Raw genomic sequence first — 54289 nt, forward strand, 5'->3', positions numbered from 1 at the left:
CGGGCGAAGCCGACTTGGACTGGCGCCTGAACGACGATGTCGGCGTCAGGGAATTCCGCGTGCCGGGTTCGGGCTCGGGCCGGATGAGCGGGTTCCCGCGTCGCGAACCGGGCCCCGACAGCGATGCGCCCTACGGCGTTGGCTTCCCGGCCTACAGCGCCAACAGCGTCGAGGTGGTGCTGCCCAACAAGGGGCAGGGCTTTTCGGTGAAGGGCTCCAACTGGTCGGGCAAGCTGGGCGGTCGCGAGCTGGCCGAGGTCTCCGAACTGCGGGACGGCGTGGCGCGGTTCACCGGTTCCAGCCGCAGCGTGGCGCGTGAAGTGCCCTTCGAGCAGGCCGAGGAGGTCAACAAGACCGCCCGCCGGCTGTCTGGCGAACCGAAGATCATTCGCGCGCCGAAGGGATTGTGAGTTTACGCATTAACCGAACCGCGATCGGGAATCGCACGCAACCCCTTGAAGACTCAGCCCTCGTTGGGCAAAGGTCCCGTCGCGCCTTTTCCTCCCAAGGGCGTTCCGGGGATATCGATGATCAAGTCTGAACTCATCGCCAGGCTCGCGAATGAAAATCCGCACCTGACGCAGAAAGACGTCGAACGCGTTGTCGGCGTGATCCTGGAACGCATGATCGGGGCCCTGGAGGACGGCGGCCGCGTCGAGCTGCGCGGCTTCGGCGCTCTGTCTGTCCGCTCGCGTCCGGCCCGCACCGGCCGCAACCCGCGCACCGGCGAGGCGGTGGACGTCCGCGCCAAGCACGTGCCGTTCTTCAAGAGCGGCAAGGAACTGCGCGCCCGCCTGAACGCTGACGGCGACGAATAACAACGATTGTATCCCGGGGTTGACCCTGGGGCACGAACGCCTTCAGCTTCTGCGCCTTATCGAGCAGGCCAGGAGTTGATCATGAGCGTCGTCAAGGAATTCCGCGAGTTCATCTCGCGCGGCAACGTCATAGACCTGGCCGTTGGTGTGATCATCGGCGCGGCCTTCAACGGCATCGTCAAGAGCTTGGTCGACCAGGTGATCATGCCGCCGATCGGCCTGCTGACCGGCGGTCTGGACTTCTCCAAGCTGGAATGGGTGCTCAAGCCCGAGAATCCAGCGACGGAAGCGATCGAGAAGGTCTCGATCCAGTACGGCGCCTTCATCAACACCCTGATCCAGTTCTTCATCGTCGCGGCGGTGGTCTTCCTGCTGGTCAAGGGCGTCAACAGCATCCGTCGCCAGGACGCCGCCGAACCGGCTCCGTCGGCGCCCCCGGCGCCGACCCCGGAAGAAAAGCTGCTGACCGAAATCCGCGACCTGCTGGCCAAGCCTAAGGCGTAAGGCTCTCGATCGCCGCGCGCCCCGCCGCCTGGCCCGTCTGCCAGGCGCCGTGGGCGGTGGAGAAGGCCGCAGCGCTGCAGGCCTCGCCGGCGAAGAACAGGCGTTGATCCACCGGCGCCGCCAGCCGCGCCCGGTCGCCCGCCCGGCCGGGCAGGGCGTGGGAATAGGAGCCGCCGGCGAACGGATCGGCGGCCCAGGCGGTTTCGGCCAGGGGATGGACCTTGCGGCGGATGTCTTCGCCGTAGATCGCCGCCAGCTCGTCGATCGCGAAGGCCGTGGCCGCGCCGGGACCCTGGCCCTCCAGCTCCCGGGCATGGGCGCCGCCCAGAAACACCTCAATGAGCGGACGGCCCAGCGGCCGCAGGTGATGCGCTCCCGTCGCCGTGCGCGTGGGATCGCCATACAGCTGGGTCTCGGCCGGGAAGGTGTCCGGCTTGTCGAGGCGCAAGAACACCTTGTCGGCCAGGCCCAGCGGCAGGCCCGCTACGGCCTCCAGCTTGTCGGGCAGTTCAGGGACGAACCGCAGCGCGCCCGAGGCCAGGATCGCGGTCGGCACGCAGACGATCACGGCGCGCGCCGACATCGTCCCCAGCGCGGTTTCCAGCGCCAGGCGCGGGCCGTCGTGCCGGATCACGGAGACCGGGCAGCTCAGCCGGATCGGCAGGGACGGCGCCAGGCGCGTCAGGCCAGCGCCATAGCCCTCGGCGACCCGCCAATTGACCTCGGTGTCGTCATAGGCGGCGTAGTCGTGCAGCGAGACCTCGCTGAACTCGGCCCCGTTGTAGAAGGCGGAAAAGGCGTTCAGCAGCGGGTTCCAGCGACAGTCGGGCTCCAGCAGGTCCGAGGCCGGGCGGTCGGGCCCACCGTCCTCGGCGGCCGCTTCCAGCCGCGTTTCCAGCGTCGCGAAGGCGCGACCGAACTCGGCCTGCTCGGCGCGGGTGAACATCGGACTGTCGGCGATGTTGGTCCAGGGCGGCGGGGTCTTGTCGATGGTCAGGCCCAGCGCCTGGAAGCGCGCGACCAGCGGGTTCTGGTCGGCCGAGTGCAACCACTCGCAGCCCAGGTCGATCGGACCGACGGGCGTCTCCACGGTGTGCCCGCGTCCGCCCAGGCGATCGCGGGCCTCCAGCAGCACGCCGGAAAGCCCGCTGGCGGCCACCTCTCCGGCGGCGCCTAGGCCGGCGGCGCCGGCGCCCACGATCGCGATGTCGACCTCGTGCATGGAGACCTCAATCGTGATCGTGGGCCTGGCGTTCCGCTACTTCGTCAGGGTGGCTGAATCGAGATCCAGCTTGGCGGCTGGGATCACCGTGGCGCCCGGCGCGGCCTGGGTCAGGCTCTCGCCCATGGCCTTGGCGTCGCCGGCGACGATGACGCTCATCTGGGCCGGGTCCAGCTTGTCCTTGGCGAAGGCCTGGACTTGCGCGGGCGTCACGGCCTCGACCTTGGCGGCGTAGTTCTGGATCTCGGTCAGCGGCACGCCATAGACGGCCAGGTTGCCCAGGATGTTGGCCAGGCCCTCCGAGGTGCCCAGGTCACGGCCAAAGCCCCCGACCAGCACCGACTTGCGGGCGGTCAGCTCGGCGGCCGAAGCCGGTTCGGCCGCCAGGCGCGAGAGCTCGGCGCGGGTCAGGGTGACGACCTCGCCGGCCGACTCGTTCTTGGTCTGAACCCGGGCCGAGAAGCCGCCGAAGCGGCCCTGCGGCGTCAGGCTGGAGCCGGCGCCGTAGGAGAGGCCGCGCTTGATGCGGATCTCCTGGTTCAAACGCGAGGAGAAGCCCACGCCCAGCACCGTGTTGGCGACGACGGCCTGATAGTAGTTCGGATCGGCGCGGGTGATCGCCGGCTTGGCCAGCACCACGGCCGCCTGGCCCGTACCCGGCAGGTCGATGACCAAGTTGCGCGGCGCAAAGCCGGTCGGGGCGGCCGGCGGGGCTGGCGGCGGGGTCGCGGGTTTCTTCCAGCCGCCGAACGCCTTTTCGGCCAAGGCAAAGCCGGCCTCGGGAGTCAGGTCGCCGGTCAGCACCAGCACGGCGTTGTCCGGGCGCCAGGCGGCGGCGTGGGCCTTTGCCAGGTCCGTGGTCTTGATCTTGGGCAGCGAACCGGGCGTGCCGCCGGCCACGTGGCCATAGGCCGAGCCGGCGTAGAGCAGCGGTGCGGTGGCGAAGGCGGCCAGGGTCCCCGGACGCTGGAACGACACCGACAGACCGTCCAGGGTCTCGGTGCGGACGCGATCGAGTTCGTCGGCCTTGAAGGCTGGATGCTGGGCGACGTCGGCCATGATGGCCATGGCCGGCGCGGCGTTGTTGGCCGTGACGCTCAGCGTCAGGGAGGCGGCCTCCCAGCCCGAGCCGGCTTCCAGATTGGCGCCCAGGGCTTCGGTCTCGCGGGCGATCTGGGTGGCCGAGCGCGTGGCCGTGCCTTCGGTCAGCAAGCCCGAGGTCAGGCTGGAGACGCCGGCCAAGCCTTGCGGATCGGCGCTGGCCCCGCCCTTGACGGTCAGGTCGGCGGTGACCAGCGGCAGGTCGCTGGACTTGGCGACGATGACGCGCAGGCCATTGGCGAGGGTCTTCTCGGCCGGGGTCGGCAGCACGGCGGTAACCGGCGCGGCGACGGCCGGCATCTTCTCGCGTTCGGCTTCGGGGGCGAGCGTCGTGACCGGGCCGTCGTACTTGACCGAGGCGACCTTGGGGATCGGCGGGGTCGGATCCTTCTCGCCGCCCGGGCGGTCCTTTTCCGGCAGGTAGCGGATCACCGTACTGCGGTCGTCGGCCAAGTACTTTTTCGCCACGCGCTGGATGTCGGCGGCGGTGACCGCTTGGAGTTCGGCCAGGCTGGTGTTGGCGACGGCGGCGTCGCCCTCGGTCAGCAGGGCGTAGCCGAGGGCGAAGCCGCGGCCGTCGATCTCCTCGCGCTTGCGCACGGCGTCGGCCAGCAGGCCGGTCTTGGCCTCGGCCAGTTCGGCGGGCGTGACGGGCGCGTCGCGGAAGCGGGCGACCTGGGCGCGCAGGGCGGCCTCGCCTTGCGCCGCCGTCTTGCCGCCGGCCATCACAGCGCCGACGTAGAACAGGCCCGGCTGGGCGTTGGTCGGGGCGCTGGAAAAGACCGACTGGGCGATCTGCTGCTCGTAGACCAGGCTGTCATAGAGCCGTGAGGACTTGCCCGCCGACAGCACCGCATCCAGCACCGTCAGGGCCGGGACGTCCTTGTCGGCGGCGGCAGGCGCCAGCCAGGTGATGGCCAGGGCCGGCAGCGGAACGTTGGGGCCGTAGGTGTTGACGCTCTTGGGCCCGGTGCGGGCCGGTTCGACCGCGGTGACCTTGGGCAGGGCCGTGGCCGGCTTGGCGATCGGCGCGAAGTACTTGTCGATCATCGCGTCCAGTTGGGCCTGATCGAAATTGCCGACGATGATCAGGGCCGCGTTGTCGGGGCGATAATAGGTGCGGTGGAAAGCCCGCACGTCGTCGACCGTGGCCGCGTCCAGCTCCTCGATCGAGCCGATGCCCGGGCGCTGATAGGGATGAGTGGTGAACGACTGCTGTGGGATCGACAGGGCAAAGAAGCGGCCATAGGGATCGGCCAGGACCCGCTGACGCAGCTCTTCCTTCACGACGTCGCGCTCGGAGGAAAAGACGGCCTCGTCGATGACCAGCGACTTCAGGCGGTCGGCCTCGGCCCAGACCAGGCGCTCCAGATGGTTGGCCGGCGCGACCTCGTAATAGTTGGTGAAGTCGTCCCAGGTGGAGGCGTTGTTGAAGCCGCCCACGTCTTCCGTCAGACGGTCCAGTGTCTCGCTGGGCATGTTGCGCGTGGCCTTGAACATCAGGTGTTCGAACAGGTGCGCGAAGCCCGAACGGCCCTGCGGATCGTCCTTGGAGCCTACGCCGTACCAGACCTGCACCGTCACGTTCGGCGTCGTCGTATCGCGCGAGGTGAAGACCTTCAGGCCGTTGGCCAGCACCCGCTCCTTGTAGACGATCGGCGGCACGGTGATCGCCGAGGCGGCCGGCGCGGGGGCCTTGGTCTGAGCCATCGCCAGGGGCGACAAGGCCGTCGTGGAGAGAGCCGCGGCCACGAGGGCCAGCTTGGCGGTGCGGAACATGCGCTTAAGGTCTCCTGAAAGTCGTGAGGGACCCTAACACCGCCGCCTCGCGGGTAAAGCTTACCAAGCTGTCATGCGGGCGGAACCAAGCGGCGGCGTCGTATGTTATAGCGAGTCGTTTCGCCCCCACCTGCGTGCAGGGTCGATCGCACGGGGGAGTTCTTGTCCGACACGTCACTTCGCGAGCATCTGCGTGCGGCGACTTCCGAAGCGCACACGACGCTGGACGCCACGGCCGGTGGGCTGGGTCTTTCGACCCGGGCCGGTTACGGCGCGTTCCTGTCGGCCTCTGCAGCCGGGCTGGCGCCGCTGGAGTTGGCCCTGGAGCAGGGCGGGGTCGGCGAGTGGCTGCCCGACTGGCCGCGCCGCGCGCGCCGCGAGGCGGTCGCCCAGGATCTTAAGGCTCTCGATCTCGACACGCCCGAAATGAGCCCAACCCCGACGCCGTCCTTCGCCTTCGCCACGGGCATGCTCTACGTGCTGGAGGGCTCGCGCCTGGGCGCGCGGTTCCTGTCGCGTCAGGTGCGCGCGGCCGACCCTGAACTGCCGCTGGCCTATCTGACCCACGGCGAGAACGATGACCTGTGGCGCAGCTTCGTGGCCTGGATGGAGGCGATCCCCAAAGTCGGGTTTCGGACAGACGAGGCCGAGGCAGGCGCGCGATATGCGTTCCAGCGTTTTTCGGAGGCCTTCGAGAGCGCCAAGTCCGGTGTCGCGTCTGGAGTAGCCAATGACCAAGCCGGAAGCCATGTCCGGATTTGAAGTCGACCTGACCAACTGCGATCGCGAGCCGATCCACGTGCTCGGCTCGGTCCAGCCGTTCGGCTTCCTGCTGGCCGTCAATTCCGACTGGATCGTGGTTCACGCCTCGACCTCGGCTCTGCGCTATCTGGGCGTCACGGTCGATGACCTGCTGGGCAAGCCGCTGGCGCAGCTGCTGAACGGCCATGCGCTGCACAACATCCGCGGCCGCCTGCAGATCATGCGCGGCGCGGACGCCGTCGAGCGGATGTTCGGCGTCGCCCTGACCGACGGCGGCGAGGACTTCGATCTCGCCCTGCACTATTCCGGCCGCCTGCTGGTCATCGAGGCCGAGCCCAGCCAAGCCGACGCCCTGATCGAGGCGGCTTCGGCCGTGCGCTCGATGACCACGCGGATCGCCGCGCGGCCCAATTTCGACGAGTTCTGCCACGAGGCCGCCCGCCAGGTCCGCGCCCTGACCGAATTCGACCGGGTGATGGTCTATCGCTTTGGCCACGACGGCGCGGGTGAGGTGATCGCCGAGTCGGTGCGTCCGGGCATCGGCTCGTTCCTGGGCCAGCGCTATCCGGCCTCGGACATCCCCGTGCAGGCCCGCGCCCTCTACGAACGCAGCTGGCTGCGGATCATCGCCGACGTCGACGCCGAGGTCTCGCAGATCATCCCGCCGGTCAGCGTCACGGGCGAGCCCGTCGACCTGTCGATGAGCATGCTGCGGGCCGTCTCGCCGATCCATCTCGAATATCTGCGCAACATGGGCGTGGCCGCCTCGCTGTCGATCTCGATCCTGCGCGACGGCAAGTTGTGGGGGCTGTTCGCCTGCCATCACTACGCCCCGCGCCACATCAGCTACGAGCGCCGCACGGCCGCCGAGCTGTTTGGCCAGCTGTTCTCCCTGACCCTGGAGAGCCGCGAGCGCGAGCATGAAGCCCGGCGGATGACCGAGGCCCGGGCCCTGCACGACCGGATGATGAGCGCGGTGGTCGCAGCCCCCCAGGGCGCCGACAGCCTGACGCCGTTCCTGGACGACCTGTGCCGCCTGGTGGGTTGCGACGGCCTGGCCCTGTGGCTGGAAGGGCGGCTGACCCTGCGCGACTCCACGCCCGACGCCAGCGATGTCCACCAGCTGATCCGCCTGCTGCGCGACAAGGACACCCACTCGGTCTTCGCCACCCACGAGATCGGCGCGATGCTGCCCTCTGCGGCGGCCTGGTCGGCGAAGGCGTCGGGCCTGATGGCCGTGCCGCTGTCGCGGGCTCCGCGCGACTACCTGCTGTTCTTCCGCAAGGAGGAGGCCAAGACGGTGGTCTGGGCGGGCAAGCCGGCCAAGCTGGTGCAGGTCGGGCCGCTGGGCGACCGCCTGACCCCGCGCAAGAGCTTCGAGGCCTGGGAAGAGACGATGCGCGGCCAGAGCCGGCCATGGACTCCGGTCGAGAAGTCGCTCGCCGAGAGCCTGCGCGCCAGCCTGCTGGAGATCGTCTTCCGCCTGACCGACCTGGCCGACGAAGAGCGCCAGCGCGCCAACCAGCGCCAGGAATTGCTGATCGCCGAGCTGAACCACCGGGTGCGCAACATCCTCGGTTTGATCCGTGGTCTCATCAGTCAGAGCAAGGCCGGGGTCGGCAGCGTCGAGGAGTTCGCCGAGGTGGTCGGCGGCCGCGTTCAGGCCCTGGCCCGCGCCCATGACCAGATCACCCGCCACCAGTGGGGACCGGGCGCGCTCAGCGACCTGATCATCGCCGAGGCCGAGGCCTATCTGTCCGGCAAGGCCGAGCGGGTGAGATTGAACGGCGCGCCGACGGCCCTGGCCCCGGACGCCTTCTCGATCCTGTCGCTGGTGATCCACGAGCTGATGACCAACTCGGCCAAGTACGGCGCCCTGTGCGACGCGCGCGGCAAGGTGACGATCGACTGGGCCCGCGATGCGCGCGGCGACCTGATCATCGACTGGCGCGAGCGCGACGGCCCACTGGTCAAGCCGCCTACCCGGCGCGGTTTCGGCTCGACCATCATCGAGCACTCGATCCCACACGACCTGAACGGCGAGGTCGATCTCGACTACCGCCCCGAGGGCTTCCAGGCCCGCATCCGTATCCCGGGGCGCTACGTCACGACCGAGGGCGTCGCGGTGTCCAAGACCCACGCCCGTCGAACCGAGACGCCGGTGCGCGCGCCCGAGCGCATGCTGGTCCTCGAGGACAACATGATCATCGCCCTCGACCTGGAGGACATGCTGACGCGCATCGGCGTCAAGCACGTGATTGTCGCCTCCAGCGTCTCCCAGGCCCTGGAATATCTGGCCGAGGAGAAGCCGCCGTTCGCGATCCTGGACGTCAATCTGGGGGCTGAGACCAGCTTCCCGGTGGCCGAGGCTCTGCAAGACCTGGGCGTACCGTTCGCCTTCGGCACCGGCTTTGGCGACAGCGCCGCCTTCCCCGAGCGCTTCCGCGACATCCCGGTGCTGCAGAAGCCCTACAGCGCCGAGAGCGTCGCGGGGCTGTTCTAGCTACTTGTGCGCCACGACCCAGGCGGCGAGACCCACGAACAGCACCAGGGCCAGCACCCGCGCGATCCAGGGCGCGGTGACGAACAGGCCGAGCACCGTGAAGCCGGACTTCACCGCGTCAGGGCGGGTCAGGGCGTCCTTGAACGTGCCGCCGCGCTGAGCGGCTATGGGATGGCCGCAGCCGGGGCAGGTCGGGGCGGCTTCCGACACCTGACGGGCGCAGGCGGGACAGGCGATCAGGGCCATGCTCAGGCTCCAGCGTTCGGCGTGATGCGGATTTCGACGCGACGGTTCTTCTGGCGACCATCCGGATCGTCGCTTCCATCGGCATGGGCATTGGGCGCGACGGGCTGTTTCTCGCCGAAGCCTTCGGCCGTCAGCGCGCGGCCGGCGGGTCCGGCCAGGCGGTCGGCGACGGCCTTGGCCCGGCGCAGCGACAGCGCGTCGTTATAGGCGTCGTCGCCCTTGGAGTCGGTGTGACCGCCGATCGTCACCTGGGCGGTCGGATAGCTCTTCAGCACCTCGGCCGCCTTGACCAGGGCCGGCTCGGCGTCGGGGCGGATCGTCGCCTTGTCGAAGTCGAACAGCACGTCAGCCGGCAGGTCGACGACGATCGTTCCCTCGCTGCGGCGAGCATTGAGTTCGGTCAGCAGGGTGCGGGTGGTTTCGATGCGGGCGGGCGCGACCTCGGACGCCACGAACACGCTGGAGAGCGTGCTGTCGGGACCGGCCTTCTCGAAGGTCGAGCGTGGGGCATTCCCCGTCCGCTCGAAGGTCGAGGCCATGCCGATGGCGCTGCCCTTCATCGTCCGCACCCGAACCTCGGCGCTGGCGAGGCCAGGGACCGTCGCCAGGGCGACGACGGTCAGGATCAGCGACCTCATCCAGCGGCCCCGGCGTTCAGCGGAACATCCAGGCGCAGGAACGGGCCGATGATGCTGTCGGAGGTCGAGCCCTCGTTGAACACCACGGTGATCTTCTGGGCGTCGCGGGGGACAGCGCCCATGAACACCAGGCGGCCGTTCATGGTGTCGCCGTTGACGATGTTCATGTTGGGATTGCCCTCGGGCGCCTTGAGCATGAGTTTCTGGCCGCCGGGCAGCTGGATGTAGGTCGGGTTGGTGGCCATCTCGACGTTATTGGTCGCCTTGCCGGCGAACGAGATGCTGACATCCAGCACCGTGGCGTCCTCGGCTAGGTCGACGCTCTTGACCCGCACCGTGGCGCCGACCTCGGTCACGCCCTGGACGTCGACCGCAACGGTGCGCGTCTGGCGCGGCTGGGCGGTGACGGGGGTGCTGGCGGCGGCGGCCGCGGTCGCTTCGGGTGACGTCGTCGCCTCGTCGGTCTTGTCCTTGGGAGAGCAGGCGGACAGGGCGAGGGCGGACGCCCCCGCGACGAACATCAGGCGAAGGGCGGTCATGAAACGCTCCGTGGTGGTGAACCCGCCGGCCCACCGCAAAGGTTCGGCCGCGCTCAAGCTCAACTCTCGGAATAGCAAAAGGCTCCGGCGGGAACCGCGCCGTCAGTCCGGCGCCAGGCGGCCGCAGTAGCCGAAGATCACCCCGACCCACGGATGGGCGACCAGCACGCGGAAGCGGTAGACGTCGTCGCGCGCGAAGGTGCGGGCGCGGATGCGCGGCGCCCACGCGGCGGGCAGGGCCAGAGGGCCAATCCGCCAGCCTTCAAACTCCCAGGAAAAGCCGCCCGGATAGTCGGCGACGTGGAAGCGGAAGGTGATTGGTTCGGCCGTTTCCTCGAAGGCGTAGGCGTCCTCGCGCACGGCGGCGATGTGGGAGCGGAAGCGGCGGGCTCCGAACCGCCGGGTCCAGGTTTCGCCGATGGCCTTGGGCGCGATGTCGACGACCGTCGCGTGGCGGCCGGCTTCGGGCAGGCCCTGGATGAGCCGGATGATGCGCGCCAGGCCGCCGGCGCCGCGCGCTCGGGCCCAGCCGCTGAGCGTTCGCGCGCCGCCGTCGTGGGCGTGGCGCACCACCTCGGGCAGGCGGGCGACGCGTGACCCTAGGGCGCGGGGGAAGACGCCTGCAGCGCGTGGCGCGGCGGCGTCGATGCGGGTGCGGATCGGGAACGGCTTCAGCGGCGCCAGCAGATCCTCCATCAGCAGCAGGCCGACGCAGGCCGCGGCGCGGGGCGGGCCTTGAAGCCGGTCGTCCAGCAGGGCGCGTAGGATCGCCGCGGCCGGGGCGGCCGGCGTGTTCGGCCCGGCGCCGGCCTGCGCCCACAGTCCCCAGCGCGCGCGGACGGTCTCGCCCTGGGCGTCCTTGCCGACCGCCTCGACGACCATGCCGCCGCGATCGCTGCCGAACCGCGCCAAGTGGTCGGCGAGACGGCCCAGCAGCGGGGCAAACGGCGACAGCGCACGGACCAGGCCGTTGCGCCGCGCCCAGCCCAGCAGCGCCAGGCCGTGATGGGCCAGGGAAAGCTCCAGCCCGGCCTCGAACCGTCCGACGTAACGCGGCTTGTACCGGCGCGGCAGCACGTCGAGGTCTGGCGTCTCGGCCAGGGCGACCCAGCGGCGACCCAGGCCTGGAAACAGTTCCCGGCGCGAGCCGCTCCAGCCCGGCCGGCGCGTCCAGGCCCCGCCTTCGAACACCCGCACCGGCCGTCCCACCCACGAGAAGATCGCGGCGACGACGGACGGGCCGCGCGGGGCGTCGGCGCCAGGCGAGATGGCCGTCGTCACCGCGTCGATCCGCGTCCAGCCGGCGGTGAGACGATCCAGGGCGGCGGTGCTCAACGCCGGGGTCGAGCTGGCGCCGGTGATCGCCCAGCGCTTCGACGTAGCGGCCGCCTGCGCCATCGCCTCCGGGAACTGCTCGACAAAGGCGCGGCCGTCGGCGAGATCGACATAGTGCGCGCCGGTCGCCAGGGCGACTTCGGCCAGGCGCAGGTCGCTGGTCTGAAAGGGCCCGGCCGCGTCGACGACGGCGAAGGGCGCCAGGTCGGCTAAGGCTCCTGGCGCATTGCGGTCGAAGGTCGCGATCTCGATCGTCGCGGGGCCTTGCAGGTGATCGCGCAGGGCCTCCAGCGGCTCACGTCGTCGGGCGGCCAGCACAAGGATGACATCCGGCCAGCGGTCGATCATCGCGGCCAGGCGCGCGCCGAAGACGCCGCTGGCGCCGACCACGACGATGCGGCGCGGCGGGCTCATTCCAGCACGAACCGCGCCCGCTGGGCTGGCGTCGGGACCATGCAGCGGTCCTTCTTGCCCATCAGCCGATAGCGGTTGGCGGCGATCCAATCATAAGCCCTGTCGGTCGCGCGACGGGGCAGGCGGTCGACGACGGCCAGCCAGCGCCACGGCGCAGGCATGCGGCGCAGCAAGGCCCCAATGGCGGCGGTCTTGGTCAGCGGCCGGCCGTGGTCGAAGAACAGGAAGCTCTCGGGCGTGTCCGGGTCCAGGCCATGATCCAGCGCCAGCCGCCGGCCATAGTGCGACTGGATCGGCGTGAAGCGGATCACGCCGTCCCGATCCAGGGCCAGCACGGCCTGCACCGAGCCCGTACAGAAATTGCAGACGCCGTCGAACAGCCAGAGGCCGTCGACAGGCGCTGCAAGGGGCTCCTGGGTCACTTGCTCCGGTTCTTGACCAGGTCGTCGACCACGGCCGGGTCGGCCAGGGTCGAGGTGTCGCCCAGGCTGTCCAGTTCGTTCTCGGCGATCTTGCGCAGGATGCGGCGCATGATCTTGCCCGAACGGGTCTTGGGCAGGCCGGGGGCCCACTGGATGACGTCGGGCGTGGCGATCGGGCCGATCTCGCGGCGGACCCAGTCGACCAGGTCCTTGCGCAGACCCTCGGTCGGCTCGACCCCAGCGTTCAGGGTCACGTAGCAATAGATGCCCTGGCCCTTGATGTTGTGCGGATAGCCGACCACGGCCGCCTCGGCGACCTTGGGATGGGCCACGAGGGCGCTCTCGACCTCGGCGGTGCCCAGGCGGTGGCCCGAGACGTTCAGCACGTCGTCGACCCGGCCGGTGATCCAGTAGTAGCCGTCGGCGTCGCGCTTGCAGCCGTCGCCGGTGAAGTACTTGCCGGGGTAGGTCGAGAAATAGGTCTCGAAGAACCGCTCATGGTCGCCATAGACCGTGCGCATCTGGCCCGGCCAGCTGTCGGTGATGACGAGGTTGCCCTCGGTCGCGCCTTCCAGCACCACGCCTTCGGCGTCGACCAGCTGCGGCTTGACGCCGGGCATCGGGCCGCAGGCCGAGCCGGGTTTCAGGCCATCGGCGCCGGGCAGCGGGGTCATCAGCACACCGCCGGTCTCGGTCTGCCACCAGGTGTCGACGATCGGGCAGCGGCTCTCGCCGACCACGCGGTGGTACCAGAGCCAGGCTTCGGGATTGATCGGCTCGCCGACGCTGCCCAGCAGGCGGAGCGAAGAGCGAGACGTGCGCTCGACGGGAGCCTCGCCCTCGCGCATCAGCGCGCGCAGGGCCGTCGGGGCGGTGTAGAAGATCTCGACCTTGTGCTTGTCGATCACCTGCCAGAAGCGGCTGTTGCTGGGATAGTTCGGCACGCCCTCGAACATCAGGCTGGTCGCGCCGTTGGCGAGCGGGCCGTAGACGATATAGGTGTGGCCGGTGACCCAGCCGACGTCGGCCGTGCACCAGTAGATCTCGCCGGGGCGGTAGTCGAAGACGACCTCGTGCGTCCAGCTGGCCCAGACCAGATAGCCGGCGGTGGTGTGCAGCACGCCCTTGGGTTTGCCCGTCGAGCCCGAGGTGTAGAGGATGAACAGCGGGTCCTCGGCGTTCATCGGCTCGGGCGAGCACAGGATCGAGGCTTTGGCGGCGGCGGTCTCGTAGATCACGTCGCGGCCCGGCTCCATCGGCACCTCGGCGCCGGTGCGGGTGACGACCAGCACGGTCTCCACGCCGGGGCAGTGGTGGACGGCGGCGTCGACGTTCAGCTTCAGCGGGATGCGCTTGCCGCCGCGCACGCCCTCGTCGGCGGTGATCACCAGCTTGGAGTCGCAGTCGTTGATGCGGCCGGCCAGGCTGTCGGGCGAGAAGCCGGCGAACACCACCGAGTGCACGGCGCCGATGCGGGCGCAGGCCAGCATGGCGTAGGCGGCCTCGGGGATCATCGGCAGATAGATGGTGACGCGGTCGCCCTTGGAGACGCCGTTCGCCTTGAAGACATTGGCCATGCGGCAGACCTGCTCGTGCAGTTCCGCATAGGTGATCTTGCGCGAGGCGGCCGGGTCGTCGCCCTCCCAGATCAGCGCGGTCTCATGGGCGCGATGGGGGAGGTGGCGGTCGATGCAGTTGGCCGAGACGTTGAGGACGCCGTCCTCGTACCAGCGGATCTTGAAGTCGTCCTTGTCGAAGGAGACGTCCTTGATCTTGGTCGGCGGGGTCTGCCAGTCCAGGCGGCCGGCCAGGTCCTTCCAGTAGGCGTCGGGATCGTCCTCGACGCGGCGGCGGGCCGTGGCCAGGGTGTCGACGTCCAGATAGGCCCGTTCGGCCCAGCCCTTGGGTACCGGAAAAATCATGCCGTCGCTCACCAGCCGCTACTCCCTTTAGGCTTATATCGTTGGTCGCCGAGATAGGCGATGCCGACCGCACGGCGCAAGAAGACCACTGGGGTTTCTCACGTCGCTACGATCGGCAGGTCTTAGTTAGGGTAGGATCAGAAGAAGCCCAGGGCCTTGGGGCTGTAGCTGACCAGCAGGTTCTTGGTCTGCTGGTAGTGGTCCAGCATCATCTTGTGGGTCTCGCGGCCCACGCCCGACTGCTTGTAGCCGCCGAAGGCCGCGTGGGCCGGATAGGCGTGGTAGCAGTTGGTCCAGACGCGGCCGGCCTCGATGCCCCGGCCGAAGCGATAGGCGCGGGCGCCGTCGCGGGTCCACACCCCGGCCCCGAGACCGAAGTTGGTGTCATTCGCGATGGCCAGCGCCTCTTCCTCGGTCTTGAAGGTGGTCACGGCCAGCACCGGGCCGAAGATCTCCTCCTGGAAGATCCGCATCTTGTTGTGGCCCTCGAACACGGTCGGCTCGACATAGTAGCCGTCGGCCAGCTGGCCCGGCAGGATCTTGCGCTTGCCGCCGGCCAGCAGCTTGGCGCCTTCGTTCTGGCCGATGTCCATATAGCCGAGGATCTTGTTCAGCTGCTCTTCCGACGCCTGGGCGCCGATCATGGTGGCGGGGTCGAGCGGGCTGCCCTGGACCACGGCGTTGACGCGCTTCAGCGCCTTTTCCATGAACCGCTCGTAGATCGACTCCTGGACCAGCGCCCGGCTGGGACAAGTGCAGACCTCGCCCTGATTGAGGGCGAACATGGTGAAGCCCTCCAGGGCCTTGTCGAGATAGTCGTCGTCTTCGCGGGCCACGTCGTCGAAGAAGATGTTCGGCGACTTGCCGCCCAGCTCCAGGGTCACCGGGATCAGGTTCTGGCTGGCGTATTGCATGATCAGCCGGCCGGTCGAGGTCTCGCCGGTGAAGGCGATCTTGGCGATGCGCGGGCTGGAGGCGAGCGGCTTGCCGGCCTCGACGCCGAAGCCGTTGACGATGTTCAGCACGCCGGCGGGCAGCAGGTCGCCGATCAGCTCGGCCCAGACCATGATCGAGGCCGGGGTCTGTTCGGCGGGTTTCAGCACCACGCAGTTGCCGGCGGCGAGCGCGGGCGCCAGCTTCCAGCAGGCCATCAGCAGCGGGAAGTTCCACGGGATGATCTGGCCGACCACGCCCAGCGGCTCGTGGAAGTGATAGGCGATGGTGTCGTGGTCGATCTCGGAGATCGAGCCTTCCTGCGAGCGCAGGCAGCCGGCGAAGTAGCGAAAGTGGTCGATGGCCAGCGGAATGTCGGCGGCCAGGGTCTCGCGGATCGGCTTGCCGTTGTCCCAGGTCTCGGCGGTGGCCAGGGTCTCGAGGTTCTCCTCCATGCGGTCGGCGATGCGCAGCAGGATGCGCGAACGCTCGCCGGCGGGGGTCTTGCCCCAGGCGGCCTTGGCGGCGTGGGCGGAGTCCAGGGCGCGCTCGATGTCGACGTCCTGCGAACGGGCGATCTCGCAGATCTTCTGGCCGTGGATCGGCGAGCTGTTGTCGAAGTAGCGGCCGTCGGCCGGGGCGACCCACTGGCCGCCGATGAAGTTGTCGTAGCGGGCCTTGAACGGCGGGCGCGACAGCGAGTCGATGAACTCGGGCTTGGTCATGGCTTCCTCCATGCGCCTGTGCGGCGTCATTGGAGTCAGATTGGCCCTGTCCTTGATCTGCGGCGCCCCTCGGCCATGGGGGCTCCTGGCGACTGTCTCAGATGTGAGACAGGTTCAGTGGAATTCGCGATCCCGGGTCAGGTCCAGACGCTTCATGCGCCGGTGCAGGGTGGCGCGGGAGAGGCCCAGCAGCGCCGCGGCGGCCGAGACATTGCCGCCGGCCTGGCTCAGCGCGCGGCGGACGGCGGCGCGTTCGGCCCCATCCAAGTCGGCCGAGCGATCGGGCGAGGGGAGGCCGCGCTTGATCGCCTCGTCGGTCAGTTTCAGGGCCAGGCGCGCAGCGCGGGTGGCGCCGATCACCAGGTCGTCGCCGTCCACCGCCAGCATCGGCGCCGAGGCCCGCTCGGCCCCGGTCTCGGGCAGCAGGACGATGCGCGCGCCGGGGAAGGTCTCGCGGAAAGCCCGCGCCTCGATCCGCCGGGCGGCGTCGGTGACCGCCCGCTCGACCAGGCCGGTGACGCCCTCCAGGCCAGGCCGGCACGAGGAGACGTCCAGTGCGCCCGCCAGCCGGCCGCCGGCGTCGAACAGCGGCGAGACGGTGCAGGACAGGCCGATATTGCGGGTGTGGAAGTGCTGGTCGCGGTGGATGGTCAGCACCCGCTGCTCGGTGATGCAGGTGCCGATGCCGTTGGTGCCTTCGCTGGCCTCGCTCCACACCGCGCCCTCCCACAGGCCCCAGCGGCGGAAGACCGCGTCGTCGCTGGCCATGCCGCGCCGGTCGACCGGCACGCCGTCGGCATTGGTCAGCAGCACGCAGCAGCCGGCGTCGCCGACCGCCTGGAACAGGACGTCCAGATTGTCCTGCGCGGCCAGCAGCAGGCCGCCCAGCTGCTCGCGGGCGGCGCGCAGTTCGGGACCGGTCAGGGTCTCGGGCGGCTTGCGGTTTTCGGGGTCGAGATGGTGCTGGGTCAGGCAGCGCCGCCAGGACGCGGCGACCGGCGACAGGGCCGGTGCGGCGCCGTCTCGCAGCACCGACAGCACCCGTTCGGCGTGACGCGCCGTTGCGGCCATCCTTGTCCTCCCTGTGTGTTGTCCACAGCATGACGCTGGGAAAGCCTCCAGCGCAAGTGTGACGTTTTGGGGTCGGCGGGTCCCCGTTTCGGGCGTAAAGCGTCCCCTCCTGTTCTTCCCGAAGGCGTCTTCCCATGCTGCTCGCGCTGTCCACTTGGTCCGAGATCGAGACCCGCATCCAGACCGACAAGACCGTGGTGGTGCCGATCGGCTCCAACGAGCAGCACGGTCCGACGGGGCTTTTAGGCACCGACTGGCTGTGCCCCGAGATCATCGCCCACGAGGCCAGCAAGCGCGCCAACGACAGGATTCTGGTGGCCCCGACCTTCAACATCGGCATGGCCCAGCACCACCTGGCCTTCCCAGGCACCATTTTCCTGCGGCCGTCGACCTTCATCGCCGCGATCGGCGACTGGGTGCGCTCGCTGGGCGCGCATGGCTTCACGCGGATCTATTTCCTGAACGGCCACGGGGGCAATGTCGCCTCGATCGAGGCGGCGTTCTCGGAGATCTATGCCGACTACAGCTTCCGCCAGGCCCGCGCGCCGTTCGCCCTGAAGCTGAAGAACTGGTGGGACTTGGCCGGCGTCAACGCCCTGGCCAACCGCCAATTCCCGACCGGCCACGGCAGCCACGCCACGCCGTCCGAGATCGCCGTCACCCAGTGGGCCTATCCCGAGACGATCAAGACCACGGCCTATGAGCCGAAGATCGCCCCGACCGGCCCGATCCGCGAGTCCCTGGACTTCCGCGCCCGCTACGCCGACGGCCGCATGGGTTCCGACCCGGCCCAGGCCACCCCGGAAAAGGGCGGCGAACTGGTCGACATGGCCGCCAACGCCCTGCTTGAAGACATCGCTGCGTTCGGAGCCGAGAAGGCGCCGGCCTAAGCCTCGACCACCCTACGCTCCAGCGCCGGCTGGCCGTGGCGCGTGGCCATGATCTCGCCGATCACCGCCACGGCGACCTCGAACGGGGCCTTGCCGCCCAGGTCCAGGCCGATCGGGGCGCGCAGCTTTGCGAAGTCCCGCTCGGTCAGGCCGGCGGCCCGCGCCCGGGCGATCCGTTCGGGCAGGCGTCGCCGCGCGCCCAGTAGGCCGACATAGGGCGCGGACGAGGGCAGGGCGGCCATCAGAGCTTCGTGGTCGTGCTCCAGGTCGTGGCCGCAGATCGCCACGGCGGTCCAGCGATCCAGGCCGATCGCGGCCAGGGCCTCGGGGACCGGCTCGCGGCGATAGGCGACGCCTGGCAGCGGCGGCGGGGCGGTCGGCCCCTTGGGTCGGACTAGCCAAGTTTCGAAACCAGCCTGGGCGCCTAGACTGGCGGTCGCCAGGGCCGTGGGATCGCCGCCCAGCACGACCAAGCGCGGCAAGGGGTCGAAAGCGCGTTCGAAGGCGCCGGCCCAGGGCGCCTGCGGCTCCTCGACGCACAGGCGCTTCTCGCCGTCGCTGAGCCAGAAGGCCGGCGCCCGTGCAGCGGCCAGGTCCAGCAGCGTGCGGGCGGCCGGATCGTCAGGCGCGATCTTCTCGACCAGGATCTCGATCCGCGCGCCGCATAGCAGGCGGATGTCCGGCCAGGGGCTGCCCTCGCCATAGACGAGCCGACGCGGACGGCCGTCCTCCAGACAGGCGCGGGCGTGCGCTTCGACGTCGGCCTCAATGCAGCCGCCCGACAAAAAGCCGGAAACAATTTTTTCGCCGAACACCATCTGGGCGCCGACAGGACGCGGCCCGCCGCCGCTCAATCCGACGATCGTCGCCAGGGCGGCCGGACCGCGCGAAAGCGCCGTGGACAAGGCCGGACGGGCGTCATCGACCATGCCGTAGAGGGGCCAATGGGCGGCGGAAACGGCGTCGAAACGGTCGGTCGTCATCGGGGCGACTTTAACCCCTCGGCAAGGTTCCAGAAACCGGATGTTCAAACCTTGGCGCGTACCGTTCGCATCTGTTGTGGTTTTTGGCGCACGGATGGCGATGTCCATTTCGGTTTCAAAACTTGGTCTGGCTGCGGCCCAGTTCGGTCTCGACGGCGGAAGCTCGTCGGCGCCGCGCGGTCGCTCGCCCGAAGCCGAGACCCGCGACATGCTCAACATCGCCTGCCGCGCCGGCCTGTCGGTTCTGGACGCCTCGGGTCTGTACGGACGCGCCGAGACCCTGCTGGGCGACCTGATCCCGCGTCCCGTGCCGTTCCGCGTCACCATCGCCGCCGCCCGCGCCGATCGTGGTCCCGACTATGTCGAGGCCGAGGCCCGCGCCACGCTGCGCCGCCTGGGCGTCGAACGCGCTGACTCGATCATCGTCCACTCGCCCGCCGAGCTGTGCGGCGTGCATGGCGCTGGCCTGTGGGATCGCCTGCAGCGCCTGAAGGATCAGGGCCTGTTCGCCAAGATCGGCGTCGCCGCTCACGCCACCGACGATCCGGTCGGCGTCGCCAAACGCTTCAAGCCCGACATCCTGCAAGCCCCGGCCTCGCTGCTCGATCAGCGCCTGCTGGCCGACGGCTCGCTGCAACGCATCGCCGGCATGGGCGTCGAGGTGCACCTTCGCTCGATCTTCCTGAACGGCCTGCTGTTCCTGCCGCCCGATCGCGTCCCCGCCCAGCTGAAGGGCGCTTCGGGCCGTCTGTCGCGCGTGCGCCGGATGATCGCCGAAGGCCGCTCGGATCCGCTTCAGGCCGCGCTGGGTTTCGCCCTGTCGCGTCCCGAAGGTTCGGCCGTCCTGGTCGGCTGCAACTCGGCCGCCGAGCTGTCGGCCGTGGTCGCCGCCGCCTCCAGCCCGCCGCCGGATCTGGACTGGGACGACATGGCCATCGACGATCCAGTCGCGCTCGACCCGCGACGTTGGGTCGCCTGACCAAACCCTAGAATCACGTTCGAGACTGCTTGCAGATCGCGGTCGCTCACGCGTCCCCGATCGCCTGTTCATGTCTCGTAAGCTTCTGATTCACCTGGATTTTATGAATCCCAACTAGCCTGCTCTCAATAAAGGGAGACGCGTCATGATCCTCGCCGTCCTGCAGGCCCGCATGGGGTCGTCCCGGTTGCCGGGCAAGTCGATGGCCACTCTCCAGGGCGAGCCGATGATCGTGCGCCAGCTGGAGCGTCTGCGCGACGCGCGCTGCCTTTCCAAGATCATCGTGGCTACCAGCCAGGACACGACCGATGACGCCTTGGCCGGGTTCCTGGTCTCGCGCGGCTATACGGTCAATCGCGGGGCCGGCGCCGATATTCTCGCTCGCATCGCCCGTTGCGTCGACGCCATCAGCTCGGTGAGCCATGTGGTCCGTCTGAAGGGCGACGCGCCGTTCATGGATCCGGGCGTCGTGGACGAGGCTGTTCGCCTGGCTCTGGCCAGCGGCGCCGACTACACCTCCAACCGCGTGCATCGCACCTATCCGGCTGGTCTCGAGGTCGAGGTCATCAAGGCCTCGGTGCTGCGCGCCGCCGCCGCCGAGGAGCGTGATCCGCAGGCCCGCATCTCGCCGACCGCCGCCATTCGCAGCCAGCCCGACCGCTGGACCCAGGCCCATCTGCGCGCCGCGCGGGATTGGTCTAAGCTGGACTGGCGGGTGAAGACCGCCGCGGACCTGGCGTTCGCGCGCTCGGTCTATGACGCCTTGCACCCGGTCGATCCGGGCTTCCGGATGACCGATGTGCTGGATCTCGTGGAGAGCCGCCAGGACATTGGGCGGTTCGCGGCCTGATACTCTGTGCGTCCTTCGAGGCCCGCTGCGCGGGCGCCTCAGGATGAGGAAATCAGAAATCCCCTCATCCTGAGGTGCGAGGCGAAGCCGAGCCTCGAAGGACGCAGTGCGCCTACTTCCAAGCCCCGTACGGATCCGCCGAGCTTTTACCCAGCGCCTGGGCCACCGCCGGGTGGGTCAGCTCGCCGGCCAGAACGTTGAGGCCGCGCGCCAGGTGGACATTCGCCTTCAGTGCGTCCAGGCCCTTGTCGGCTAGGGCCAGGCCGAACGGCAGGGTCGCATTGCCCAGGGCTTCCGACGACGTCCGAGGAGCCGCGCCCGGCATGTTGGCCACGCAGTAGTGGACGACGCCGTCGACGACATAGGTCGGTTCGGCGTGGGTGGTCGGCTTGCTGGTCTCGAAGCAGCCGCCCTGGTCGATCGAGACGTCGACCAGCACCGAGCCCGGTTTCATCTGCGACAGGTGCTCGCGACGGACCAGCTTGGGCGCGGCTGCGCCGGCGGTCAGCACCGCACCGATCACGACGTCGGCCTTGAGGATCTCTTCCTCCACCGCGCCGAAGGTCGAATAGCGGGTCAGGATGCGGCCTTGATAAAGGTCGTCCAGCTCGCGCATGCGCGGGATCGAGCGCTCCAGCACCACGACTTCGGCGCCCAGGCCGGCGGCCATGCGCGCGGCGTTGGCGCCGACGACGCCGCCACCCAGCACGACCACGCGGGCCGGCGGCACGCCAGGCACGCCCGAGAGCAACAGACCCATGCCGCCATTGTGCTTCAAGAGGCTCTCGGCCGCCGAATAGATGGCGATTCGGCCGGCCACTTCCGACATCGGGGCCAGCAGCGGCAGGCCACCGTTCGCGTCGGTGACGGTCTCATAGGCGATGGCCGCCGCGCCGCTCTTCAGCAGGCCTTCGGTCTGGGCCGGATCAGGCGCCAGGTGCAGATAGGTGAAGAGGATGTGGCGCGGCTCAAGCTTTTCCCACTCGACCTTCTGCGGCTCCTTGACCTTCACGATCATGTCCGCGCCGGCGAAGACGGCGGCGGCGTCCGGGGCGATGGTCGCGCCGGCCTTCACATAGGCCGCGTCGGCATAGCCGGCGCCGAGGCCCGCGCCGGTCTGGACCAGGACGGTATGGCCGTGCCCGACATATTCGCGGACGGCGGTGGGGGTGAGACCGACCCGGTGTTCGCCCGGTTTGATCTCGGATGGGACGCCAACGCGCATGTGCTTCCTCCAAAAGCGCTTTGTCGAAACTGTGCGCTCGGATGCGCGCAGTTTCCCTGAGGATTTCGTGGGCCTGCCTCGCTATCGCGCAGGAATCCTGCGTGATAACCTTGGCTAATGAAGAAAGCCGCCGTGAACCTGGATGGTTTCGACCGGAAGCTCCTCCACCTGCTGCAGCGGCGTGGGCGGGCCAGCTATGTGGAAATGGCTGAGGCGGCGAATCTTTCCGAGTCCGCCTGCCTGCGCCGCGTGCGGGCGCTGGAGGAGGCCGGTGTGATCAGCCGCTACGCCGCGGTGATTGACGAGCGCGCCGTGGGCCTGCCGCTCAGCGTCTTCGTCACCGTCACCCTGTCGTCCCAGGCCGAGGCCACGCTGAGCGCCTTCGAGAAGGCGGTGGCCAACGTCCGCGAGGTGGCCGAGTGCTACCTGATGACTGGCGGCTCGGACTATCTGCTGCGACTGGTGGTGCGCGACGTCGACGACCTGGAGCGGGTGCATTCGCAGGAGTTGACCCGCATCCCCGGCGTCGTGCGCGTCAGTTCCAGCATCGCCATGCGAACTGTCGTTAAGCGCGGCGAACTGCCGCTGTAGCGGCAAGGTTAACCGTTCTTGAGCAGTTGAGATTCTAGCGTTCGCCGACTTCAAATCACGTCGGGGGACGAGATGGTTTCGAGACGACTCCTGCTGGGGGCTCTGGCGGGACTTGCTGCGCCGGCCATCGCCTTCGCTGAGGGCGACGGCCCCGCGCCCAGCCTGCTGACCCGGAAGGGCCGCCGCACACGCTCGGCCCTCAAGCATCAGGCCACCGACAAGGCCGCGCTGGACAAGGCGCTGGCCGAGGTCAAGCCGCTGGAGGCCCATCCGGCCGTCCACACGCCCGCCGCCGAGCCGGCCGTCACGCCCGACGAAGCCCTGGGTCGCCTCAAGCACGGCAACGCCATCTACGCCCGTGGCGGCGCCAACCTGATGCTGCCGACCATGGCCCGCATCGCCGAGCTGTCGCAGGGCCAGCACCCATTCGCGGTGGTCATCGGCTGCGCCGACAGCCGCACGGCGCCGGAACTGGTCTTCGACTGCAACATGGGCGAGTTGTTCGTCGTCCGCGTCGCCGGCTCGACCGTCGGCCGCGAGGGCCTGGGCTCGATCCTCTACGCCGTCGAGCACCTGGGCGCGCCGCTGATCGTCGTGCTGGGCCATACCAAGTGCGGCGCGGTCGGCGCGGCCGTGGACGTCGCCAAGAAGCACACCGAGATGCATGGGGCGCTGCAGGAGATGGTGCTGCCGATCATCCCGGCCGTGCTGGAAGCTGACGAGACCCACCCGGCCGACCTGCAGGACGCCGCCATCCGCCGCAATGTCCGAGACATCGCCGGCCGTCTCAAGCGCGCCGACGAGGTCCTGACCGAACGCATCGCCGACGGCCGCCTGAAGGTGGTCTCGGCCTGCTACGATCTCGGGACCGGGGTGGTCAGCTTCGACACCTGAGGCTGTCATCCACCTGCCGTTGACCCCCGCTCGCGCTTAGGCTCAAGTCGCCTGAACAAAAGCATGATCGTGTGGGGTTACGGATGTCGACGGATCAGACGCCGCCGGAAGGCGCGCCGAACGGCTCCTCGCAGGACAAATCTTTCAAAGGCCGGTGGGCGAAGCTGCGTGACGGCGTCTCCGCGCGCTGGCCCGCCGGGCTGAAAGGCCCCGTGGCCATCGCCGTGGCGGCGGCCCTCGCGGCCGGCTTCGGCGGCGGTTTCGCGGTCGGCAAGGGCGGCTGGTTCTTCGGCGGCGGCAAGCCGGCCGGGGCCGAATCAGTCAAGGGCGAGAGCTGGTCGCTATTCGGCAAGCCGCGTGGCGCGGGCGCGCCGCGTCGTGGCATCCCCAAGCCTGAAGGGTTCGCCGTCTGGCAGACGCGCGTCGACAGCAGCGGCGCCGATCCGCTGGCCTGCATCCGCATGTCCAAGGACCTGGATGCGTCCAAGTCCTATGCCGACTTCGTGCTGGTCTCGCCGGACCTGGGCCGTCAGCCGTCGGTCCGCGTCAAGGGCGACGAGCTGTGCCTGGGCGGCATCGGCTTCACGGATCACCGCGTCACCCTGTTGAAGGGCCTGCCGGCCAAGGGCGGTGAGACCCTGACCGCCAACGCCGACGTCGACTTCACCTTCGGCGAGAAGCCGCCCTATGTCGGCTTCGCCGGTGATGGCGTGATCCTGCCGCGCGAGGAAGCCGACGGCGTCGGCATCGAGACGATCAATGTGCAGACCCTGGCCATCGAGGTCTGGCGCATTCCGGACCGCAACCTGGTCCGCAAATCGATCTCCGCCCCCGATCCGACCGGCGAAGGCGACTGGGCCGGCGACTATGGCGACGACTCGGTCGGCGACGACGGGCGCCGCGTCTGGAAGGGGACCGTGCAGGTCACCGGCGGCGCGACGGGCCAGAAGGCGACCACCGTCTTCCCTCTGGGCGCGGTGCTGAAGGACATGAAGGCCGGCGCCTTCGTTATCAAGGCGCGCGACGCCTCGGGCGCTCGCTCGACTGAAGACGACAGCGGCGACAACAATCCCGCCCAGGCCCGCCGCTGGATCGTGTTCACCGACATGGCCATGCTGGCCTATGACGGCTCGGAAAGCCTGGACGTCGTGGTCCGCTCGCTGAAGACCGCCAAGACCCTGTCGGGTGTGCGTGTGGCGCTGGTCGCCGCCGACGGCGAGTCGCTGGCGGAAAGCAACAGCGACGCCGACGGCCGCGTGCGCTTCCTGCGTCCGCTGCTGAAGGGCCAGGGCGCCGAGCGCGCCAAGATGGTCATGGCCTATGGCCCGCAGGGCGATCTGGCCGTGCTGGACCTGGACCGCTCGCCAGTCGACCTTTCCAAGCAGGGCGTCGGCGGCCGCACCGAGGGCGGCGTCGGCGGACGCAGCGTCGCCTCCGACATCGACGGCTATCTCTATGCCGACCGCGGCATCTATCGGCCTGGCGAGACGGTGCACCTGACCGCCATGGTCCGAGACCGGATGGCCAAGGCCGTTTCCGACCGCAAGGGCGAGATCGTCGTCAAGCGTCCGTCGGGCGTGGAGTTCAAGCGCTACCCGTTCGGCCAGGCCAACGCCGGCGCCGTGCTGGCCGACATTGCTCTACCGCGCTCGGCGCCGCGTGGTCGGTGGACCGCCGAACTGAAGATCGAGGGCATCGAGGAGGCGTCGGGCAGCCTGTCGTTCTCGGTCGAGGACTTCGCCCCGCAGCGCCTGGCCGTCACCGCGACGGGCCAGGAAGCCAACCCGGTGCGCGCCGGCGAGACCCGCCAGGTCGATGTCTCGGCCCGCTTCCTCTACGGCGCGCCGGGGGCTGGCCTGCAGACGCAAGGCGAGGCCCGCCTGCGCGTGGATGCCGACCCGTTCCCGGCCTTCAAGGGCTATGAGTGGGGCGACCAATCCAAGCCCTTCGACGAGAAATATATCGACCTGGGCACGACCGTCACCGACGGCGAGGGCCGGGCGATCCTGTCGGTGGGCACCAGCGAGGCCGGCGACACCGCTCAGCCGCTGGTCGCCGCCGTCACGGCGTCGGTCTTCGAGCCCGGCGGCCGCCCGGTCCGCGAGGGCGTGGACCTGAAGGTGCGCGGCAAGGCGCTGTACTACGGCGTCAAGGTCGACCAGGGCGAGGCCGGCAAGGGCGATCCGCCCGTCAGCCTCGACATCATCGCCGTCAACGCCGCCGGCCAGCGCGTGGGCGCGACCGCGACCTACACCCTGGTCGCCGAGCGCTGGGACTATGACTGGTTCCAGCAGAACGGCCGCTGGCAGTGGCGGCGCACCAGCCGCGACGCCATCGTGGCCAAGACCCAGGTCAATATCGGCGCCGGCTCGCCTGCCAAGATCACCCGCCGCCTGGGCTGGGGCGACTATCGCCTGGAGATCGAAGGCGCCGACGGCGCGCGCACCGTCACCCGGTTCTCGGCCGGCTGGGGTTCGCCCGCCAAGGAAGGCGAGGCCCCTGACGTGGTCCGCGTGACCGCCGGAACCAAGACCTACGAGCAAGGCGACACGGTCGAGATCACCCTCAAGCCGCCCTATGCCGGCGAGGCGCAGGTCGCCGTCGCCACCGACCGCCTGATCGACTTCAAAACGGTCAGCGTCGGCGAGAACGGGACCACCGTGCGCCTGAAGACGTCGGCCGCCTGGGGCGGCGGGGCCTATGTCATGGTCAGCGTCGTGCAGCCGCGCGACCCGGTCGCCTCGCCCAAGCCGCGTCGCGCCCTGGGCCTGGTCTACGTCCCGATCGACCCCAAGGGCCGCAAGCTGACGGTCGACCTCGGCACGCCGACCAAGATCGACAGCAAGGCCCCGGTCGAGATTCCGGTGAAGGTGTCGGGCATGGGCCTGGGCCAGAAGGCGCGCGTCACCATCGCCGCCGTGGACGAGGGCATTCTGCGCCTGACCCACCAGGAAAGCCCCGATCCGGTGAAGTGGTACTTCGGCAAGCGAGCCCTGACGCTCAGCTACCGCGACGACTACGGCCGCCTGCTCGACCCGAACCTGGGCGCGCCGGCCAATGTGAACTTCGGCGGCGACGAGATCGGCGGCGAGGGCCTGACCGTCACCCCGATCAAGACCGTGGCCCTGTGGTCGGGCGTGGTCGAGACCGGCTTCGACGGCAAGGCGGTGATCAAGCTGCCGGCCGCCGACTTCAACGGCGAACTGCGCCTGCAGGCGGTGGCCTGGACCGACACGGCCGTCGGCTCGGCCTCCAAGCCGCTGACCGTGCGCCAGCCGGTGGTCGCCGACCTCAACCTGCCGCGCTTCCTGGCGCCGGGGGATGAGGCCTACGCCACGCTGGAGTTGCACAATGTCGAGGGCAAGCCAGGCGCCTACACCGCCGAGGCCTTCTCGTCGGGCGGGCTGAAGGTCGCCTTCAAGAAGGTGTTCCAGCTGATCCTGGGCCAGCGCATCGCCGAGAAGATCCCCTTCCTGGCGCCGGACGTGACGGGCGTCGGCAAGATCGGCTTCAAGGTCGCCGGCCCCGGTTTCGAGACCCAGAAGGACTACCCGATCCAGACCCGCCTGGGCTGGGGCGACATCGTGCGCACCACCACCGAGATCCAGCGTCCGGGCGAGGCGTTCACGCCGTCGTACCAGCTGCTGTCGGGCCTGGCGGCGGGCGACGTGACGATGCAGGTCAGCTATTCGCCGATCCGGGGCTTCGACCCCTCGGCGATCGCGGTGGCCCTGCAGCGGTACCCGTACGGCTGCACCGAACAGCTGGTCTCGGCCGCCTATCCGCTGCTGTACGCCCAGACCTTCTCCAGCGATCCGAAGCTGAAGCGCACCCCGGCGGCCCTGTCGCAGGCGGTGGGCAAGCTCTTGGACCGCCAGACCCTGGACGGCGCCTTTGGCCTGTGGCGGGTCGGCGACGGCGAGGCCGATCCCTGGCTCGGCGCCTATGTCGTCGACTTCCTGCTGGAGGCCAAGGCGCAAGGCATCGCCGTGCCGGACGCGGCGATCGACAAGGCCGTCGGCGCCATGCGCCAGGTCAGCCGGCCGGAAGGCTGGGCCTCGGTCGCCTATCGCATGGAGTATCCGGGCTGGTGGGCGTCCAACGAGGACGCTTCGAAGAAGGCCACCGAGCGGATGCGCCGCCGCGCCAGCGCCTACGCCCTCTATGTGATGGCCAAGGCCGGAAAGGGCGATCTGGCCCGCCTGCGCTGGTGGCACGACGTCCAGATGAAGGACGAGAGTCAGCCGGCCGCCAAGGCCTATGTGGCGGCGGGTCTGGCGAAGATGGGCGACAATGCCCGGGCCCGTTCGGCCATGCGCCAGGCGGTCGCCTCGCTGGGCTATCGCGACGAGCTGGACTGGTACCAGTCGACCTTGCGCGACACCGCGGTGGTCACGGCCCTGGCGGCGGAGTCCAACATGATGGACATCGCTCGCCAGATGCAGGGCCGCCTGGAGAATGTCAGCAAGGATCCCGACAGTCTGAACACCCAGGAACAGGCGGCGCTGATGCACGCGGCCAACGCCCTGATCCAGGCCGCGGGCCCGATGTCGATCGAGGCCAAGGGCGCAAATGCTCTACCCCCGGCCGGCGGCGCGCCGCGCTGGGCGGTGGGCAAGCTGACCGACGCCCGCTTCGTCAACAACGGCAAGGGCGCGCTGTGGCGGACCGTCTCGGTTCGCGGCACCCCGACCTCGGCTCCGGGCGCCAGCAGCAATGGTCTGTCGGTGTCCAAGCGCCTGTTGTCGATGAGCGGGGCGACGATCGACCCGGCTGCGATCCGCCAGGGCGACCGGGTGATCGTGCTGGTCTCGGGCTACAACCAGCAGTCCCGCTCGACGGCCCTGGTGGTCGACGACGCCCTGCCGGCCGGCTTCGAGATCGAGACGACGCTCGGGGCCGACGACGCCCAGAACGGTCCGTTCAAGTTCCTCGGGACCCTGACCGCCGCTGACGTCCAGGAGAGCCGCGACGACCGCTTCGTGGCCGCCCTGGACCTGGCGGGCGACAAGCCCTTCGCCCTGGCCTACGTGGCGCGGGCGGTGACGCCGGGCTCGTTCTTCCTGCCGGGCGCGGTGGCCAAGGACATGTACCGTCCCGCCGTCAACGCTCGCTCGGAAGCTTCGCGCGCGACCATCGCGCCGGGGCAGTGAGGGAACGCAAGATCGCGGCGATCACCAAGGGTTTGGTGGTCGCCGTCGGCGCCCAGGTCGCGCTGTTCGCCTTGAGCGCCGCCCTGCCGCCGGACATGACGCGGGCCAAGCATTCCTCCCCGGTGGTGCTGGATCATCGCGGCGCGTGGCTTCGCGCCCTGCCGGTCGAGGACGGCCGCTGGCGGATCCGGGCGGATCTCGAACGTACCGACAAGACCTTCCAGAAGCGTCTGATCCGGACCGAGGACGCGCGGTTCGTCTGGCACCTGGGCGTCGATCCGCTGTCGCTGGTCCGGGCGATCGGCTCGGCGGTGGTCCATGGCCGGGTGACGTCCGGGGCCTCGACCTTGACCATGCAGACCGCGCGGCTGCTGGAGCCACGCCCGCGCAATCTCGGAGCCAAGCTGGTCGAGATGGTTCGCGCCGTGCAGCTGGAGTCGCGACTCTCCAAGCGCGAGATCCTGGCCCTGTACCTGACCCTGGCCCCCTATGGCGGCAATCTGGAAGGCGCGCGGGCGGCCAGCCTCAGCTATTTCGGCCATGAGCCGTCCAGCCTGACCGACGGCGAGCAAGCGCTGCTGATCGCCCTGCCGCAGTCGCCGGAGGCCCGCCGTCCCGACCGCCGTCCGGAGGCCGCCAAGAGTGCCCGCGGTGGCGTTCTGGACAAGATGGTCCGGGCCGGCACGATCAGCGAAGCCGCCGCCTACGAGGCCCGCAACGAGCCGCTGCCGGGCCGCACGCCGTTCCCGGCCCTGGCCTGGCACGCGGCCGGCGAGCTGGCCCGCAACGCGCCGCAAGGGACGGCCACCGTGATCTCGACCCTGGATGCCGACCTGCAGGGTCGGCTGGAGCCGATGGCCGCCGCCGTCGCTAACGCCCAAGGGGTGGACGCCACCGCCGCCATCCTGGTGGTCGAGATCAAGACCCGCGCGGTCCGCGCCGCCGTTGGCTCGGCCGGACGCGATCGGGCCGGCGGCTGGGTCGACATGACCCGCGCCCTGCGTTCGCCCGGCTCGGCCCTGAAGCCGTTCATCTACGCCATGGCCATGGACGACGGCCTGGTCGCCGCCGACACTCAGCTGGCCGACAGCGCCACCCGCTTCTCCGACTATCAGCCCGAGAATTTCGACCGCGTGTTCCACGACAAGGTCACGGTGCGCGAAGCCTTGGCCCATTCGCTGAACGTCCCGGCCGTCGCCACCCTGGAACGGTTGGGGCCCGAGACCTTCGCCGGCCGCATCGAGGCCGCCGGCGCGCATCTGGCCCGTCCCAAGGCGCAGCTGAAGGAGGCGGGGCTGGCCCTGGCCCTCGGCGGCGAGGGGATCACCTGGCGCGATCTCGTCATGCTCTACGCGGCCCTGGGCGACGGCGGCGTCGCCAAGCCGCTGGCCTGGACGGAGGAGGACGCGAAGGCCCGTGAGCGCTCGAGCGGCCACCGCCTGGTGCGGTCGGACTCGGCGCAGCAGGTGCTGGACATCCTGCGCGAGGCCCCGGCCCCAAAGGGCCGCGCGCCGTCGGCCCTGACCCGGGGCGGGCCGTCGATGGCGTTCAAGACCGGCACATCCTACGGCTTCCGCGACGCGGTGGCGGCTGGCGTGGTTGGCGGCTATGCGATCCTGGTCTGGACGGGGCGGGCCGATGGCGGCGCGCGGGGCGGGCTGACGGGGCGCGACGCTGCCCTGCCGCTGTTGTTCGACGTCGCCGACGCCGTCGGGGCCCCGACTTCGGCCCCGCGTCCGATCGCGCCGAAGTCCGCGCCTCAGGCGCTGCAGCAACTGCAAGCCGCCAATGCCGGCCCGCGGCTGATCTTCCCGCCGGACGGCGCCTCGGTGCAGGTCGATGCGCTGGGCGTGCGAGGGCGCGGTCTGGTGCTGGCCGCCCAGGGCGAGGGCCTGACCTGGTACGTCGAAGGCGCGCCGCTGGATCCTGACCCGGTCAGCGGCCGCGCGATCTGGAAGCCGGCCGCGCCGGGCTTCTATCGGCTGATGGTGGTCGATGCCCAAGGCCGCAAGGCGAACGCCAAGGTGCGGGTCAAGGGCGGTTAGAACGAGACTTCATCCCGCGCTCCATGCGCGGGATGACTGTTTCGGGGAGGCTCAGCCCTCGTCCGCTTCCGAGCCCCGCTTCCAGAACGGCCGGTCCTGGATCACGGTCTCGGCGATCACCCGCTCATAGTCCTCGACCCCGGCGATGCCGATGTTCAGGTCGGTGACCAGGCCGTCGTGTAGCGAATAGACCCAGCCATGGACGGCCAGCTGCTGGCCGCGCGCCCAGGCGTCCTGGACGAAGACGTCGGCGGCGACGTTGCGCACCTGGCGGGCGACGTTGAGCTCGGTCAGGCGGTCCAGCATCTCGCGCTTGTCGCCGATCTGCTCAAGCTCGTGCTTGTGCTCGGCGTGAACCTCGCGGATCGGGTGCAGCCAGTGGTCGACGAGGCCGCGGCGCTTGCCGTCGATGGCCGCCGCGACGCCGCCGCAGCCGTAGTGGCCCACGACCATCACGTGCTTGACCTTCAGCACGTCGACCGCGAACTGCAGCACGCTGAGATAGTTGGCGTCCTGCGGCGGGGCCAGGTTGGCGACGTTGCGGTGGACGAACAGCTCGCCCGGATCCAGGCCGACGATCTCGTTGGCGGGCACGCGGCTGTCGCTGCAGCCGATCCACAGATACTCGGGGCTCTGCTGGCCTTCCAGGCGCTTGAAGAACTCCGGGTCGACGGCGGTCTTGCTCTTCGACCAGGCGGCGTTGTTGGCTTTCAGGTCCTCAAGCATCTAGCGCTCCGGATGATGGTCAGGGTGGGCGGCGGCGATGGCCGGATGTTTGGCCGCGCGGGTGGCTGCGGCCTGGATCGCCGGGAAGGGCGACAGATCGACGTTGAAACGGCCTGCGTTGAACACCTGCGGCACCAGCAGGCAGTCGACCAGGCCCGGGGCGTCGCCATAGGCGAAGCCTCCCGAGTGCTGGGCGACCATCGGCTCCAAAGCCCGGAAGCCGTCGCTGATCCAGCGGGCGACCCAGGCGTTACGGTCGGTCTCGCCGATTTCCAGGGCCGTCAGCTGGCGCAGGATGCGCAGGTTGTTCAGCGGATGGATGTCGCAGGCGATGATCTCGGCCATGCCGCGCACGATCGCCCGCTCGAACGGGGCGGCGGGCAGAAGGCGCGCGCCAGGCGCCACCTCGTCCAGCCATTCCAGGATGGCCAGGCTCTGGGTCAGCGGGCGGCCGTCGATTTCCAGAGTCGGGACCAGGGCCTGGGCGTTCAGCGCGCGATACTCCGGCCCCTGATGGGCGTTGGCAACCAGGTCGACGGGGCGCAGTTCGTAGCTGAGGCCCTTCAGGTTCAGGCCGATACGCACCCGATAGGGCGCGCTGGCGCGCTTGGCGCTGTGCAGGACGAGCTTCATCGGCGGGGCCCTAGATAAGCGTGAACTCGAGACGGCCGACGCCCTCGACTTCGCCGACGATCTTGTCGCCGCGAACGATGGCGGCGACGCCTTCGGGCGTACCGGTGAAGATCAGGTCGCCGGCGGCCAGGGTCCACAGCTCGCTGGCCTTGGCGATCACTTCGCCGACGTTCCAGATCAGGTCGCCGATCTGGCCGCGCTGGCGCTCGACGCCATTGACCGAGAGGGTGACGGCGGCCTCAGGCGCCGGGGCGTCCATGATCCGGATGGCGGTGATCGGGGCGCTTTCGTCGAAGGCCTTGCCGGCTTCCCACGGCTGACCCTTGGCCTTGGCGGCGCCTTGCAGGTCGCGACGGGTCAGGTCGACGCCGACCGCGTAGCCGAACACCGCTTCCAGCGCCTGTTCAGGCGTCAGATTGGCGCCGCCGCTCTTGAGGGCCACGACCAGTTCGATCTCGTGATGCAGGTCGCGGGTCGCCGGCGGATAGGCGATCTCGCCCTTCAGCGGCGCGATGGCGTCGGCAGGCTTGGCGAAGAAGAACGGCGGATCGCGGGTGTCGCCGCCCATCTCGCGGGTGTGGGCGGCATAGTTGCGGCCGACGCAGAGGATGCGGCGCACTGGGAAGACCGCATCAGATCCCTCCACCGGGACCGTCGGAATGGCGTGCGGGGGAAAGGCGTAGGAGGTCATGGCGCTTCGTTTAGACCCAAAATCGCCGAGCCAAAACCCTCGTTGAACATCCGCAAGGCGGCGGCTTCAAAGTCATTGCCGTTCAGAAATCCTGCGGTTGAACGGGGGGAATAAACGTTCTTTCACTTGCCCCGGTCGTTGACGCCGAGTCATGTCGGTGTTGGGGCTGTTTGGGCGAATATTCGGGGGCGTCATGCTGATCATCGAGAACCTGACCCACGTGTACGGCAATGGGACGCGGGCGCTGGACGAGGTCAATCTGACGATCCCGCGCGGCATGTACGGCCTGCTGGGTCCGAACGGCGCCGGCAAGTCGACCCTGATGCGCACCATCGCCACTCTGCAGGCCCCGACCTCGGGGCACATCCGGTTCGGCGACATCGACGTGCTGAAGACCCCCGAACTGCTGCGCCGCACGCTCGGCTACCTGCCTCAGGACTTCGGCGTCTATCCACGGGTCAGCGCCTACGACATGCTCGACCACATGGCGGTGCTGAAGGGCATTTCCGGGGCCAAGGAGCGCAAGGAAACCGTCGAGAACCTGCTGAACCAGGTCAATCTGTGGAGCGTGCGCAAGAAGGCCATCGCCGGCTTCTCGGGCGGCATGCGCCAGCGCTTCGGCATCGCCCAGGCCCTGATCGGCGATCCGCGCCTGATCATCGTCGACGAGCCCACCGCCGGCCTCGATCCCGAGGAGCGCAACCGCTTCCTGAACCTGCTCGCCGAGATCGGCGAGAACGTGGTGGTGATCCTGTCGACTCACATCGTCGAGGACGTCTCCGACCTCTGCCCGGCCATGGCCATCATCTGCGACGGGCGCATCGTCAAGGAGGGCGCGCCCGCCGACCTCGTCGGCCAACTCAATGGCAAGATCTGGAAGAAGATCATCGACAAGGCCGAGCTTGAAGCGACCAAGACGCAGTACAAAGTGATCTCAACCCGTCTGCTGGCCGGGCGCACGGTCATTCACATCCTGTCCGACGACAATCCCGGCGACGGCTTCGAGCCGGTCGCGGGCGGGCTGGAGGACGTCTACTTCTCCACCCTCTCGACCACCCGGCGCGCGGCCTGAGCGGGAGCGGCCTGATGTTTGGCAAGATCGCGGGCTTCGAGCTCCGCTACCAGCTGAAGTCGCCCGTCTTCTGGGTGGTGGCGGTCGTCTTCTTCCTGATGGTGTTCGGGATCACGGCGTCCAACCAGATCTCGATCGGCCTGGGCCCCAGCGATCACCGCAACGGGCCCTTCGCTCTGGCCCAGAACCACCTGATCTTCTCGATCTTCTTCATGTTCGTGACCACGGCCTTCGTGGCCAATGTGGTGGTGCGCGACGACGAGACGGGCTTCGGGCCGATCCTGCGGTCCACGCGGGTGAGGAAGTTCGACTATCTCTATGGCCGCTTTACCGGCGCCTTCCTGGCCGCGGCGATCGCGTTCCTGATCGTGCCCCTGGGGGTGTTTGTCGGCTCGCTGATGCCGTGGGTCGATCCCGAGCGGCTGGGACCGAACGACCTCAACGCCTATGTCTACGCCTATGTCGTCCTGGCCTTGCCGGCGATCCTGATGACCTCGTCGGTGTTCTTCGCCGTGGCGACGGTCACCCGGTCGATGATGTGGACCTATGTCGGCGTCATCGCCTTCCTGGTGCTGTACGTCATCGCCGGCATCGCCCTTGACCGGCCCGAGTTCGAGCAGGGCGCCGCCTACTGGGAGCCGCTGGGCACGGCCGCCTACGGCCTGGCCACCAAGTACTGGACCGCCAGCGAGCGTAACAGCCTGACCCCGCCGCTGGTCGGCGCCCTGCTGTTCAACCGCGTCTTCGTCGTCGCCCTGTCGCTGGGCTTCCTGGCCGCGGCCTACGGCCTCTTCCGCTTCCAGCCGGCGGATCTCTCGGGCCAACGCAAGGTCAAGAAAGCCAAGGAAGCCGATGAGCCCGCGCCCGTCGCTTCCAGCGGTCCGCTGCCCGCGCCGGTCTTCGACCGCCGCACGGCCTGGGCCCAACTGGCCATCCGTACGCGCCTGGACATGGGACAGGTGTTCAAGAGCCCGGCCTATTTCGTGCTGCTGGCCCTAGGGCTGGCCAACGCCATGGGCTCGCTGTGGTTCGCCACCGAGGCCGGCCGCTACGGCGGGGTGATCTATCCGGTCACCCGCGTGCTGCTGCAGCCGCTGCTGGGGTCGTTCGGTCTGATCCCGATGATCATCGCCATCTACTATTCGGGCGAGCTGGTCTGGCGCGAACGCGAAAAGAAGACCCACGAGATCATCGACGCCACGCCGGTGCCCGACTGGGCGTTCGTGGCTCCCAAGACCCTGGCCATCGGCCTGGTCCTGGTCTCGACCCTGCTGGTCAGCGTGGCCGCGGCCATCCTCACCCAGCTGCTGCACGGCTATTTCAACCTCGAGCTCCACAAGTACCTGCTGTGGTACGTGCTGCCGCAGGCCGTCGACTTCATCCTGATGGCGGTGCTGGCGGTGTTCCTGCAGGCGATCAGTCCGCACAAGTTCATCGGCTGGGGCCTGATGGTGATCTACCTGGTCACCACCATCACCTTCTCGAACCTGGGCTTCGAGTCGAAGCTCTACAACTACGCCGCCACCACCGACACGCCGTTCTCGGACATGAACGGCCTGGGCAAGTTCTGGATCGGGGCCTGGTGGCTGCGGGCCTATTGGAGCGCCTTCGCCCTGATCCTGCTGGTGCTGGCCTACGGCCTGTGGCGACGCGGGACCGAAAGCCGCCTGCTGCCGCGTCTGCGCCACCTGCCGCGACGCCTGAACGGCGGGGCGGGGCTGCTGGCCGGCGGAGCGCTGGCCGTCTTCGTCGGACTGGGCGGGTTCATCTACCTGAACACCAATGTCGTGAACCCTTACCGGACCACGATCGACAACGAGCGCTGGCAGGCCGAATACGAAAAGACCCTCCTCGTCTTCGAAAACACGCCCCAGCCCAAGATCGTCGCCATGACCCTGGACGTCGATCTCAAGCCCCATGCGCCCAGTGTCGAGACCAAGGGCTCGTACGTCTTCGAGAACAAGACCGCCGCGCCGCTGCGCGAAATCCACGTTCGCTTCGACCGCGATCTGAAGGTCAAGGGTCTGTCGATCGAGGGCGCGCGGCCCAAGCGGACCTTCGAGCGCTTCAACTATCGGATCTTCGCCTTCGACACGCCGATGGCGCCGGGCGAGCGGCGCAAGATGAGCTTCATCACCCAGCGCTCGCAGCGCGGCTTCCCCAACAGCGACCCGGAGACCCGCGTCGTCGACAATGGGACCTTCGTCAACAATCTGGAGATCGCGCCGATCCTGGGCATGTCGCGCGAGGGCCTGCTGCAGGATCGCGCCAAGCGCCGCAAGTATGGCCTGCCGGCCGAGCGCCGCATGGCCCCGCTGGGCGATGTGGCCTCTCGCCAGTTCAACGTCCTGCGCAAGGACGCCGACTTCGTCAGCTCCGACATCACGGTCACCACCGAAGCCGACCAGACCCCGATCGCGCCGGGCTACAAGGTCTCGGACACCGTCAAGGCCGGCCGTCGGATCGCCCGCTTCGTCACCGAAGCCCCCATCATGCCGTTCGTCTCTATCCAGTCGGCCCGCTACCAGGTCGCCACCGAGGCCTATAAGGGCGTCCAGCTGGCGGTCTATTACGACGCCCAGCATGCCTGGAACATCGAGCGGATGAAGACCTCGATGAAGCGGTCTCTGGATTACTTCCAGGCCAATTTCAGCCCCTACCAGTTCCGCCAGCTGCGCTATCAGGAGTTCCCCGCCTACGCGCAGTTCGCCCAGTCGTTCGCCAACACCATTCCGTGGTCGGAGGGGATGTTCTTCATCTCCGATTATCGTGATCCGACCAAGATCGACATGGTCACCTATGTCGGGGCGCACGAGATCGGCCACCAATGGTGGGCCCATCAGGTGATCGGCGCCGACCAGCAGGGCAGCACCATGCTGGTGGAGACCTTCGCCCAGTACTCGGCCCTGATGGTGATGAAGCATACCTATGGCGAAGCCGAGATCCGCAAGTTCCTGAAGTTCGAACTGGACAGCTATCTGCGCGCGCGGGGTGGCGACGTCATCGACGAGCAGCCGCTCTACAAGGTCGAGAACCAGCAATATATCCATTACCGCAAGGGTTCGCTGGTCATGTACCGGCTGCAGGACCAACTGGGCGAGGAAGTCGTCAACCGCGCCCTGCGCCGGCTGATCGCCCAGTACGCCTTCAAGGGCGCGCCCTATCCGATCACTACCGATTTCCTGACGATCCTGCGGTCCGAGGCCCCGGCCGACAAGCAGGCCCTGATCACCGATCTGTTCGAGAAGATCACGCTCTACGATCTCAAGACCAAGAGCGCGGTGGCCAAGAAGCGGGCGGACGGTCGGTTCGACGTCACCGTGACCATCGACGCTCAAAAGAAGTACGCCGACGGCAAGGGTAGGGAGACGGGCGCAGCCCTGAACGAGACCATGGACATCGGCCTGTTCGCCGCCAAGCCGGGCGACAAGGGCTTCGAAGCCAAGGATGTGGTGCTCTACCAGCGCCGGCCGATCCGTTCGGGCGTCCAGACCTTCACCTTCACGGTGGCCAAGGCGCCGCGTTTCGCGGGCGTCGATCCCTACAACACGGTGATCGACCGCAACGGCGACGACAACACGATCGCCGTTGGGGCCAAGAGCGAATGAGCGAGACCCTGACGTTGAAGATGGACGGGCCGGCGCTGGACGCCTTCCTGCGCCGCGCTTTTCCGGAAGCTGATCCGGACCACATGCCCCGGGTGTTGGAAGCCGAGCCGGGCCGTGTGCTGATGGTCCAGCCCTTCTCCAGCCGGCAGCTGCGGCCGGGCGGGGTGATCTCGGGGCCGACCCTGATGACCCTGGCCGATACCGCGGCCTACGCGCTGGTTCTGGCCCATATCGGCGAGGTGGCCATGGCGGTCACGACCTCGCTGACCATCCACTTCCTGCGCGGATGCAAACCGGGCGACCTCGTCGCCGAGGCCGCCCTGCTCAAGCTTGGCCGCCGCATCGCGACGGCCGATATCCTGCTCTGGACGGAAGGGCGAGAGCGTCCGGCCGCCAAGGCGACCGTCGCTTACGCCATTCCGTAGCCGCTGCGGTCCTTAGTGACCGGCGGCCTTTTCGTTGGCCTTGGCCACGTCCTTGCCGGTGTCGAAGCCCTTCTTCAGACCCTCGGCCTGGTTCAGGTGCTCCTGGACCTTGGGCGCGGTGGCGGCGGCGAAGGCCTTGATGGCCGGGGTGTCGCCGTCCTGGGCGTAGCGCTGCAGCAGGTTCAGGGCCGCCTGGTGGGCGTCGACCTGGCTGTCGGCGTACTTCTTGTCGAAGTCCTTGGCGTCAGCCTTGGTCAGGTCGTCCAGCTTGCCCTGGGCGTCCGACGACAGCATCGTCGGCAAGGTGATGGTCGCGCCCGAGGCGGCGATGGCGGCCTTCAGCTCGGTGCTGGTGGCGGTGTGGGCCTTTTCCATCGCGGCGGCGAACTTCTTGACCGACGGATTGGTCGAGCGCGTGGCGGCCAGTTTGGCGGCTTCGACCTCGAACATGTCGCTGTCGGCGGCCTTGGCGGCGAACACGTCGGCCTTGGTCTCGTCGGCCGGGGTCGGGACGGTCGCGGCGGGGTTGGCGTCCGGCGTTGCGGCCTGTTCAGCCGGGGTGGCCGCGCCCTTGGTCTCTTCGGTCTTGGGACCGCAAGCGGCGAGGCTGAGGGCGGCGATGGCGGCGCCAGCGATCATCAGATGACGGTTCATGGCTCTGTCTTTCCCTGCGCGTTTTTCTTAGGAAGTCGTGGACCGACGCTGCGCGGCGCCGGAATGATCAACAGAACATCACGGGGCCGTGAACGGTTCCGGTTGAAGTGGGGGAATAACAAATGACACTGAAGGCCTCGGTGGGTCCGCTTTCTGGCCTGCGTGTCATCGAAATGGGCTCGCTGATCGCGGGGCCGTTCTGTGGCCAGGTGCTGGGCGATTTCGGCGCCGAGGTGATCAAGCTGGAGGATCCCGGAACCGGAGACCCGATGCGTCAGTGGGGGCGTTCCAAGCCCAAGGGCCTGTCGCCCTGGTGGCCGGTGATCGGCCGCAACAAGAAGTCCGTCACCCTGGATCTGCGCACCGACGAGGGCCGCGACATCGCCCGCGCCCTGATCGCCAAGGCCGACGTGGTGGTCGAGAACTTCCGTCCCGGCACGCTGGAGAAGTGGGGCATGGGCTACGAGGCGCTCGCCGCGAGCCATCCCGGCCTGGTGATGGCGCGGGTCTCGGGCTTCGGCCAGACCGGTCCCTATTCGAAGCGCGCCGGCTATGCCCTGGTCGGCGAGGCCATGGGGGGGCTTCGTCACATCACCGGCGAGCCAGACCGCAACCCGGCCCGGGCCGGCATCTCGATCGGCGACAGCCTGTCGGGCCTGAACGCGGCGCTGGGCGTGATGATGGCCCTGCACGCCCGCGAACGGACGGGTAAGGGCCAGGTCGTCGACGCCGCCATCTACGAAAGCGTGCTGACGGTGATGGAGAACCTGATCACCGAGTACGATCTGACGGGCTATGTCCGCGAGCGCTCGGGCGCCGTGCTGCCCGGCATCGCACCGTCTAACGTCTATCCGACCAAGTCCGGCGAACTGGTCCTGATCGGCGCCAACCAGGACACCCTGTTCCGCCGGCTATGCGATCTCATGGGCCGACCCGACCTGGCCGACGACGTCCGCTACCGGGATCACGCCGCCCGCGGGGCCAACCAGGCCGAGCTGGACGCCCGCATCGCAGCCTGGACTCTCGATCAGGATATCGACGTCCTGCTGCCCAGGCTGGAAGCTGCGGGCCTGGCGACGGGTCGCATCTACCGCGCGCCGGACATGATCGAGGACCCGCAATTCGTGGCCCGCGAGTCGATCGTGGCGGTGCCCCATCCGGTGTTCGGCGAGATCAAGATGCAGAACGCCTTCCCGCGACTGACGGAAACGCCGGGCGGCGTGCGGTGGCCGGGGCCGACGCTCGGCGAGCACACGGACGAGGTGCTGAACGAGGTGGCGGGACTGAGCGCGGAGGCGGTGGAGGGACTGCGGGGGCGCAAAGTGATCTGACGCTCCAAGCGCCCCCTCCGTCTCGTCGCCTATCGGCGCCGATCCACCTCCCCCGTTGCACGGGGGAGGAAAGGTTCTTCTCCTCCCTCGCGAAGCGGGGGAGGTGGCGCGATGCGGATACGCATCGTGACGGAGGGGGCGCTAAAGCATGCGCCGGAAATACACCACGCGCTCGGTTTCCTCGAACCCGATCGCTCGGTGAAACGCATGGCTCTGAACGTTGTCTTCCAAGGCGTCCGACGCCAGTTCCGTGCAGCCTTGCTCGCGGCCCCAGGCGACGATCGCCTCGCACAACGCCCGAGCGATGTCGGCCTTGCGGTAGTCGGGCGCGACGTAGATGCCCTCGACGAACGCCACCGGCGTTGTGTCGCAACCGTTGACGTAGTCGTGACGCAGGGCCGCCTCGGCGAAGCCGGCGAGCGTGCCGTCCGGCGTCTCGGCGACGAAGTTGGCCAGATTAGCGTCGTTCAGCATGTCCGCGGCTTCGTCGCGATGCTCGGCTGTCGAGCCATCCGGCCACAGGTCGGCACGCAAGGTCGCCCACGCGTCCAGATCATCGGCTTGCGCCCGGCGGACGATCACGCCCGGCCGGTGACGCCGGCCACGGCGCGGGCGATCTGGTGGACATTGTAAGGCTTGCGGACGATCGGGGCGTCAAAGCCCATCGGCGCGGCCTTGTCGGCATAGCCGGTAGCGAACACGAACGGTCGCCCCATGCTGCGCAGGATCTCGGCGACCGGGGCCACCGACTGGCCGTTGAGGTCGGCGTCCAGAACGGCGACGTCGAAGTCCTGCTCGACCATCGCCAGGGCCTCGCCCAGTTCGGCCGCGCAGCCGACGACGTGGACGCCGGCGTCCTCCAACCCCGCTTCCAGCTCCATGGCCAGCAGAAGAGAGTCCTCGACGATCAGCACCTTCAGGCCGGCGATCGCGCCCGGGCGGATGGTTTCGTCGGACGCGACGACGGTCTCGACGATGCGCTCGGGCGCGGCCTCCACCGGCTCCTCGGGCGGCGCGTCGGCCAGGGCCTCGGCCGAGCCCTGGATCATGGCCGTGACGCCGCTGGGTCGGTAGTTGATGTGGGCCGAGCCGCCCAATTCACGGCCGGCGACGTCCTCGATCAGGGTGGCGCCGAAGCCCTTGGCCTGGGGCGGATTGGCGGGCGGGCCGCCGGTTTCCAGCCACTCCAGCGCAAAGCCGCCCTCGGGCGTGCGCCGCCAGACGACCTCGACCTTGCCGTTCTCCGAAGAGAGCGAGCCATAGCGCACGGCGTTGACCGCCAGCTCGTGAAGGGCCAGCGACAGGGCCGAGGCCGCGCGCGGGGTCAGGAAGATTTCCGGCCCGTCCCAGCGGGTCTGGGTTGGCGACAGGCCGCCCAGCTCGGCGGCGGCGATCCGCGCCAGGGTCGCGCCGCGCCAGCGGGCGGCGGTCAGCAGATCGTGAGCCGAGCTCATCGACTTCAGCCGGCCGGCGAAGGTCTTCAGGAAGACGTCCAGCGAGGCCGACTTGCGCGCCGACTGGGCGGCCACCGACTGGACCACGGCCAGCAGGTTCTTGATGCGGTGGTCCAGCTCGGCGACCAGGTTCTCGCGCTGCTCTTCCTCGGCCCGGCGCTCGGTGATGTCCTGGACGACGCCGATCAGATAGGCCGGCTCGCCGTCCGGTCCCAGCAGGTTGACGCCGGCGCTGTGGTTCCAGACCTCGCGGCCATCGGCGTCGGTGGCGCGACGATACTCGACGTCATAGCGGCCGCCCTCGGCCAACTGGGCGTTGATCGCCTCGCGCGTCGTGTCGCGCTCGTCGGGATGTATGTAGGCGAACAGCGCCCGGCCATCCTCGCCCGGCGCCTCGCCGGCGGGGATGTCGGCGATCGCGGCCAGACGCGGGCTGATCTTGAAGACGTCGCGTTTGATGTCCCACTCGAACTCGCCCAGGCTGGCGGCCGAGATGGCCAGCTTCAGCCGCTCGCTCTCCAGCGTGCGATCCTTGCCGACGGGCTTGAGAGCTTCGGCGGCGAGTTCGGCGAGGTCCTGCAGCGCCTCGAGATCCTCGGGCGAGGCCGGACCGCTGGTTCCGGGGCCTTCGACGACCAGAGCGCCCAGGGCCAGGCCTTCGGTATTGCGGATCGGCACGGCCAGATCGACCGGCGCATCGGCGCTGACCACACGGTCGGCCAGATCGCCGGCGCGGGGGCTCTGGGGGGCGGCATAGCCGATATGGGCCAACCGCCAGACGCGGTCCTGATCAACCAGCGCGATTGCAGCGCGAGGGGCGTCGAACAGGCGGGCGGCCAGTCGGACGAGCCGCAGGAAGCGCGGCTCATTCGTCGCGCCGTCGAGAATATCCAAGGCCTTCAAGGCGTCGAGCCTGGCGGCTTCCTGGCGGTCGTCGGTGACGATGGGGGCGTCCTCCATGATTCGACCTTAGACTCGCTTCGCGCAGGGCGCGAGCGCATTTGGCATAGTCATGAGCGTCGACTTACGGGGGAATCCCCTGTGGTGAAGCTTGCAGACCTTGGGTATCTTGGAACCGTACGCCAAGCTCGGCGTTGTCGAGGCGCAGCTTCCGCGCCCCGGTTGGTCGCGTCGCGAACAGGAGATGTCCATGCCCGCCAATTCCCCCGCCGCCAAGGAAGCCGACAAGGCCAAGACCGCCACGCTGGAGGCCGTCGAGCACGCCGAGCGCAGCTTCGCCGAAGCCGCCAACGCCGCGCGCGTCCAGCTGACCGACGCCGCCAAGCGCGTTGAGAAGTCGCTGGCCGAAGGCCTCGACACTCTGCGCGCCCAGAGCCGCACCTATACCGACACTGCTGGCCAGCAGATCGAAGACGCCCAGCGCTACGCCTCGGAGCGTATTCGCGAGCGTCCGATCACCGCCACCCTGGCCGGTCTCGGCGTCGGCGTGTTGATCGGCCTGCTGCTGTCCGGCGGCCGTAGCAACAACCGGTGATCTTCGAAAAGACCCTCATGACGCTGGCTGCGGCCGCGGCGATCGCCGCCGCCGCCGCGGTTGGTGTCGTGTCCGCCGCCTTCGCCGTCTATGCTGTCCTCGTACCGTTGGTCAGCGCCGCTGGCGCTGCGGCGATCGTCGCGGGCATTGCGGCCCTGATCGTCGCCATCGCCGGCATGATCGCCGCGCGCAAGGTCGAGGGCCATCGCACTCACAGCCAGGCGCCGCCGCCGGTCGGCGGTTTCGACATCACCGGCCGCATCGTCGATATCGTGCGTGAAAAGCCGATGATGTCGATCGGCATCGGTCTGGCCGCCGGGATCTTCGCGCTGAAGAACCCGACCCTGACCGCCACGGTCGCCAAGGCGTTCCTGGATCCCAGGCCGCCGCCGCCGCGCTGATCGCCCGGATCAAGACAAGACGCCGCCGGGTCTCTCGGCGGCGTTTTCATGTTCGATACCTGGAAATCCCCATGAAACCCCAAGTCTCAAAGGGGATTTATCTCTAAAATTTGAGCGAGATCATGGTGCGAAACCCCTCGCGCTTTGGCGTCGCCCACTCTAGATGCCGTGCGGCGTTCCCGTCTTGCGGGGGAACGCCTTCCCAAGGAGACACCATGTACAAGCTGCCGGACCTGCCCTACGCCTACGACGCTCTGGAGCCGACGATCTCCGCCAACACCCTGCGCTTCCACCACGACAAGCACCATGCCGCCTATGTCACGGCCCTGAATGGCCTGCTGGACGGCGACGACAAGGGTTCGCTGGAAGCCGTCATCAAGGGCGCAGGTCCGGGCAAGGTGTTCAACAACGCCGCTCAGGCCTGGAACCATGCCTTCTTCTGGGATGGCCTGTCGCCGACCAAGACCGCGCCGGGCGCGGATCTGGCCGCCGCCATCGAGTCGACCTTCGGCGGCGTCGACGCCCTGAAGGAAAAGTTCGTCGCCGAAGGCATCGGCCACTTCGGTTCGGGTTGGGTGTGGCTGGTCTCGGACGCCTCGGGCGCCCTGAAGATCATCTCGACCCACGACGCCGAGAGCCCGGTCACCCAGGACCTGACGGCCCTGTTGGTCGCCGACGTCTGGGAGCACGCCTATTATCTGGACTACCAGAACCTGCGTAAGGGCTTCCTGGAAGCCGTGTTCGACAACGTTCTGAACTGGACCCTAGCTGACAGCCAGTACGCCGCCGCCAAGTCGGGCCAGCAAGGCTGGGCCTATCCGGCGCCGGAATAGCTTCAGAATTCCGGAACGCCGGGGAGTCGGGCGCGTTGTTCTGGAGCGAGGCTGCTTAAGCTTCGATCCAGACAACGCCCCCGGTTCTCTTGCCGGGCCAAGCCGGAGAGTCCGATGCTGAATTGGGCCGTTACTTTCCTGGTGATCGCTTTGATCGCCGCCCTGCTGGGCTTTACCAGTGTCGCGGGCACGGCGATCGGGATCGCCAAGATCCTGTTCTATATCTTCCTGATCCTTTTCGTGGTGTCGCTGGTCAGCCATCTGTTCCGCGGACGCGGGGCGAGGTAGCGACCTCATCAGGACGAGACTTGAACGGCGCGGCTTCGGCTGCGCCGTTTTCGTTTGTGGGGATCAGAGGCGGCGGTCGAAGGCCCAGGTGCGCCAGACGTCGAACTGGCCGCGTTCATAGGCCAGGGCTTTCACCCTTATGCATTCGGGCTCGATCTCGATGACATTGAAGCCCGGGGCTGCGCCGCGCTCGCGCACCGACAGGGTGCCCGAGCCCACCGCCTGGGTCTTGCCGTCGCCGAACGGGATGGCGGTGACGAACGGCAGGTGGATGTGGCCCGACAGGATGACGTCGGCGCCGGCCGCCACGAACCGGTTGGCCGCATCGACCCCGCCGTGGACCTTGGCGGTCATCGGCCCGCCCAGAATCTCCATCAGCGGATGATGGCAGACCACCACGCGCAGATCGCCGGCCGGGGCGGCCTCCAGCTCGCGCACCACACGGCGAATCTGGCCATGCGACACCGCGCCCTTCGACCAATTCCAGCGCACCTGAGCGATGCGAGCGCTGTTCAGTGAGGCCACGGTGATCCCCGGCGCGCGCCAGGCCGCGCCGTCCTCGTCGCCGAACCTCTCCTTGAATCGGCCCCAGCCGCGGGTGAACCGCTCGAAGAGTTCGCCCGGGCCCACGAACGGGGTGTCGTGATTGCCTGGAACGACGATCATGGGGTCTGGCAGTCGCGATAGCCACTCGGCGGCGGCTTCGAACTCGGCCGCCTTGCCGTCCAGGGTCAGATCGCCGGCAGCCACCACCAGATCCGGCTGGGCCTCAACGATCCACGCAGCCGCCGCCTCGACCGCTTCGCGGTTCTCGCCGCCGAAGTGGATGTCGGAGACCTGAACCAGCTTCATGCGGTCGTAACCGAGGCGGCCGTGGGCAGTTCCGGTGGAACCAGGGCGCGGAAGGCCTTGGGGCGAAAGCGGATGGAGACTTCGGGCTCGAACCGCGCCGGCTCGCCGTCCAGGATCGCGGGGATGCGTCCGCCGGCCCAGACCCGGCCGGTTCGGCACAGGCCGGCATTCACCGACGGATCCTCACGCCACTGGCCGCGCGCGGCGTTGAACCCCAACCTGAAGACGTCCAGAGCGCTGGACGGATCGAGGGCTGCGGCTTCCAGCGCCCGCTCGTCTGCGTCCAGGGCGGTGGAGACCAAGGGGCACATCAGGGTCAGGGCCTCGGCCTTGATCTTGTCGCGGCCATCCAGTTCGAAGCGCAGCCGACCGGAGAAGGCGCGGCGGAAGGCGCGATGGGCGCGGGCCACGGCGATGTCGAAGCGGCCTTCGCGGGCGGCCTCGCGGGCGGTGGCCCACAGGGCGGGACTGCCCAGGATCGCGGCGACGAAGAACAGCCGTCCGCCGACCTCGCCGCCGGAGATGTCGCGGGCCTCGCCTTCTTCCAGGCACGCGCGCATGGCCGTCTGCCAGTCGCGTTCGCCGTAGAGGGCGCGGGGCAGCATGTTCATGGTCCCGCCGGGCAGGGGCGCGATCAACGGTCCGCTGGGGCCGGCCATCTCGGCGGCCGCCCGGGCGGTGCCGTCGCCGGCCAGCACCAGGACGGCGTCCGGCGCGGCGTCGATCGCCTCACGCAAGCAGTCGACCAGCTCGCCCGGCTGGGGCGCGTGGACGACGCCCTTGACGCCATGCTCGGCCAACAGCTGCTCGGCGACCTGCGGCGCGTCTGGCCCGACCGAACCCGAAGCGGTGTTCACGACGACATCGATGCGTTTCATGGACGCCCCTGACTTACGACCCGCCCACCCAACGGTCCAAGCTGCGCCATGGTTCCGCTTTCGGACGCCGCCGTGGGTCAGCGGAACCGTCCGCGCCAACGACCGTTTGCTGAGCAGGAACCAGCTCGGAGCGGAGAGCCACCATGATGAAGACCGTAATCGCCCTGATGGGCGTGGGCGTGCTCGCCAGCGCGTGCACCTCGACCGGCAACACTGAACGCAACGCCGCCGGCGGCGCCGCTCTGGGCGCGCTGGCAGGCGCCGTGATCGGCAACAATGTCGGCAGCGGCAGCGCCAGCACGGGCGCCGCTATCGGGGCGGCCATCGGCGGCACCGCCGGCGCCATCAAGGGCTGTCGCGAAGACGGCGGCTGCGGCGCCAACTCGGCCAACCGTCGCCAGTATTACGACGAGCGCGCCGGTCGCTACTATTATTACGACTCGCGTGCAGGTCGGTACTATTGGGAAGACGGTGCTCCGCGCTACTAAGGTAGAGCAAGGCGACGACGCCCATCGAAAGGCGATCGGCTAGGCCGGTCGCCTTTTGCATGTTCGGGAGGCTGGAGGGATGGCGATGAAGACGAAGATGATCGTTGGCGTGGTTCAGGTTGCGACGCTAGGCGGTGTGGTGTTGGCCCTCGCAGGCTGCGCCAGCTCGCAGGGACCGTGGCGCACCTTGCGCAAGCCGGTGGCGGCTGCTGCGCCCAACTGCGTGGCGTTCAAGTCGTCGATCTATTTCGAGCAGGACAGCGCGTCGCTGACGCCGGAAGCGATCCAGGTTCTGGAGAACGCCCGCGACCAGTCGCGCGGCTGTGCGGTCAAGTCGGTGCGCGTGGTGGGTCTGGCCGATGCGGTCGGGACGTCCGCCGCCAATCTGGCCCTGTCCAAGCGCCGCGCTGACACCGTGTCCTCGAGCCTGGCGCGCCACGGCTTCAGCAAGGTGGATTTCGACAAGGAAGCCTTTGGCGACGCCGGCGCCGTGGCCGCCTCGGGCGCCGCCGCCCCGCTGCGTCGTCGGACCGACATCCTGTTCGATCTCGAGGCCAAGTAGGATCCACGAAGAAAGGCGGGCCGGGTAACCGGTCCGCCAAAAGTTCGCATCAACAAAGGGGGGTGCGAAGGCGGCAGGCTGACTATCGCCAGCCTCAAGTCGGGGGGGCGTCGCCGCCTTCACGAAGAGGAAAACGAGATCGCGCCCAGGTGGTTCCCGCCGGGCGCGATTTTTTTTGACGCGAGTTCGAAGCGCGGAAAACGGGAACGGCGGGACAGGCGGAACGTTGGAAACTGCAGGCGACACGTGGTTGCCGGGGCAGGGGAGAGACGTCGTGATCCGGACTTATCAGGCCGAGCATGGCGGAATGGTTTTCGAAAAGGCGCTGTCACGGCGTCAAAAAAAGATGCGCACGCGGATCATGGCCTTGGCCGTGATCGCCACGATCGCAGCGTCGGCCGGCATGGTGCAGGCGATGCACGATCGGTCCGCCTTCGAGCGGGCGTACGCGTCCAACACCTGGGTTCCGTAGGAGGTAGGACATCATGCCCGCCGACATTCATCATCCGCAGACCGCCGCCCAGAGCCGCGGTCCTCGTGTCAACGCCACCCGGGCCCGTCAGGGCCGGTGGGGCAAACAGATCTTCTGGGTCCTGATCGTCTCGACCGTGCTGGCCGCGATCGCCTTGTTTGGCGCCTGGAGCTTCCGAGCCAATGATCTGGCCGCAGTCGAGGTCAACAACGGCCCGGCGACGTCCGCCGAGGTTCAGGCCTATGACACGCCGCAACAGCCGGCGCGCCAGACACCCGCAAACTAGCGGCGATCGTTTCGACTATCGAAGGGCGGTCTCCTCGCGGGGGCCGCCCTTTCGCATGCGCTAAGCGCCGCCTTCGCCACGATGCGGATCGGCGGCGAGACGGTGATGGCGCAAAGCAAAACGGCCCCCCTTTCGGGAGGCCGTTCGCTATTCAGGCGATCTCGTTCGGGAAGTAAGATCTGGCGGAAGCCGAGATCAGGCCGCCTTGGTGGTGGACTTGCGCGGATGGAAGAACAGCGCCTGACCGATCGCCGCCTTCACCGTTTCCGGCTGGAAGGGCTTGGTGATCAGGAAGGTCGGCTCGGGGCGCTCGCCGGTCAGCAGGCGCTCGGGGAAGGCGGTGATGAAGATCACCGGCACGTCCATCCGACCCAGGATGTCCTTGACCGCGTCGATGCCCGACGAGCCGTCGGCCAGCTGGATGTCGGCCAGGACCAAGCCCGGCGTGCGGCGGGCGACGGCCTCGACGGCTTCGCTGCGCGTGGCGGCGATGTCGATGACGTCATGACCCAGTTCCTTGACCAGGGCCTCGATGTCGGCGGCGATGACCGGCTCGTCCTCGATGATCAGGACTTCGGTGGCCAGTTCGGCGTCGATCTCGGCCTGGGCGTCGGCGATCAGGCGTTCCACCTCGCCGAAGTCGCAGTCCAGGATCTGGGCGGCTTCCGACGGGGTGAAGCCCTCGAGCGCGGTCAGCAGGAAGGCCTGACGCGAGCGAGGAGCGATGCGCAGCAGACGCTGGGCGGCGTCGTCACCGGCCGTGGCGGTGTCTTCGCGGCGCGCCTCGAGCTGAGCGCCCGAACTGAGCCAGATGGCGTGGAACACGCGGTACAGCGCCACGCGCGGCGACAGTTCGCCGTCCAGAGCGCGCTCGCCAGCCGCGAGGGCTTCCAGGGCCACGCGGACATAGTGGTCGCCGGTCGTCTGATCGCCGGTCAGGGCGCGAGCGTAGCGGCGGATATAAGGAAGATGCGGCGCTAGCCGAGCTAGAAGACTCATGACCCCTCCCGATGCGGTGTCTTTGGAAACATACAAACGAACGGCGAAGCTGGGCCGTTCCGTCGAACGTCGATAACGTGCCCTACCGGATACCGGTTCCGTCGGTCGCCGTTTTTTGACATCTTATGCTCAAGCTTATGGAACCCGGTACGGAAATCCACGTTGTCGTCTGGCGAAGATACATTCGGCCAAAGGGGGCGGATGCCGATGCAAATGCATTTCGGTGTCGAGGACATGATCGAACACGTACCCATGGAAGACAAACGCAAGAGCGCCGCGGCGCTGGATGAAGCCCGCCTGCGCCAGCAGGCCATCGGCGTGAAGCTGCGCCAGATGTTCGATGAGGTCGTCAACGAGCCGGTGCCGGACGAATTCCTCGATATTCTGCGCAAGGCAGAGCCTCCGGCAGGAGGTCGCTGAGCATGGAAGAAGAGAAACAAGTTGGGCGCTCCGCGCCCGACCCCGTGCGCGATCCCGTGTTCAAGCGCGAGCTGGTCACGCTGATTCCGCATCTGCGCGCCTTCGCCCGCACCCTGACCGGTGACGCCACCGCAGCCGATGATCTGGCGCAGGACGCCATGATGAAGGCCTGGGACGCGCGCGCCAGCTTCCAGCTGGGGACCAACATGAAGGCCTGGACCTTCATGATCCTGCGCAACCAGTTCTATTCGGAGAAGCGTCGCAGCTGGCGTCAGAGCCAGCTGGACCAGGAAGCCGCCGAGCGGACCCTGGTCGCCGTCGACGATCCCGAAGCGCCCGTCGCCCTGGACGAGCTGCGGCTTGGCCTGGCCATGCTGCCGGCCGAGCAGCGTGAAGCGCTGATCCTGGTCGGCGCAGGCGGTTTCGCCTACGAGGAAGCAGCCGACATCTGCGGCTGCGCCGTCGGGACGGTGAAGAGCCGGGTCAGCCGGGCGCGCCGTGCTCTGCAGGCCATCCTCGAAGCGGGCAATTACGACCGTGACGGGGGCGCCGCCGGCGACGCTATGCGAGCGATCCTGGCCGACGCGGAGCGGTTGAGCTCCCTACGGTGAACGCTTTGGCCGGCCGCGCTGCGCAGGCCGTAACGTCGATCCGAGTCCGCTTGGCCGTTGCGCTCAGCGTGGCCTTGCTCCCTGTGCTCATTCTGGGCGTCATGCAGTCGATCTTCGCCTTCCGGGCGGAGGCCGACTCGCGTCGCCAGAGCCTGGAGCTGGCCGCTGGGCGCAGCGCCGCCATTGCGCGGGCGCGGATCGAGGCTGCGGGCGTGCTGCTCCAGACCCTGGGCCCCGGTTCGGTGGGGCTGGAGTGCGCCCAGCGCCTGGCGGACGTGCGCGCCCGCTTGCCGGGCTACGCCAACCTGATCCGCTTCGATGCGCGGGGCCGCGTGGCCTGCGCGGCCGCCACCACGCCCTATGACACTGAGCGTGGCACGCGAGGCTGGTTCCAGTCGCTGCGCGGCGGGGCCGGCATGGTCGTGGCCGCCGCGCCTGGCGCAGTCTACGCTAACGAACCGGCCGTGCTGGCCGCCGTTCGCGCCGGCGGTCCCGACGATTTCCAGGGCGCCATGGCCGCGGTGCTGACTCTGTCGGAACTGAAGGTCGAGACCGCCAACCGCTACATGCCGGGCGGCGCCGAGGTGGCCCTGGCTGATTCGACCGGCAAGGTGTTCGCCGCCACCAATCCGCAGGCCTTCGACGCCCCGCGGGCGGGCTGGCGCGAGACCGCCAGCCGCAACGGCTCGGTGATCTGGGGCGGCCAGGACGCCCACGGCAAGTCGCGCAGCTATTCGGCCGCGCCGCTGGTCGAGGACAATGTCTTCGTCATCCTGTCGGCCCCTGCCCCGGGCATCATGTCCTGGGCCTCGATCAATCCGATCTCGCGCGTGGCCCTGCCGTTACTGGCCTTCGTGCTGGCGCTGTCGGCGGTGCTCTACGCCGCCGAGCGCGGGGTGATCCGCTGGATCGTCTATCTGCAGCGCGTGGCGGCGATCTATGCCCGCGGCCGCTTCACCGTTCGTCCCCTGCAGGCCGAGCGCGCGCCGCCCGAAATTCGCGAACTGGCCGCCACCCTGGACGCCATGGCCGGCGCCATCGTCACCCGCGACGCCTCGCTGATGGACAGCCTGGCCGAGAAGGACGCGCTGATGCGCGAGATCCATCACCGGGTGAAGAACAATCTGCAGATCATCACCTCGCTGCTGAACATGCAGCAGCGGGCGCTGGCGGACCCTGCGGCCAAGGCGGCGATGAACGACACGCGCCAGAGAATCACCGCCCTGGCCCAGATCTACCGCGCCCTCTACCAGGGGCCGGACCTCAAGCGCGTCGACCTGCGGCCGTTCCTCGAGGAGCTGACCGCCCAACTGCTGGCCAACGACATGTCGACCTCGCCGCTGGTTCGGACCGAGGTGCATGCCGATCCTCTGGTCATCGATCCCGATCGCCTGGCCCCGATCGCCCTGTTCGCCGTTGAGGCGATCACCAACGCCCAGAAACATGCCTTCGGCCCGAATGGCGGGGTGCTGAGCGTCAACTTCCATGTTCGCGGCGAAGAGGCCGAGCTGTCGATCAGCGACGATGGTCCAGGCGCAGCCGACAGCGTGGGCGGCGGCGTGGGCCGCACCCTGATGACTGCTTTCGCCCGCCAGCTGCGCGGCAAGGTGTCGTTCGAAAGCCGCGATCCGCGGGGTCTGACCGTCCGCCTTGTGTTCCCGACGCCACAGGCCTGAGCCAGCGTGATTGTGGCGCGAAAGCGCCGGAACCGAGCTTCGCTGCTAGCGTTTTCTCCGGGCACTGTTTCAAGCGCCCCTTCCCGATCCCCTCGGGGCGAACAGCGGAGAAGACCATGCGTAAGCTCATCATCCTGGCCGCCATCGCCGCCAGCCTGTCCGTCGCCGCCTGCAACACCGTCGAAGGCGCCGGCCGCGACGTCTCGTCGGCCGGTCGCGCCGTCAGCGACACTGCCAGCGACGTGAAGAACAACTAAGGCTGATTCATCAGCCGTTGTTCTCGAAAGCCCGCCGGTTCATCCGGCGGGCTTTTGTTGTTTCTGGATGCGACGAAACTGTTTCCGTCTCGCAACCTAGGGGCGTTTTGCCGATATCCGCCTGCAAGATCGCCGCGCGAGCTTCACCGCCCTGATCTGGGGGCGAAACCGGCTTGCCGACGACCGACATCCATCCTGTCTTCGTGCACAGCGGTTGGCGCTGCTCCAGCACCTATGTCTGGCACCGCTTCCGGGCGCTGCCGGGCGTGCGCGCCTATTACGAGCCCTGGCACGAGCAGTTGGCGCGGGTTACGGCCGAGACCATCAACGCCGAGACCCCCGACAACAGCGGCCTGCGTCACCCCGGCGGGACGGAGCCCTACCTGAAGGAGTTCGAGGCGGTGCTGGACCCGGCGGGCGGAGTGCGCAACTTCCAGGCCGGTTTCGCCCTCGACCGCTTCTGGATCGAGCCCGAAGCCAGCGATCTTGGCCAGCAGGCCTATGTCGAGACCCTGGTCGAGGCGGCGCGGTCGCGGGGCGAGATCCCCGTGCTGGCCTGTTGCCGCACCCTGGGCCGCGTCGGTTGGCTCAAGCGTCGATTCGGCGGCTTTCACATCATGCTGGTCCGCGATCCGGTGCAGCAGTGGCTGTCGTTCTACTCGTTGCGCAAGCGGCCGCGGCCGACCTATTTCGAGCAGTGTCACTATGTTCTGCTGTCGGAGATGGCGGGCTGCGAGGACATCTCTCGCACTCTGTTGCTGGGCCACGACTTCGACGGTTCGGGGAGCCTGGAGCAGCGGCTGGCTGCGGTGCGCGACAAGCTCAAGCGCGCCCCGGCCAGCGTCTCGTTCCAGGCCTTTCTGGCGGTATGGCTGCGGTCGTATCTGAAGGCCCTGCCGCAGGCTGACCTGGTAGTCGACGTCGACCGGCTGGCTCGCGACCAGGCCTATGCGCGGCAGATCGAGGCGGCAATCGAGGTCGGCTGCGGTCTGAGGCCCGACTTCTCCGACTGCCGCGCGCCCGCTCCGCACGGCATCGCCCCGCCGGTCCAATGGCGGCGGGCGGCGCGCGAGGTGGTCGATCTGATGGATCTGCACCAGGCCGTGGTGGGTCCCGAGGCGCCGGAGATCCTGTTTCGCAAGCTGGCGCCCGCCTTCGCGGCGGTGACACCTGCGCCGGTGGGCATGGCGATGAAGCTGGGCGAGGCGCTGGGCGGTCTCGTCGGCGGCGCGGCCCTGGGGCGCGCGCCGGCGAAAGCCTATGCGGCGGCGGCGGCGCGCACCGAGGGATCGCGCAGATAGATCCCCGTGTCGCCCGGCGCGGCGATCAGGTCGCCTTCGAAATCGGAGACGTCGTCTTCGCGATCAACCACCAGCACGCCGTCGGCCGGCAGCAGGGCGACCAGGGCCTCGACCACCTTGCCACGTAGCGAGGCGTCCATGCCGCGCAGCACGCCGCGTAGCAGGATGACGTCGAAACGGCCCATGGCCGACAGGTCGGCCAGCAGGTTCAGGCGCCGCCAGCGCACCATTTGCCGGATGCGAGGCGAGATCGCCCAGGTGTCGTCGTGGTTCTCGAAATACTTGATCAGCATGCGGATCGGCAGGCCGCGCTGAACCTCGAACTGGGTGTAGAGGCCCGCTTGGGCCTTCTCCAGGGCGCGCTCGGACAGGTCGGACCCGAAGAACTCGAACCGCGTGCCGGTCGTTAGATTGGGCGCTTCGTGCGCCGCGATGGCGATCGAATAGACTTCCTGGCCGGTGGCGCAGGCTGCGCTCCAGATGCGGATCGGGCTCTCGCGGCGACGCTGCGACAGGGCCGGCAGCACGTCGTCACGCAGGGCGGCGAAGGTCTCGCGGCCGTTGAAGAAGGTGGTCTCGCCGCGGCACAGGGCCTCGACGATGGCCCAGATCAGGCGATCCTCGCGATTGGCGCGCAGGGCCCCGATCAGGGCGTCGATCGATTCGTAGCCTTCGCGCCGCGCCAGCGGCGAGAGGCGGCTTTCGATCAGATAGGGTTTCTCGATTTCGACCCGCACGCCGGCGCGGGCGCGGCCCAGGGCCGCCAGCAGGTCCAGATCCTCAGGCGTCACAGCAGGCCCGCCTCGGCGAACTTCGCCTGGATGATCTCGCCGTCGAACGGCTTCATGATGTACTCGTCGGCGCCGGCGTCCAGCGCTGCGCGGATATGATCGACGCTGCTCTCGACCGTGCAGAACACCACCTTGGGCGTGTCGCCGCCCGGCTCGGCCCGCAGGTTGCGCAGGAACTCCAGCCCGTTCATCACCGGCATGTTCCAGTCCAGCAGGACAGCGTCGGGCATGGCCGCGCGGCACCACGCCAGGGCCTCCATACCATCGGCGGCCTCGGCGATCTCGAAGCCGATGTCCTCGAGGACTCGGCGGGCGACCTTACGGATCACCCTGCTGTCGTCGACCACCAGGCAGGTCTTCACGGCATGCTCCAATCCAGACCGGCATCATGCGAACGGTCTGGTTAAGGAGCGGTTTGCCGAAACCCGGATCGGGCTGCGACAAATGTAACTTTTAAAGCAGAGCTTGAACTTAGGCCGGGACCCAGGCCGCGATGCTGGCGCGTTCTTCGCCGATCTCGACGGCGACCTGACCGCCGGCC

The 54289-nt window shown here is 68.6% G+C and carries 54 protein-coding genes and 1 pseudogene (2 of these 55 only partly in view); 29 read left to right on the plus strand and 26 right to left on the minus strand.

The annotated features are described in order from the left end of the window. From E1H18_RS10690 to mscL, 3 genes are all read left to right on the plus strand, one after another. Positions 1-410, plus strand: the 3' end of a protein-coding gene (locus E1H18_RS10690; protein WP_370526480.1) for a DUF3857 domain-containing protein. 1543 nt of this gene lie to the left of the window's left edge; 410 of the gene's 1953 nt are visible here — the last part of the coding sequence; its start codon lies beyond the left edge, outside the window; the stop codon is at positions 408-410. A gap of 117 nt (positions 411-527) precedes the next feature. Continuing rightward, entirely contained in the window at positions 528-818 is a 291-nt protein-coding gene (locus E1H18_RS10695) for an integration host factor subunit beta (RefSeq protein ID WP_010921415.1), read from the plus strand. A gap of 81 nt (positions 819-899) precedes the next feature. After that, the gene (mscL, locus tag E1H18_RS10700; RefSeq protein WP_172267372.1) at positions 900-1322 is read left to right on the plus strand and encodes a large-conductance mechanosensitive channel protein MscL; all 423 of its coding nucleotides are present in this window, start codon (positions 900-902) and stop codon (positions 1320-1322) included. Here the strand turns inward: mscL and E1H18_RS10705 are convergent. Together E1H18_RS10705 and E1H18_RS10710 are read right to left on the minus strand one after the other, a co-directional pair. Further along, positions 1312-2544, minus strand: a complete 1233-nt coding sequence (locus tag E1H18_RS10705; protein ID WP_172267375.1) for an NAD(P)/FAD-dependent oxidoreductase — start codon at positions 2542-2544, stop codon at positions 1312-1314. The genes mscL and E1H18_RS10705 overlap by 11 nt on opposite strands. Positions 2545-2580: 36 nt before the next feature. Beyond that, complete coding sequence (locus E1H18_RS10710; protein ID WP_172267378.1) at positions 2581-5424, minus strand: pitrilysin family protein; 2844 nt, start codon at positions 5422-5424, stop codon at positions 2581-2583. A gap of 162 nt (positions 5425-5586) precedes the next feature. Between E1H18_RS10710 and E1H18_RS10715 the strand changes: the two genes are divergently transcribed. Then, positions 5587-6186, plus strand: coding sequence for a biliverdin-producing heme oxygenase (locus E1H18_RS10715; protein WP_172267381.1), 600 nt, complete (start codon positions 5587-5589; stop codon positions 6184-6186). Next, the gene (locus tag E1H18_RS10720) at positions 6155-8689 is read left to right on the plus strand and encodes an HWE histidine kinase domain-containing protein (protein ID WP_172267384.1); all 2535 of its coding nucleotides are present in this window, start codon (positions 6155-6157) and stop codon (positions 8687-8689) included. Before E1H18_RS10715 ends, E1H18_RS10720 begins: the two co-directional genes overlap by 32 nt. Here E1H18_RS10720 and E1H18_RS10725 read toward each other — a convergent pair whose 3' ends face one another. The 8 genes from E1H18_RS10725 to E1H18_RS10760 form a co-directional block, all read right to left on the minus strand. After that, on the minus strand, positions 8690-8935 hold the full coding sequence (locus tag E1H18_RS10725; RefSeq protein WP_172267387.1) for a zinc ribbon domain-containing protein: 246 nt from the start codon (positions 8933-8935) through the stop codon (positions 8690-8692). A gap of 2 nt (positions 8936-8937) precedes the next feature. Beyond that, complete coding sequence (locus E1H18_RS10730) at positions 8938-9573, minus strand: OmpA family protein (protein WP_172267390.1); 636 nt, start codon at positions 9571-9573, stop codon at positions 8938-8940. Continuing rightward, positions 9570-10112, minus strand: coding sequence for a hypothetical protein (locus E1H18_RS10735; protein WP_172267393.1), 543 nt, complete (start codon positions 10110-10112; stop codon positions 9570-9572). The genes E1H18_RS10730 and E1H18_RS10735 overlap by 4 nt, the downstream gene beginning before the upstream one ends. A gap of 102 nt (positions 10113-10214) precedes the next feature. After that, on the minus strand, positions 10215-11861 hold the full coding sequence (locus tag E1H18_RS10740) for a DUF4166 domain-containing protein (RefSeq protein ID WP_172267396.1): 1647 nt from the start codon (positions 11859-11861) through the stop codon (positions 10215-10217). Further along, positions 11858-12283, minus strand: coding sequence for a DCC1-like thiol-disulfide oxidoreductase family protein (locus tag E1H18_RS10745; RefSeq protein WP_172267399.1), 426 nt, complete (start codon positions 12281-12283; stop codon positions 11858-11860). The genes E1H18_RS10740 and E1H18_RS10745 overlap by 4 nt, the downstream gene beginning before the upstream one ends. After that, the gene (gene acs, locus E1H18_RS10750) at positions 12280-14220 is read right to left on the minus strand and encodes an acetate--CoA ligase (RefSeq protein ID WP_172267711.1); all 1941 of its coding nucleotides are present in this window, start codon (positions 14218-14220) and stop codon (positions 12280-12282) included. The genes E1H18_RS10745 and acs overlap by 4 nt, the downstream gene beginning before the upstream one ends. Before the next feature lie 122 nt (positions 14221-14342). Next, positions 14343-15863, minus strand: coding sequence for an aldehyde dehydrogenase (gene adh / locus E1H18_RS10755; RefSeq protein WP_172267402.1), 1521 nt, complete (start codon positions 15861-15863; stop codon positions 14343-14345). A 114-nt stretch (positions 15864-15977) separates the two neighbouring features. Next, positions 15978-16934: a GAF domain-containing protein gene (locus E1H18_RS10760; RefSeq protein ID WP_172267405.1), complete on the minus strand. Its 957-nt coding sequence runs from the start codon at positions 16932-16934 to the stop codon at positions 15978-15980. A gap of 134 nt (positions 16935-17068) precedes the next feature. Here E1H18_RS10760 and E1H18_RS10765 point away from each other — a divergent pair, with 134 nt between their 5' ends. Beyond that, entirely contained in the window at positions 17069-17824 is a 756-nt protein-coding gene (locus E1H18_RS10765) for a creatininase family protein (protein WP_172267408.1), read from the plus strand. Here the strand turns inward: E1H18_RS10765 and E1H18_RS10770 are convergent. After that, positions 17821-18915: an XdhC family protein gene (locus tag E1H18_RS10770; RefSeq protein ID WP_172267411.1), complete on the minus strand. Its 1095-nt coding sequence runs from the start codon at positions 18913-18915 to the stop codon at positions 17821-17823. The genes E1H18_RS10765 and E1H18_RS10770 overlap by 4 nt on opposite strands. Here E1H18_RS10770 and E1H18_RS10775 point away from each other — a divergent pair. After that, positions 18908-19786 carry a bifunctional regulator KidO gene (locus E1H18_RS10775; RefSeq protein WP_172267414.1) on the plus strand — a complete coding sequence of 293 codons (879 nt, stop codon included), beginning with the start codon at positions 18908-18910 and terminating at the stop codon, positions 19784-19786. The two genes, E1H18_RS10770 and E1H18_RS10775, sit on opposite strands and share 8 nt — an antisense overlap. 145 nt (positions 19787-19931) lie before the next feature. Further along, on the plus strand, positions 19932-20636 hold the full coding sequence (locus E1H18_RS10780) for a glycosyltransferase family protein (RefSeq protein ID WP_172267417.1): 705 nt from the start codon (positions 19932-19934) through the stop codon (positions 20634-20636). A 7-nt stretch (positions 20637-20643) separates the two neighbouring features. Here E1H18_RS10780 and E1H18_RS27290 read toward each other — a convergent pair. Beyond that, positions 20644-20771: pseudogene (locus E1H18_RS27290) on the minus strand (hypothetical protein); the annotation flags it as partial. Beyond that, a complete protein-coding gene (ald, locus tag E1H18_RS10785) occupies positions 20749-21861 on the minus strand; it encodes an alanine dehydrogenase (RefSeq protein WP_172267420.1) in 1113 nt (370 codons plus the stop codon). The pseudogene E1H18_RS27290 and the gene ald, both read right to left, overlap by 23 nt. Positions 21862-21978: 117 nt before the next feature. Between ald and E1H18_RS10790 the strand changes: the two genes are divergently transcribed. The 4 genes from E1H18_RS10790 to pbpC all read left to right on the plus strand — a co-directional run bounded on the left by E1H18_RS10790 (position 21979) and on the right by pbpC (position 30544). Continuing rightward, positions 21979-22452, plus strand: coding sequence for an Lrp/AsnC family transcriptional regulator (locus E1H18_RS10790; RefSeq protein WP_172267423.1), 474 nt, complete (start codon positions 21979-21981; stop codon positions 22450-22452). A 72-nt stretch (positions 22453-22524) separates the two neighbouring features. Further along, complete coding sequence (locus E1H18_RS10795) at positions 22525-23346, plus strand: carbonic anhydrase (protein ID WP_172267426.1); 822 nt, start codon at positions 22525-22527, stop codon at positions 23344-23346. 83 nt (positions 23347-23429) lie between these two features. After that, positions 23430-28499: an alpha-2-macroglobulin gene (locus tag E1H18_RS10800; protein ID WP_172267429.1), complete on the plus strand. Its 5070-nt coding sequence runs from the start codon at positions 23430-23432 to the stop codon at positions 28497-28499. After that, entirely contained in the window at positions 28496-30544 is a 2049-nt protein-coding gene (gene pbpC / locus E1H18_RS10805) for a penicillin-binding protein 1C (protein ID WP_172267432.1), read from the plus strand. The genes E1H18_RS10800 and pbpC overlap by 4 nt, the downstream gene beginning before the upstream one ends. 51 nt (positions 30545-30595) lie before the next feature. On the opposite strand, the gene E1H18_RS10810 is transcribed toward pbpC, so the two are convergent. The 3 genes from E1H18_RS10810 to E1H18_RS10820 are packed head-to-tail and all read right to left on the minus strand — an operon-like array spanning position 30596 to position 32594. Beyond that, the gene (locus E1H18_RS10810) at positions 30596-31270 is read right to left on the minus strand and encodes a carbonic anhydrase (RefSeq protein ID WP_172267435.1); all 675 of its coding nucleotides are present in this window, start codon (positions 31268-31270) and stop codon (positions 30596-30598) included. Then, complete coding sequence (maiA, locus tag E1H18_RS10815; RefSeq protein ID WP_172267438.1) at positions 31271-31903, minus strand: maleylacetoacetate isomerase; 633 nt, start codon at positions 31901-31903, stop codon at positions 31271-31273. Between the two features lie 10 nt (positions 31904-31913). Continuing rightward, positions 31914-32594, minus strand: a complete 681-nt coding sequence (locus E1H18_RS10820) for a fumarylacetoacetate hydrolase family protein (RefSeq protein WP_172267441.1) — start codon at positions 32592-32594, stop codon at positions 31914-31916. 193 nt (positions 32595-32787) lie between these two features. On the opposite strand from E1H18_RS10820, the gene E1H18_RS10825 reads away from it, so the two are divergent. Genes E1H18_RS10825 through E1H18_RS10835 form a run of 3 tightly spaced genes read left to right on the plus strand, consistent with a single transcriptional unit; the run spans position 32788 to position 37699 of the window. Beyond that, on the plus strand, positions 32788-33666 hold the full coding sequence (locus tag E1H18_RS10825) for an ABC transporter ATP-binding protein (RefSeq protein ID WP_172267444.1): 879 nt from the start codon (positions 32788-32790) through the stop codon (positions 33664-33666). Positions 33667-33680: 14 nt separating this feature from the next. Further along, positions 33681-37274, plus strand: a complete 3594-nt coding sequence (locus E1H18_RS10830) for a M1 family metallopeptidase (protein ID WP_172267447.1) — start codon at positions 33681-33683, stop codon at positions 37272-37274. Then, positions 37271-37699, plus strand: coding sequence for a PaaI family thioesterase (locus E1H18_RS10835; RefSeq protein WP_172267450.1), 429 nt, complete (start codon positions 37271-37273; stop codon positions 37697-37699). Before E1H18_RS10830 ends, E1H18_RS10835 begins: the two co-directional genes overlap by 4 nt. 12 nt (positions 37700-37711) lie before the next feature. On the opposite strand, the gene E1H18_RS10840 is transcribed toward E1H18_RS10835, so the two are convergent. After that, positions 37712-38353 carry a DUF4142 domain-containing protein gene (locus tag E1H18_RS10840; protein ID WP_172267453.1) on the minus strand — a complete coding sequence of 214 codons (642 nt, stop codon included), beginning with the start codon at positions 38351-38353 and terminating at the stop codon, positions 37712-37714. A gap of 122 nt (positions 38354-38475) precedes the next feature. Here E1H18_RS10840 and E1H18_RS10845 point away from each other — a divergent pair, with 122 nt between their 5' ends. Further along, complete coding sequence (locus E1H18_RS10845; protein WP_172267456.1) at positions 38476-39684, plus strand: CaiB/BaiF CoA-transferase family protein; 1209 nt, start codon at positions 38476-38478, stop codon at positions 39682-39684. A 141-nt stretch (positions 39685-39825) separates the two neighbouring features. Here E1H18_RS10845 and aac(6') read toward each other — a convergent pair whose 3' ends face one another. After that, positions 39826-40266: an aminoglycoside 6'-N-acetyltransferase gene (aac(6'), locus tag E1H18_RS10850; RefSeq protein WP_172267459.1), complete on the minus strand. Its 441-nt coding sequence runs from the start codon at positions 40264-40266 to the stop codon at positions 39826-39828. After that, positions 40263-42098 carry an HWE histidine kinase domain-containing protein gene (locus tag E1H18_RS10855; protein WP_172267462.1) on the minus strand — a complete coding sequence of 612 codons (1836 nt, stop codon included), beginning with the start codon at positions 42096-42098 and terminating at the stop codon, positions 40263-40265. Before E1H18_RS10855 ends, aac(6') begins: the two co-directional genes overlap by 4 nt. 190 nt (positions 42099-42288) lie before the next feature. Here E1H18_RS10855 and E1H18_RS10860 point away from each other — a divergent pair, with 190 nt between their 5' ends. From E1H18_RS10860 to E1H18_RS10875, 4 genes are all read left to right on the plus strand, one after another. After that, entirely contained in the window at positions 42289-42633 is a 345-nt protein-coding gene (locus E1H18_RS10860) for a hypothetical protein (RefSeq protein ID WP_172267465.1), read from the plus strand. Further along, complete coding sequence (locus tag E1H18_RS10865) at positions 42630-43034, plus strand: hypothetical protein (protein ID WP_172267468.1); 405 nt, start codon at positions 42630-42632, stop codon at positions 43032-43034. Before E1H18_RS10860 ends, E1H18_RS10865 begins: the two co-directional genes overlap by 4 nt. 215 nt (positions 43035-43249) lie before the next feature. Next, positions 43250-43867, plus strand: a complete 618-nt coding sequence (locus E1H18_RS10870) for a superoxide dismutase (protein WP_172267471.1) — start codon at positions 43250-43252, stop codon at positions 43865-43867. Between the two features lie 114 nt (positions 43868-43981). Then, positions 43982-44155, plus strand: a complete 174-nt coding sequence (locus E1H18_RS10875) for a DUF1328 domain-containing protein (RefSeq protein WP_172267474.1) — start codon at positions 43982-43984, stop codon at positions 44153-44155. Between the two features lie 63 nt (positions 44156-44218). Here E1H18_RS10875 and E1H18_RS10880 read toward each other — a convergent pair whose 3' ends face one another. Together E1H18_RS10880 and E1H18_RS10885 are read right to left on the minus strand one after the other, a co-directional pair. Then, positions 44219-45007 carry a metallophosphoesterase gene (locus E1H18_RS10880; protein WP_172267476.1) on the minus strand — a complete coding sequence of 263 codons (789 nt, stop codon included), beginning with the start codon at positions 45005-45007 and terminating at the stop codon, positions 44219-44221. Next, positions 45004-45885, minus strand: a complete 882-nt coding sequence (locus E1H18_RS10885) for a diacylglycerol kinase family protein (RefSeq protein ID WP_172267478.1) — start codon at positions 45883-45885, stop codon at positions 45004-45006. Before E1H18_RS10885 ends, E1H18_RS10880 begins: the two co-directional genes overlap by 4 nt. A 143-nt stretch (positions 45886-46028) precedes the next feature. Here E1H18_RS10885 and E1H18_RS10890 point away from each other — a divergent pair, with 143 nt between their 5' ends. The 4 genes from E1H18_RS10890 to E1H18_RS10905 all read left to right on the plus strand — a co-directional run bounded on the left by E1H18_RS10890 (position 46029) and on the right by E1H18_RS10905 (position 47693). Beyond that, positions 46029-46373, plus strand: coding sequence for a glycine zipper domain-containing protein (locus E1H18_RS10890; protein ID WP_172267479.1), 345 nt, complete (start codon positions 46029-46031; stop codon positions 46371-46373). Positions 46374-46458: 85 nt separating this feature from the next. Beyond that, entirely contained in the window at positions 46459-46935 is a 477-nt protein-coding gene (locus E1H18_RS10895) for an OmpA family protein (protein WP_241735969.1), read from the plus strand. Positions 46936-47281: 346 nt separating this feature from the next. Then, positions 47282-47407, plus strand: a complete 126-nt coding sequence (locus E1H18_RS27110) for a hypothetical protein (RefSeq protein WP_255500963.1) — start codon at positions 47282-47284, stop codon at positions 47405-47407. A gap of 13 nt (positions 47408-47420) precedes the next feature. Continuing rightward, a complete protein-coding gene (locus E1H18_RS10905; protein ID WP_172267483.1) occupies positions 47421-47693 on the plus strand; it encodes a hypothetical protein in 273 nt (90 codons plus the stop codon). A 195-nt stretch (positions 47694-47888) separates the two neighbouring features. On the opposite strand, the gene E1H18_RS10910 is transcribed toward E1H18_RS10905, so the two are convergent. Then, complete coding sequence (locus E1H18_RS10910) at positions 47889-48692, minus strand: response regulator (protein ID WP_172267485.1); 804 nt, start codon at positions 48690-48692, stop codon at positions 47889-47891. Between the two features lie 234 nt (positions 48693-48926). On the opposite strand from E1H18_RS10910, the gene E1H18_RS10915 reads away from it, so the two are divergent. The 4 genes from E1H18_RS10915 to E1H18_RS10930 all read left to right on the plus strand — a co-directional run bounded on the left by E1H18_RS10915 (position 48927) and on the right by E1H18_RS10930 (position 51656). Then, complete coding sequence (locus tag E1H18_RS10915) at positions 48927-49112, plus strand: NepR family anti-sigma factor (protein ID WP_081612907.1); 186 nt, start codon at positions 48927-48929, stop codon at positions 49110-49112. A gap of 2 nt (positions 49113-49114) precedes the next feature. Then, positions 49115-49723 carry a sigma-70 family RNA polymerase sigma factor gene (locus E1H18_RS10920; protein WP_172267487.1) on the plus strand — a complete coding sequence of 203 codons (609 nt, stop codon included), beginning with the start codon at positions 49115-49117 and terminating at the stop codon, positions 49721-49723. A 101-nt stretch (positions 49724-49824) separates the two neighbouring features. Beyond that, positions 49825-51399, plus strand: coding sequence for a sensor histidine kinase (locus E1H18_RS10925; RefSeq protein WP_241735988.1), 1575 nt, complete (start codon positions 49825-49827; stop codon positions 51397-51399). A gap of 116 nt (positions 51400-51515) precedes the next feature. Next, on the plus strand, positions 51516-51656 hold the full coding sequence (locus E1H18_RS10930) for an entericidin A/B family lipoprotein (protein WP_172267491.1): 141 nt from the start codon (positions 51516-51518) through the stop codon (positions 51654-51656). 10 nt (positions 51657-51666) lie between these two features. On the opposite strand, the gene E1H18_RS10935 is transcribed toward E1H18_RS10930, so the two are convergent. After that, positions 51667-51846: a hypothetical protein gene (locus E1H18_RS10935; protein WP_172267494.1), complete on the minus strand. Its 180-nt coding sequence runs from the start codon at positions 51844-51846 to the stop codon at positions 51667-51669. Here E1H18_RS10935 and E1H18_RS10940 point away from each other — a divergent pair. Beyond that, a complete protein-coding gene (locus E1H18_RS10940) occupies positions 51830-52957 on the plus strand; it encodes a hypothetical protein (protein ID WP_194247948.1) in 1128 nt (375 codons plus the stop codon). The two genes, E1H18_RS10935 and E1H18_RS10940, sit on opposite strands and share 17 nt — an antisense overlap. Here the strand turns inward: E1H18_RS10940 and E1H18_RS10945 are convergent. The 3 genes from E1H18_RS10945 to chpT form a co-directional block, all read right to left on the minus strand. Then, a complete protein-coding gene (locus tag E1H18_RS10945; RefSeq protein ID WP_172267497.1) occupies positions 52915-53748 on the minus strand; it encodes a protein-glutamate O-methyltransferase CheR in 834 nt (277 codons plus the stop codon). The genes E1H18_RS10940 and E1H18_RS10945 overlap by 43 nt on opposite strands. Further along, positions 53745-54122 (minus strand): PleD family two-component system response regulator, encoded by a 378-nt coding sequence (locus E1H18_RS10950; RefSeq protein ID WP_172267500.1) that lies wholly within the window; start codon positions 54120-54122, stop codon positions 53745-53747. The genes E1H18_RS10945 and E1H18_RS10950 overlap by 4 nt, the downstream gene beginning before the upstream one ends. A gap of 97 nt (positions 54123-54219) precedes the next feature. After that, a protein-coding gene (gene chpT, locus E1H18_RS10955) for a histidine phosphotransferase ChpT (RefSeq protein WP_172267503.1) crosses the window boundary here: on the minus strand, positions 54220-54289 show its end. It continues 608 nt past the right edge of the window; the window shows 70 of its 678 coding nt (coding positions 609-678); the start codon falls outside the window, past its right edge; the stop codon is at positions 54220-54222.

The sequence above is a fragment of the Caulobacter sp. RHG1 genome (assembly GCF_013181195.1).
GTDB lineage: Bacteria > Pseudomonadota > Alphaproteobacteria > Caulobacterales > Caulobacteraceae > Caulobacter.

Bases quoted from the DNA above. Each gene is read 5' to 3' on its own strand.
- E1H18_RS10915 (WP_081612907.1), top strand. From the start codon at position 48,927: ATGATCGAACACGTACCCATGGAAGACAAACGCAAGAGCGCCGCGGCG.
- E1H18_RS10725 (WP_172267387.1), bottom strand. From the start codon at position 8,935: ATGGCCCTGATCGCCTGTCCCGCCTGCGCCCGTCAGGTGTCGGAAGCC.
- maiA (WP_172267438.1), bottom strand. From the start codon at position 31,903: ATGAAGCTCGTCCTGCACAGCGCCAAGCGCGCCAGCGCGCCCTATCGG.
- E1H18_RS10695 (WP_010921415.1), top strand. From the start codon at position 528: ATGATCAAGTCTGAACTCATCGCCAGGCTCGCGAATGAAAATCCGCAC.
- E1H18_RS10840 (WP_172267453.1), bottom strand. From the start codon at position 38,353: ATGAACCGTCATCTGATGATCGCTGGCGCCGCCATCGCCGCCCTCAGC.
- E1H18_RS10920 (WP_172267487.1), top strand. From the start codon at position 49,115: ATGGAAGAAGAGAAACAAGTTGGGCGCTCCGCGCCCGACCCCGTGCGC.
- E1H18_RS10825 (WP_172267444.1), top strand. From the start codon at position 32,788: ATGCTGATCATCGAGAACCTGACCCACGTGTACGGCAATGGGACGCGG.
- E1H18_RS10760 (WP_172267405.1), bottom strand. From the start codon at position 16,934: ATGGCCGCAACGGCGCGTCACGCCGAACGGGTGCTGTCGGTGCTGCGA.
- E1H18_RS10835 (WP_172267450.1), top strand. From the start codon at position 37,271: ATGAGCGAGACCCTGACGTTGAAGATGGACGGGCCGGCGCTGGACGCC.
- E1H18_RS10935 (WP_172267494.1), bottom strand. From the start codon at position 51,846: ATGTCGGTCGTCGGCAAGCCGGTTTCGCCCCCAGATCAGGGCGGTGAA.
- E1H18_RS10710 (WP_172267378.1), bottom strand. From the start codon at position 5,424: ATGTTCCGCACCGCCAAGCTGGCCCTCGTGGCCGCGGCTCTCTCCACG.
- E1H18_RS10705 (WP_172267375.1), bottom strand. From the start codon at position 2,544: ATGCACGAGGTCGACATCGCGATCGTGGGCGCCGGCGCCGCCGGCCTA.
- E1H18_RS10795 (WP_172267426.1), top strand. From the start codon at position 22,525: ATGGTTTCGAGACGACTCCTGCTGGGGGCTCTGGCGGGACTTGCTGCG.
- E1H18_RS10770 (WP_172267411.1), bottom strand. From the start codon at position 18,915: ATGGACATCGCCATCCGTGCGCCAAAAACCACAACAGATGCGAACGGT.
- ald (WP_172267420.1), bottom strand. From the start codon at position 21,861: ATGCGCGTTGGCGTCCCATCCGAGATCAAACCGGGCGAACACCGGGTC.
- E1H18_RS10775 (WP_172267414.1), top strand. From the start codon at position 18,908: ATGTCCATTTCGGTTTCAAAACTTGGTCTGGCTGCGGCCCAGTTCGGT.
- E1H18_RS10820 (WP_172267441.1), bottom strand. From the start codon at position 32,594: ATGACCTCCTACGCCTTTCCCCCGCACGCCATTCCGACGGTCCCGGTG.
- E1H18_RS10765 (WP_172267408.1), top strand. From the start codon at position 17,069: ATGCTGCTCGCGCTGTCCACTTGGTCCGAGATCGAGACCCGCATCCAG.
- E1H18_RS10810 (WP_172267435.1), bottom strand. From the start codon at position 31,270: ATGCTTGAGGACCTGAAAGCCAACAACGCCGCCTGGTCGAAGAGCAAG.
- E1H18_RS10800 (WP_172267429.1), top strand. From the start codon at position 23,430: ATGTCGACGGATCAGACGCCGCCGGAAGGCGCGCCGAACGGCTCCTCG.
- E1H18_RS27110 (WP_255500963.1), top strand. From the start codon at position 47,282: ATGCGCACGCGGATCATGGCCTTGGCCGTGATCGCCACGATCGCAGCG.
- adh (WP_172267402.1), bottom strand. From the start codon at position 15,863: ATGACCAAGCCCGAGTTCATCGACTCGCTGTCGCGCCCGCCGTTCAAG.
- E1H18_RS10930 (WP_172267491.1), top strand. From the start codon at position 51,516: ATGCGTAAGCTCATCATCCTGGCCGCCATCGCCGCCAGCCTGTCCGTC.
- E1H18_RS10890 (WP_172267479.1), top strand. From the start codon at position 46,029: ATGATGAAGACCGTAATCGCCCTGATGGGCGTGGGCGTGCTCGCCAGC.
- E1H18_RS10905 (WP_172267483.1), top strand. From the start codon at position 47,421: ATGCCCGCCGACATTCATCATCCGCAGACCGCCGCCCAGAGCCGCGGT.
- E1H18_RS10885 (WP_172267478.1), bottom strand. From the start codon at position 45,885: ATGAAACGCATCGATGTCGTCGTGAACACCGCTTCGGGTTCGGTCGGG.
- E1H18_RS10790 (WP_172267423.1), top strand. From the start codon at position 21,979: ATGAAGAAAGCCGCCGTGAACCTGGATGGTTTCGACCGGAAGCTCCTC.
- E1H18_RS10870 (WP_172267471.1), top strand. From the start codon at position 43,250: ATGTACAAGCTGCCGGACCTGCCCTACGCCTACGACGCTCTGGAGCCG.
- E1H18_RS10895 (WP_241735969.1), top strand. From the start codon at position 46,459: ATGAAGACGAAGATGATCGTTGGCGTGGTTCAGGTTGCGACGCTAGGC.
- E1H18_RS10740 (WP_172267396.1), bottom strand. From the start codon at position 11,861: ATGAGCCCGCCGCGCCGCATCGTCGTGGTCGGCGCCAGCGGCGTCTTC.
- E1H18_RS10720 (WP_172267384.1), top strand. From the start codon at position 6,155: ATGACCAAGCCGGAAGCCATGTCCGGATTTGAAGTCGACCTGACCAAC.
- E1H18_RS10910 (WP_172267485.1), bottom strand. From the start codon at position 48,692: ATGAGTCTTCTAGCTCGGCTAGCGCCGCATCTTCCTTATATCCGCCGC.
- E1H18_RS10780 (WP_172267417.1), top strand. From the start codon at position 19,932: ATGATCCTCGCCGTCCTGCAGGCCCGCATGGGGTCGTCCCGGTTGCCG.
- E1H18_RS10880 (WP_172267476.1), bottom strand. From the start codon at position 45,007: ATGAAGCTGGTTCAGGTCTCCGACATCCACTTCGGCGGCGAGAACCGC.
- E1H18_RS10830 (WP_172267447.1), top strand. From the start codon at position 33,681: ATGTTTGGCAAGATCGCGGGCTTCGAGCTCCGCTACCAGCTGAAGTCG.
- E1H18_RS10845 (WP_172267456.1), top strand. From the start codon at position 38,476: ATGACACTGAAGGCCTCGGTGGGTCCGCTTTCTGGCCTGCGTGTCATC.
- mscL (WP_172267372.1), top strand. From the start codon at position 900: ATGAGCGTCGTCAAGGAATTCCGCGAGTTCATCTCGCGCGGCAACGTC.
- E1H18_RS10735 (WP_172267393.1), bottom strand. From the start codon at position 10,112: ATGACCGCCCTTCGCCTGATGTTCGTCGCGGGGGCGTCCGCCCTCGCC.
- E1H18_RS10860 (WP_172267465.1), top strand. From the start codon at position 42,289: ATGCCCGCCAATTCCCCCGCCGCCAAGGAAGCCGACAAGGCCAAGACC.
- E1H18_RS10730 (WP_172267390.1), bottom strand. From the start codon at position 9,573: ATGAGGTCGCTGATCCTGACCGTCGTCGCCCTGGCGACGGTCCCTGGC.
- E1H18_RS10925 (WP_241735988.1), top strand. From the start codon at position 49,825: ATGCAGTCGATCTTCGCCTTCCGGGCGGAGGCCGACTCGCGTCGCCAG.
- E1H18_RS10855 (WP_172267462.1), bottom strand. From the start codon at position 42,098: ATGGAGGACGCCCCCATCGTCACCGACGACCGCCAGGAAGCCGCCAGG.
- E1H18_RS10875 (WP_172267474.1), top strand. From the start codon at position 43,982: ATGCTGAATTGGGCCGTTACTTTCCTGGTGATCGCTTTGATCGCCGCC.